This is a genomic window from Ruegeria sp. CE6, from assembly GCF_056537485.1.
In genome coordinates this window covers 1-57671 of the sequence record NZ_JBQFRR010000007.1, presented here as the reverse complement: position 1 = coordinate 57671, position 57671 = coordinate 1, and the positions used below count along the sequence as shown (strand labels likewise).

Below are 57671 nucleotides of genomic sequence, written 5' to 3'. Positions count from 1 at the left end.
GTTTGCCGTGATCGCGACAGTGATCAACCTCGGCGTCCAGAGGCTGGTTCTGTCGTGGAACAGTGACGCAACTGGCTTTGCGCTGGCGGTCTTTTGCGGCACGCTCGCGGGCCTCGTCGTCAAATATACCCTCGACAAACGCTGGATTTTTGCCGACTTCAGTACAGGTCTCAAAGCGCACGGCCAGAAATTTACGCTCTACACGATCATGGGAATTGTCACGACAGCGATCTTTTGGGGTACGGAAACAGCGTTTTGGCTGATCTGGGACACGGATATGATGCGTGAACTTGGCGCTGTGTTGGGGCTCTCGGTGGGTTATGTCGTCAAATATTTCCTCGATCGACGCTTTGTCTTTCAGAATACCCAAAAGGCGGCGGCGGTATGACAGAGCTTTCGGGCTGGGGCGGTTTTCCCAAACATTACGGGGTGGCAACAGAGCCTGTGAACGAGACTGCATTGGTCGAAGCTGTCACGGCTGGGGCGGTGATCGCGCGCGGCAATGGGCGGGCCTATGGTGACAGCGCGATTGGCTTGCGCAGCACGGTCAATATGCACAGGTTCAACCACATGCTCAGCTTTGACCGGCAAAGCGGAATTCTGGTGGCTGAGGCGGGCGTTCTGCTCAGTGATATCATCCCGGCGTTTTTGCCTCATGGATGGTTCCCCCCGGTCACGCCGGGGACGAAATTTGTCACCCTCGGAGGCATGATCGCAGCGGATGTTCATGGCAAAAACCATCACAAAGATGGCAGTTTCCGCAACTTCGTGGACTGGCTGGACGTGATGGATACCGAAGGCGTCGTGCATCGCTGCAGCCGCAATGAGAAACCCGAGCTGTTCGAGTGGACAATAGGTGGCATGGGGCTCACGGGTATTATCTTGCGCGCCGGAATCCGGTTGAGAGCGGTGCCCTCTGCATGGATCCGGCAGACCGCGCAGGCCCTTCCCAATCTCGACGCCGTCATCACTGCTTTTGAAGCGGCACATGAGGCCACCTATTCGGTTGCCTGGATCGATTGCCTGCAATCTGGTGATGCCCTTGGGCGAGCCATTCTGATGCTGGGGGAGCATGCCATACCGGAAGAGTTGTCTGATGACGCGGCACGCTACCCGTTCGAAATCCCGAAAAAGATGCGGCGCAGCGTCCCCTTCGCGCCGCCCTTCAGCCCGTTAAACGGCCTCACGGTTCGGGCTTTTAACGCGCTTTATTACTGGAATGGATGCCGCAAATCCGGGACCAGCTTTCTCGATTATGACAGCTATTTCTACCCGCTCGATGCCATCCACGGCTGGAACAGGATCTATGGGAGACGCGGCTTCATGCAGTTCCAGTGCGTTCTGCCGCTGGAGACATCGCGCAAGGGACTTCACGCGCTGCTCAAGACTACCTCGCAGGAAAAAGCCGGTTCCTTTCTTGCCGTACTCAAACGGTTTGGGCCGCAGGATAGCGCCTTCTCCTTTCCCATGCTGGGTTATACACTGGCCCTCGACTTCCCCGCCACGCCTAAGATGATCGCGTTGATGTGCAAGCTGGACGAGATCACGTTGGAACATGGCGGGCGTTTTTATCTCGCCAAGGACAGCCGCATGAGCGCACAGACATTGCATGCCTCCGATCCCCGTACTGAGCAATTCCGGCAGATGCGAACGCAACTTGGTGCAGCGGAGGCATTTCAGTCACATCAATCACAAAGGCTGGATCTATGAGCAAAGGAACAGTCCTGCTTCTCGGCGCGCGCTCCGATATCGGTCGTGCAACAGCGCATCGCTTTGCCAAAGAAGGCTATGACATCCAACTTGCTGCACGCGATAGTACCGCGCTGGAAAAGACCCGGACGGATATGGCTTTGCGTCACAACGTGGAGGTAAGCCTACACGACTTTGACGTGCTGGACAGTGCCGCGCATACCGGGTTCGTCGACGCTCTGCCTGTCTTGCCGGACGTGGTGATCTGCGCCATCGGACTGATGGGGGATCAGATCGAGAATGAACGTGACATCGAGGCTGCTACCCGCGTGATGCGGAGCACCTATGAGGGCCCGGCGCACATTCTGGGTCTTCTGGCGGAACGGTTCGATGCGCGGGGTTCCGGGCAGATCGTGGGCATCAGTTCCGTGGCGGGCAATCGCGGACGGGCCAAGAATTATGTCTATGGCTCCGCCAAGGCAGGCTTTACCTCCTATCTCTCCGGCCTGCGCAACCGGATGGCCAAACGCGGGATCCACGTAATGACGGTGCTGCCAGGGTTCGTGAATACGCAGATGACCGCAGGTATGGACCTGCCCGAAAAACTGACGGCAGAACCCGAAGAGGTGGCTGATGCGATCTTCAAGGGCTTACGCAAAGGCCGGAACATCATCTACGTGCGCCGCATCTGGTTTGTGATCATGGCGATTATTGGTGCGATCCCGGAAGGCGTATTTAAGAAGATGGATATTTGACGCGCTGTGCACGTGCAGTTCGCGCCAGCAAAAGCCCTTGGTGGGTCCGCTCCGCTTCTCTAGATTTAGCAAAAGTGAATACGCGCGGGATCAAGACCGCAGGGGGGTAACAAATTGTGCGCGACGACGGTTCGGGCTATTTTAGAGAACGAAAACCACTTTTAAAGTGCACGTTTCCGATGGTTGTCGTTAGCCACCTTCTGAAACGCATTTCGACAATGTAATAACTCAGCAAAGATGTAATGTACGTTATAGTACAAACAGCGATGACCAGCCAAAAATCGTTACCACGTGAAAAATCCATTAGGGCTCCAACCAACAGCAAAACGGGCACGTGAAACAGGTAGGTGCTATACGATAGATCACCCAAGTGAGGCCCAATTTTGCCTACACCTGACGACAGTTTAAGAAACACATCCTCAGTGAGAAAAAAGCCAACAACCATCGCGACTGAAAAAGCCTCTTTGTACCAAGGGAACCTTAACTCTAACGACGCTAAAGCGACGCTGGCGCATATAGCAGCGATGGTATAGCGACGCGTTCTTGGCCATTCCTGCATACGGAAGAGTTTAATTCCAACCAAATATATCAAAACACCAAAAGCAAAATTAAAGAGTACGATGTTAGATGCAATTGGTCCGACTGGAAGTCCGAAACGGCCACCAATTGGCAACGCTAAAACTACAGCTACGGCGATCACCAAAGACCATTTTTTGTTAATCAATAAGGCAACGGCCAGGATTGCGTAAAAAAACATCTCGAAATTAAGTGTCCAGCCCACTGTAAGAACTGGGATGTAACCTATCCCAGATGCGTGTTCATGAGGGATAAAGAGCATTGAAAACAAAACGTCCCTCAAGGTTGACCCATGCAGGAAACTTACGGCGTCCCAATTCGCGAACGGGAGAACCGCCAAAAAGACCACTGTCGCCAGCCAATAGGCCGGTATGATGCGGGTCGCTCTATCCCGACAAAACCGTGCCGCTGAGACATGGCCGCGAGAAATGGACATGGCCATAACTAAACCGCTGAGAACAAAAAAAATGTCGACGCCGAGGCTTCCGTGATAAGTAAAGAACGCCTCTATTTTGTTTTCAGGCTCAAAGTCTCGATATACCTGAATGTAATGATGAAAAACGACCATCCAGGCTGCTAGAGCTCGAAGCCATTGGAGGCTAACCACTTTTTCTGTCATTGGGCGCTATGATTTATTTGTTTTCAGGATGTTACATATATCAGACGTTTGCTTTCAGTGCTATAGACGCTGTCGTTTTCCAGTTTATAGAATGGCTTTCTCAATGGTCCCGATGACTCGTACATTTTGACCGGGAATTTGGAGGCGATGGCTTACGACCTTTAATGCTCTTCTAATTTAAGTTGCCTAATATATCAGTTCGAAAGCTGGTGGCAGACATTCCCGGATTCAAGCCGAGGTGTCCGTCAGGAAACAGCCTCAGCTTTCCGAAAAACTGACGGCGGAAAACTCGGGCAGAAAATCCGAGTTATGAACTTCAGAACAGAGAGCAATCTAGGTTGCGTTCCAAATTTCTAGCAAGAGGCCACAGCAAATTTAAGTCTCGAGTATGCGCTGTTGACACACCGGATACCATGCTTCCAGTTCACCAGGGGGCATATTCGGAATTTGGCGGGACTGGCGTATTGCGCTCAGGATACCTCTGGCCTGCGGGAGGGTCAGCCGCTTTTGAAGAATATCTTTCAAGAACTCGGCCAGCAGTTTTCGTCGGAGAAGTGGGCGGAAGCGCCGTTTTGCCAATGCGTTTCCGTGTTTTGTGACCAGCAATGCCTGGTTCATATTGCTCAGAACAGTTGTCTTGTAGCGGTCAATTCGCCCCGTCGCGATATTATAATGATTAAGAAGCGCCTTTTCTGCCGTGACCAGACTTTGCGTTCGGGAAATCCGGTAGCTCGCATCAAGATCCTCGCCGGGGCTATAAGAACGCAACAGGTTCTCAAAAGGTTCACGAAGAATGCTTTCACGACGGAAGGTCATGCGACAGCCGTGAAAGAGCCGCTCGGGCCAAACCGACATTCCCTGAACCTCAACAGGTATCGGTAGGTCAGGAAATTTTCCTTCATATGGAATGAATACTTCTTCCTGATGCATCAGGAAGACCTTACGCCAGATGAAGTACTTTATCCGCCCCACCCAGAACCAGCGGCTTTTTATTGCTTCCTGTCGATTGTCTTGCTTTTGCGGACCCCTACTCTCCATTAGATGAGGAGGCGCGTCTGACAGCGCGGCCTGCACGCCGCCTATCTGCTCCTTTGTATCCGCCTCATAGATCTTCATGATTTCTGAAGCACAAGTCGGATACATCAGGGAGTCGTCGTCAATAAGAAACACAATGTCGGCCCGCGCCTCTGATACTGCTGTGTTACGTTGCACCGCTGTCGAGCCAATGTCACATGTCCTATAAACCATCCGGATGCCTGAATCTGGTTCGATCAATGCTTTGATTGCACTTGCGTGGGTTTCCCAGTCAGGGCTGGTGTCAATGACAATGATTTCACATGGCGCCCGTGTTTGCGCCAGCGCCAACTCTATACATGTCCGGAGAATATCAGGGCGTTTGTTAGTTGCAATCAACAGGCCCCAGCTCAGCGGCTTAAATTCAGTCAAATCAGTCATGTAGTGCCGCTAACCTTTTCATCTAACACGTGCTCGGCTCGATCCCGCCTTGCGGGTTTGTCAATAGGTGTCAATCGAGATCACTCCCGGGATGCGCACGGCGATACTAATAATAGTGATATCGACATAAGGGGAATCAGCTGGTGGTTTCATGACCTAACCTAAACATCAAATAGCGGTCATTTTCACATCCACATAGACAGAAATCAAATTGACTGGAGCGGATCAAGCGAGGACCTTTGTGCGAGGATCGAATTCGGGCCGGTGTCGTGACCAATTTTGACGCAATGGCAGAGGCTTTGCAAAGCAAGGTAACATCAGTTGCAAAATTTCTGTCTTGAAAGGGTTCTGGATTCAGAGGCTTCATTCTATGCATGGTCCAACGCCAGGCTTTGCCGGCAATTTTTGAAGACAATAGATCATGAACAGACACATTCTTTTAATTAGGGGAACAGGTTTTGGACTTGCACACCAATGCCCGTACGAAGACCTTTGGCAAAGCGTATCTACAGTCGGTCAGGTAGAGCTACGGTATCCTTTGCTGACTTCTCCCCAACCTGGGAGCTCCTGGAATTCGCAATGAAGCATGGGTTTCGGTCCATAAGCAAAAGCATTCGGGGCCTTTCCGGCCACGGCAAGGTGTAGTCCCAGATGCGCGTAGCCTACCTGATTAACCAATACCCTGCGATCAGCCATACCTTCATCCGTCGCGAGATCCGGGCCCTGGAGGACATGGGAGTCGAGGTCGAACGTTTTGCGCTCAGGGGCTGGGACAGCGATGTTGTTGATACGCTGGACCGCGAAGAGATGGCCCGGACCCGTCACACACTGAAAGATGGAACCGCCCGGCTGATACTGGGGGCGCTTGTCTGGGGCCTGCGTCATCCGCAGGCATTCTTGCGCGGCCTGAAGTTGGCGTTTTTGATGTCGAAGGGGGCCATTCGCCCCTGGCCCTATCACCTGATCTACCTCGCCCATGCTTGCCGGATCATGACCTGGCTCGAGGGGAAGGAAGTGAGCCATTTGCATGCGCATTTCGGCTCTAACTCAGCGGAAATCGCCGCCTTAGTAGAGGCTTTGAGCGGCCCGGGCTTCAGCTTCACAACGCACGGGTCAGAAGTTTTTGATGATCCCAAACGCCATGCCCTACCGCTGAAAGTAGACCGGGCGCGGTTTGCGGTGACTTCTTGCGCATACATTGGCAGCCAGATGATGTACAATGTGCCACCCGCGCTCTGGTCAAAAGTTAATGTTGTGCATTGCGGGTTGGCGGCCACGGCCTTTGCCAACGATGCAACACCTTTGCCGGATGCGCCGATTTTCCTGAGCGTCGGACGTTTCAGCCCTGAAAAGGGACATTTACTGCTGATTGAAGCCTTTGCCGCTGTACATGCCGCTCACCCCGGGGCGCGGCTGGTGTTGGCAGGCGACGGGCCGATGCGCGCGATGCTGGAAGATCACATTGCACAGCTGAACCTTGAGCAAGCGGTGAGGATCACCGGCTGGGTGACATCAGATCAGGTGCGTGCGGAATTGCGCGGTGCCCGTGCGTTGGTGCATCCAAGCTTTACCGAGGGCTTGCCCGTTGTGATCATGGAAGCCATGGCCGAGTACCGACCAGTCATTTCGACTTATATAGCGGGCATTCCGGAACTGGTTCAGGATGGGCAAACAGGTTGGTTGGTACCGGCCGGGCAAGTGAAGGATCTAACCATGGCGATGCTGGCCTGCGCAGACATGCCCGCTGAAAAGCTTGAGGCAATGGGTCAAGCCGGATTCGACCGGGTGCGTGCGCGCCACGATGCGTCTGTCGAAGCTGCCAAGTTGAAAGCCTTGTTCAAGGCCCTCGGGTCATGAAGGCGGTTTTGAAACGGGGAGCGCTTTGGGCGCTGACCACGCCACCAGTCTATGGGTTGCTACGTCGTCGGGCGTTTCATGGAAACCCCGTGACAATTCTGTGCTATCACACACTCCGGCCGGCCAGAGAGCAGTTGGATGCATGGACTGCGCTGTCGGTTGATGCGTTTCGTGCGCAAATCGATCTGCTGCGGCAGGACTATGATATCGTATCTCTGGACGATGCATTGGCTCCTACCACTAGCGACCGCCGCCGTGTGGTGCTGACTTTCGATGACGGGGAATTGGGGCTCTACGAGCACCTGTTGCCGATTGTCCGAGCTGAAGCCCTGCCGGTGACTGTCTATGTTGCCACCAAACAGATCGAAACCGGCCGGGCCTTCTGGTTCGATCGTGTGATGAATGCATTGCAGAGTGCGGGCACCACAAAGATCAAACTGGATGGCATTGGATCCTGGCAGATCGGACCTGACCGCAGTAAGCTGCGTTGGGCTCAGATCGGCCCGGTATTAGAAGCTTTGAAGGCGGTAAATACCAGAGACAGAGACGCGTTAGCCGACAAAATTATCGCGCAGACAGGTCAGGAGACCAAAGGCTTCACTCCGCTTCAACCCATGAGCCTCCCACAGTTGCAGGAACTTTCGGCGGAACCTCTCGTAACCATCGGATCACACACCCACAGCCATGAATTGCTGGACCAGATATCACTTGATGACGCAGGCGCCAGCGTCGCGCGATCGCGCGATCTGCTGCAGGGCTGGACCGGGCAAGAGATCCGTCATTTCGCCTACCCCAATGGCAATTACACGCCCGACTTAATGAAAATGCTTTATGATCTGGGTTTTGTCAGCGCCACGATCCTGGAGGATAGGCATATGGCGCCTGACGATCCGCAGCAGGCTCTGCCCCGGATCGGTATAGGCCGGTATGATGGGACAGCTAGATTTCGATTGCGGATGGTGGGGATGTGAGGTTTCGCGCAAATTGGGTTTGTTATAAGCAATAGCAATATTGATGACACATTTTTCAGGCAATAGCGCTAGGCCATGACTATTCTAACCGAAAAAACCACATTTCGCCTTATTGTGGCGTCTCTGATCCTGGGCACGGCCTATAGATTGTGGCCGGTTGTGGCGGGCACCCCAGCGCTGGCCCAATTCTTCATGACTGAAGACGGCTATCTGATGCTGACCATCGCCCGCAATATGGCGATCGGCCTGGGGATGTCGGTCTCAGACGGCACAACCGCGAGCAATGGTGTGCAGCCTTTGGCCACGTTCCTGTTTTCGGTTCCTTATCTGCTGACCAACGGCGACAAGGTTTTGGGATTGACTGGCGTGCACCTGATCGCGGCAGCCATATCGGTAGGTGGACTTTTTGCAGTTCGCGCATTGGCGCGAGATCTGTTGCGGGGGCAAGACGACAATCCACTTTGGCCCTGGTTCGTGGCGGCCCTTTGGTTTCTCGGGCCATTGTTGCTGTTTCATACGATGAACGGGCTGGAGACCGGACTTTACACCGCTATGATTGCGCTGACGCTCGTTCTGTTCGGCGAAGTGTTGGCAAAGGGTCCGGGAGCAACCTTTGCGGACCGAATGATCTTGGGCGCGGCCTGCGGCGTGACTTTCCTGGCCCGTAATGACGGTGCCTTCCTGGTGACTGCTATCTTCCTTGTCTGGGGCCTGCATAACCTGATCGTGCAGCGAGACAGGTTCGTTAAAGTTGTCGCCGACCTGCTTCCACCCGGTGTGCTGAGCCTGATCATTGCGGCACCGTGGCTGATCAACAACTATGTCAACTTCGGTTCCATCGTGCCTGTCAGCGGCACTGCGCAGGCTCTGAGTGGCGGCTTTGCCAAGAACGTTGATTTGTTGCCCGCTATCCTGTTTGAAAATACTTTTCCGATGTTTCCAATCCCGGCGGTATTGCAATCTATACCGGCGTTTCAAGTCATTGCGTTGCTGTTGGTGTTGCTCATCGTTGCAGTGTTTGTGATCCAAACCTGGAAACGCGGAGGTCCGGCGCGGTATGTGACCGTGGCATTCCTAATATTCGCCACCGTACTCAGCATCTATTACGGACTATATTTCGGTGCAGGCTGGTTTTTAAGTCGCTATCTGGCTCCTTTTGCGCCTTTCACGATTATCGCTGCGGCATCAGTTCTGTTGACAGTGGTGGGACGTATTACTCCTGAGCGGCATGCTTCAATGTTCAGTTTTTTTTGCTTGGCAGCTTTGGCACTTTGCTTAGGCCTTCTGGGCCGTGCCCTTGTACCGGGAGTGCGCGATCAGGGGCATTTTCAGGTTGTCGACTGGGTGACTGCAAACGTGCATGCCGAAACATGGGTTGGCGCGGTGCAAACAGGGACACTGGGATACTGGCACGATCGAACGATCAATCTGGATGGCAAGGTCAATCCTGCGGCACTTCAGGCGATCCTGACAGAAGGCCATGTGCTAAACTACGTACTTGAGAGCCCAATTGAAGTATTGGCAGATTGGCAGGGAATATTGACCTGGCTGGAAATCGAAAATCAGGGAGCCACGACCTTTTCCTATACTTTTGAGGTGCTCGTGCACGATACAGCCCTAAACTTGGGTGTTCTGGGGCGTATCAAATGAAATTCGACGTGCAAGCGATTGAAAATATCCGCGAAGCACTTTTGGGTCACGAGGGCGATGATCTGATCCGCTTTATGCACGATCTCGCGCTCGGAAAGGCCTCAGAGGATCACGGGGCAGAGTCCCGGGCCAAGGCCCGTGAGTTAGAATGGGTCGGATCGGACGGGCACAGGACAGAGCTTGGCATTTGCGCTGAAGATTCTTGTCGCGAATACCAATTTTGGACCGAACGCCAAAGGGCACTGCCTTTCGAAGGGGTCGCTCCTCAGCTTGCCATTGAGCGCTTTCGCGGGCGCCGCGTGCTCGAGATTGGGTCCGGCATGGGGACAAACCTGATGTCCTTTGCATTGCAGGGGGCCAAGGTAATGGGCGTCGAACCTATCGAGGCTTATGTTCAGATGGGTGCCATCTTCTGTGAACGCGAAGGTATGGACCCGCCGGAAGTGCAACAGGGTTCGGCCGAGGCTTTACCATTTGATGATGGTGAGTTCGACCTCGTCCTGTGCGTGTCGGCCCATCAATATTTCGATCTGGCGCCAGCTTTTGCCGAGATCAACCGTGTGCTAGCTTCCAGTGGAGAGGCCATCATCATTGGGGGCACGCTTTGGTCTTATTTCTTTGGAACTGTCGCAGAGCTTCCCTCCAATCCGAGAAAGCTGAAAGGTCTGACGATTACGACGCTTAACACGCTGAGCTATTCCTGGCTGGGGCAGCGGGTTGTGCCAGCGCGCAACAGATTTTCCACCTCTCGCCCGATTTACCCAGGAAGGAGTGCAATGACACGGATGCTACGGCGCGCTGGTCTGAAAAACGCGTCCCCTCCCACGCAGGTCGAGACAGAGACTTGTTTTCATGTGAAATCCGAGTAGGACATGCAAATTTTAAGTCATAGAGGTTATTGGAAGACCGAGGCGGAAAAGAATGCACCGGTGGCCTTCACCCGATCATTCGAACTGGGATTCGGTACCGAAACCGACCTCCGCGATTTGGGCGGCGATCTGGCCATTGCGCACGATCCGCCAAAGGCCGGTGCCATGCAGGCCGAAGAGATGTTCGCGATCCACGCTAAGGCAGACCCGAGACTGACACTGGCGCTAAACATTAAGGCGGACGGTCTGCAGGTGATGGTCCGGGATCTACTGGATCAATTTGAAGTGCGCGATGCTTTCGTCTTCGACATGTCGGTACCGGACACGCTGCACTGGCTCAACGCCGGGGTCCCGGTTTTCACCCGCCATTCTGATGCCGAACCGGAACCACCTCTTTATTCAGAGGCCGCAGGCGTCTGGCTGGACGCATTCTGGACCGACTGGTGGGATCGCGATGACATCTCACGACATTTGGATGCGGGAAAACGCGTGTGTGTTGTTTCACCTGACTTACACAAACGCACCTATGAACCAGTATGGGAGCGCCTCGCAGTATGGGATGTCTCCAGACATGAAGATGTTCTGATTTGCACTGATTACCCGGAAGCGGCCAAGGAGTATTTTAATCATGAAAATTGAGGCGGTTATATTTGATATGGATGGCGTGTTGATAGACGCTAAAGAATGGCATTATCATGCTTTAAACCGCGCGCTAGAGCATTTTGGCTACACGATTTCACGGGCCGATCACCTGTCGACCTTTGACGGATTGCCAACGCGCACCAAGCTGGAGATGCTGTCCAAAGAACGAGGTTTGCCGCGAGGACTGCACGGGTTTCTGAACACGCTGAAGCAGAAATTTACCGTCGATCAGGTGCATGTAAACTGCCATCCGGTCTTTGTGCATGAATATGCGCTATCAAACCTCAAAGCCCGTGGCTACAAACTGGGTCTGGCCTCGAATTCGGTGCGGAACAGCGTCGAATTGATGATGCAGAAAAGCGCACTGGACGGTTATCTTGATGTGATGCTTTCGAACGAAGATGTCTCCAAGCCGAAACCCGATCCTGACATGTATTTGACGGCTTCTGCCAAGTTGGGACTGCACCCCGACCAGTGTTTAGTGGTTGAGGACAATCAAAACGGCATCAAAGCAGCCGAGGATGCAGGTTGCCATCTACTGGTGGTACAAAGCGTCTATGATGTACAACTGGATCGCATCCTGGATGCCATTGCTCGTGTAGAGGAGGGCGAGGTATGAAAATCGTGGTTCCCATGGCCGGCAGCGATGAGCGGTTTCGCAATCACGGTTTTCCTTTTGCCAAGCCGGTGATCGAGATCGACGGACGCCCGATGATCGAACATGCCACTGACTGCCTGAATGTGATCGATGGCGTGGAGTTTGTCTTTATCGTTCGCAAGGAAGATGATCTGCGCTTTCACTTGCGCGAGGTTTTGCAGCTTTTGCACTCCAATTGTCATATCGTCCGCACGGAAGGTGACACCGCTGGAGCGGCTTGCACGGCACTGCTGGCGGTTGAGCACGTGGCCAATGATGATGAGCTTCTGATCGCCAATGCCGACCAGATACTGGCATTCGACGTGGCCGCTGCAATCTCTGATTTTCGCAAGCGCAAGCTGGACGCCGGGACGGTCGTGTTCGACAGTGTTCATCCCCGTTGGTCTTTCGTGAAAACCGATGAAAACGGCATGGTCATTGAAGCGGCGGAAAAACGCCCGATCAGCCGCAATGCCACGGCGGGGGTGTATTATTTCAGGCGCGGACAGGATTTCGTGGATGCAGCGCAGACCATGATCATGAAAGGAGCCGATGTGAACGGAGGCTATTTCGTCTGCCCAACCTTTAACGAGCTGATCCTGTTACAGAAATCGGTCGGCACCTATCAGGTCGATCGCGCGCAATACATTTCGTTGGCAACACCGCAGGCGGTCGAAGACTATGAACAGGAACTGATCGCCCGCCGGCGAGAGGCAGCTTCATGAAGATATTTCGTCTGGAAAACATGACCAAGGGGTGGTTTGTCGGCGATTTTGATCCTGTGGTGCTGCGTACTCGAGATGCCGAAGTGGCAATGAAATCCTACGAAGCAGGCGCGAAAGAAGCTCGTCATATGCACAAGATTGCCCCCGAGGTGACGTTGATTGCCACAGGTCGGGTCCGAATGAACGGCATAGAATACGGCGCTGGCGACATCATCCTGATCGAACCGGGTGAGGCGACCGATTTTGAGGCTCTCACCGATGTGACCACCGTTGTCGTCAAGACCCCAAGCGTGACCGGAGACAAATACGAATGCTGAACATTGTAGTCCCAATGGCCGGTCGGGGAAGCCGGTTTGCTGATGTAGGCTATGATCTGCCCAAGCCCCTGATCCCAATCCACGGGTTTCCAATGATCCAGGTTGTGATCGCCAACTTGACGCCGTCTGTGCCACACCAGTTCCATTTCCTGATCCTGCGCGAGCACGACAGCGAATATGGTTTGGCCGGCAAACTGCGGGGCTGGGCACCGGGCTGCACGATCACCTATGTCGATGCGGTGACTGAAGGGGCGGCCTGCACCGTTCTTCTCAATCGTGCTGCCATCAACAATGACGATGCGCTGATGATCGCCAATTGTGACCAATACATTGATGCCGACATTGATGCCTATTTGGTCGATATGGGCACAGCCGATGGGCTGATTATGACGATGTGGGCTGATGATGACAAATGGTCCTTCATACGCCGAGATGACAGCGGTCGCGTTACCGAGGTGGTCGAAAAGGAAGTCGTTTCGAACGAGGCGACGGTAGGCATATATAACTTTGCGCACGGCCGCGATTTTGTGGCTGCCGCAGATGCGATGATCGCCGCCAATATCCGCGTGAACGGAGAGTTCTATGTGGCTCCTGCTTACACGAAAATGATCGAACAAGGTGCGGCGATTGCCTGTCATTCCATTGGTCGAGTTGGCGCCGGGATGCACGGCATCGGCGTACCGGATGATCTTGATGCCTTCCTGGCGGCACCAGTGTCGCAAAAGGCCATCAATGGCCTAGCGGGATAAACATCATGGATACGACCGATACCGTGATGGTCAAAGTCGCCCGGCGCCTGCTGATGTGGAGCCTGGAGCAAATCACCCGGTCATCAGATCATTTTCTAACATATACGCAGCGCCCCAAGCTGAGCCGGCAGATCGCCAATCAGTCCGAACCTGAATCCACGGATGAACCGATGGCAATCGTCATGCAGGGGCCGATCTCCATACAGGATGATTTCACTGTCGAAACCCTGCGGATTTATCGCCGCAACATGCCTGGTGTGCGGCTAATCCTGTCGACCTGGAACGACACGCCTGAGGCCGATCTTGCCCCCATCCGTGCCGAAGGGGTCGATGTGGTGTTATCCGAAAAGCCCGCGGCCCCGGGGCTCTTCAACATCAACATGCAACTGGTCAGCGCCGGTGCCGGGATCATCCAGGCGCATAAGAATGGTGCAATCTGGATCATGAAAACCCGCACTGATCAGCGGCTGTACCGGCCCAATGTCATGGGATTCCTCGCGGCCATTGCGCGCAGCTTTCCGGCCGGAGGCGGATTTGAACAGCTGCACCGGATCATCGGCGTAGGTCACGGAACGCTCAAATTCGCGCCCTATCACGTCACAGATCAGACCGTCTTTGGTCATGCGGAGGATATGTTGCGCTACTGGACGCCCGGTCTGCGAACCGACCCATTGCCCAAACACTGGCCCGAGGCGTTGTCGGACATCTATGCCCAAATCCCCATCGGTGAGCTTTGCCAGATTGGAGCTGCGGAGAGCTACATCGCTTCAACGTTCCTCACACGTATTGGACGTCCGTTGAACTGGACGCTGGAAGACAGCTGGACGGCTTATCGCGACTGCTTTGCCTTCGTCGATTACGCAACAACGGATTTCTTCTGGCACAAAGTACAGACAGGAACTTTCCGCGAGTTCATCAACATCTATGACACAATCTGGACCCGCAACGAGCTAACCTTTGCAGATTGGGTGCTTCTGCACTCAGGGCAGGTGCTGCCAGAGGCTGCACAAAAGTATGAACAGGCGCTGGACCTGCGGTTCATGGAATCCATCAATCTGACACGGCTAACCGGTTAAGGCATGGTAAATCAACCCGATTTCCGGATGCTGCCATCATGAAAGCAGCGCTCCGGTCCGTTCTCAGCGGTGATGGTTTGAAGGTGCGGGCAATCCGCGGAACAGCCCTGAGTGTCATGGGCTTCGGCAGCAGCCAGTTGATCCGCCTGGGGTCGAACCTGATCCTGACGCGCATTCTTTTTCCTGAAGCGTTCGGCCTGATGGCCCTGGTGCAGGTTGTCATCGCCGGGCTCGAAATGTTTTCTGACGTGGCCATAGGTGCGTCCGTTGTACGGAGTCCGCGAGGCGATGATCCCAAGTACCTGAACACCGCCTGGACGTTACAAGTCATTCGAGGTGCTGTGCTTTGGGTTGTGGCGTGTCTTATCTCAAATCCGATTGCCGCATTTTATGAACAACCTGAACTTGGTCTCATCATTCCGGTTTTGGCGATGTCAACATTCATCCAGGGTTTCCAGTCGACGAAAATGTATCTCGCTAATCGACATCTCACGTTAGGCCGTTTGACGGCGATGGAACTAGCGTCACAAACTTCTGGTACAGTATTCATGATTGTTATGGCGCTTTGGCTAAACTCGGTTTGGGCGCTTGTAATGGGCGCACTTGTTGGGGTCAGCGTTCGTGTTGTTCTTTCACATACAATCTTGCCCGGGCCCGCAAACAGACTTGCTTGGGAGCGCGACGCTTTTAGGGAAATCTTTCATTTCGGAAAGTATATTATCCTTGGGACTGCTGCAGGCTTCTTTGTGCAGCAAGGTGACCGAATGGTACTCGGGAAATATGTAAGCCTTGAAGATCTTGCAGTCTACACCATCGCTTTCATGCTTGCCGCTGTCCCGCTCACACTCAGCACGCAATTGCTAGAGCGGATATTGTTCCCGCTTTATCGTACCCGACCGCCCGCAGACAATGACGCAAACCGAAAGAGTATTGGACGTGCGCGAATGCTACTGACCATGGGAACACTTGGAATGGCTGCAGTCTTGGCTATGGTTGGCGTTTTAGCTGTAACTTTTCTCTATGATCCCCGTTACCACGCTGCAGGGCCAATTCTGGTGCTTCTTAGTCTGGCGATGATCCCAAGGCAGGTCATCATGAGCTACGATAAGATACTATTGGCGAATGGAAACTCGCGCGATTTCACCATATTCACAACAGGCACCGCAATTGCTCGTATCTTGGTGTTGTTGCCTATGGTCAGCAAGTTTGGTCTGATCGGTGCAGCTTTGGCTCCTGTTATCGTTGATATTTTTTCCTATCCATTTCTGGTCTATTTTATCCGGCCTTACAGTGGGTGGTACCCCAAACAAGACCTCGCTTTTCTGATTGCTTCCTGTGGAATTGTAATGGCTACAATCTGGATGAACCCAAGCGTTTTTGACATTTTGCCCTTTGCCGGGCGGTAAGATCCTATTTGTACTCTATCAACTTTGCCCGGCGTCCGCGGAAACGGTCCCACCAATAGCCCAGGACACCTTGTGCCTCAGGGATCTTACCCAGTGTTATAAACAGGGCACGGGTCGGGTCCATACCACGCGATACCAGGCGCAGCACCTGAGCGGGCCAGACTAAAAGTAACGCGAGCGACCAAGATGTCACAAGTGTACCCGTCACAACAAGCAGGGGAAACACAGCCCCCCAGGCGAGAGCTGATCGGGTCTCCCGCACACAGTGGCGTTCGGGCGGAGACCCGTGCATGGCCGCCCCTTCCCCATATGCGTGGCCCGCACGCCGGTTCCGATTCCACCATTGCGCAAACCGGGTCAGAGCCGCGTCGTGCAACGTCATTTCCTCATCAAGCCGCCAGATCGACCAACCCGCTGCGCGCAGGCGGACACATAATTCAGGCTCTTCCCCCGCTATGAGGGCCGGATCAAAACCGCCAACAGCCGACAAGGCTTTGCTGCGCATCAGCGCATCTCCACCACAGGCTCTGGTCTGTCCCACCGGCGTATCCCACTCCTGGTCAATAAGCCGATTGTAAACCGACGCTTCGGGAAAGCGTTCACGGCGGCGACCACAGGCGACGGCCGCAGTCGGCGTTTCCGCCAGAAAGGATCGTGCGGCTTCGATCCAACTTGGTTGCAATTCGCAATCTCCGTCGATGAATTGCACAAATTGCACCGGCACCGGGTCTTTTTGCAAGATATCGAACCCGGCATTACGTGCGCGCGCCGCTGTGAAGGGTTGGCTTTGGTCCAATTCGACACATGTTGCGCCTACGGCTTTCGCGGCCTGTTGACTGCCATCAGTTGAACCGCTGTCCACATAAACAACCCTATCTGCTTGTTCAGTGGCTGAGGCCAGGCACCGCACCAATCGATCCCCTTCATTACGGCCTATGACGACGGCCCCAACCGTCGGTTGCCCTGTCATGCGTCAGTTCCTTTCCTTCCGCGACCGTTCCGGATGATCCGGTTGGTTTGCCGGGTGTAGCGGCTGGTAGGTCGTGATTTCATGGCCGACGGTCCCGGCACAGGTGATGATGGCGGCAGGGGTGCCTGTGGGCGGGCACGGGCAAGGGCATGCTTGGGCTCAGCTACTGGTGCCATTTCAGTGTCGGATGTTGCGACACGGCCGAGTTCTAGTCTACCCCACAGCGCCCCGGTTATAAGCCAGGTAATTGGCGTTACTGTCGCATTGGGAAGCAAGTCGATCACATTTGCGACCAAAACCAACGAAAGAATAGCCGTCTCTGGTCCCAGACCAAATCTCCGGGCTCTGAAAAAAAGTACTAGGGCCGGGAGACAAAGCAATCCAAACTCGGATAGGTATCGCGCCCATCCACCTACACCAATTACCCCCACCCAATACCCATCAGCAATTAGACTGATGCCTTCACCGGTGGCTGGATCATACACAAAACTGCGACCCCACCCGCCCCATCCAAACAGCGGTCGTTCGCGCGCCTTCTCCAACAGATAATTTTCGTTAACTACCCGAAATTCCAAGGAATCTGCTCGATCAACGCTCAAGGTTGTAACCCATTCAATGATAGTATTGACAGGTACAAGATCAGCACCACGAAGCATCGGATAAAGCAGAGCAATGCCAGAAAACACTGCAGCAATCGCAAAGTGCAATCTGACGTTCAGAACAAACATCACAACTATCAGGATCGCTGCGATTAAAAACGCCCCAAGAGAATTTGATAGAAACAACGTCATCAATAACCAAACGCAAAGCAGGAGGTAGACACGCCCTCTTTTCTCTTTGACGTATTTGGCAAGTCCGCCGGCAGCCAAGACACACATAGCGAAGAACATCGCCAACCAAAGGCCGTGCTGCACGAAAACAAGTGGGCGATAACCGCCCGGGCGAATATGTTGTTCCCATGCGTGCGGGAAATACCCATAAATCATGAAATTAAGCTGCGGCGACATCCGAATTTCATATAGAGCCAGTAGCGAATATCCAGTTCCAGCAATGACAAGCGCCTTCAGAAAAAGCCATTGCTTCTCCGGATGTGCTAAATATTTCCGTCCGAGAATGAAAGGCAGAAGCATCATTACAGCTGAAAGCAATGTCGAAAGAATGTCCCAGACTCGGAGAGCCGGAAAGACGAGAGGCCCATAGAACAATGGGTGTCTGTTGGCTAAAACTGTCAAGCATGTACCCAAAATCAGAATAACGATCAAAAGTATTGGCAAACGTTTTTTGGGGAGCCAGCCCGGCAGGCTCGTTGGTGTAGTCGTTCCTGAAGTTATCATTGCAGCTATAAAAGCCGCAGTTGCTGGTATCGTATCTTTGTTCAGGGCTGGTAAGCCGGGCAAGTCAAGAGACAATCCCGTCGGTAGGAACAGATATCCCCCGATGATTGCCGCCAATAACGCGACGGCCGGAGACCAGACGCGGAAAAAGGCGAATACGACTAGCGGCCAAGTATACAGGACGATATATCCGAACATTTTGGAGCCGCCCCGCGCCCAGCATTCAAAAGCAACGCCCAGTGGGTACACGAAGATTTTGACACTGTCACCAATCCTGTCTGTCACCAATCCAACTTGTGACACAATTTCAGGCACTGGCGCCGTCAAGAAACACGATCACTTAAAATGCTTCATACGAGCCCGCAACTTAAATAGGGTTGTGTTTCTCATCAGATTAACGCTTGCTAACAAGGTAAAATTTCCAGCCGGGAGTCCCCTACATGTCTGAAGGTGCTACAGCTGAAATTACCGTTATGCGCCGCTCAGTTTGGCAGGTGTCCCCCGATGCCGTCTTTTTTGAAGTGACGGTCGATGGCTTTGACGCTGTGGCGCCAACCGCTGGTCAAATCTATGACAGCCGGTTTCATGACTTATACTATTTTTGGGACTTTGATGATCCATACGATTTCCAGGCGCCAGAGAACCTGCCTAGTAAACACCTAAACGCCGGTGTCGCATATGGCCCTTGGGTCTCACATACGTTTCGCACTCCGGGCAGCTATCGCGTTTCGGTTTTCGTCATCGAACCAGCTTCGGGAAAGACAGCCACAGCATCAACCGATATCGTGATCGAAGACCCTGGCGCCGTATTTCCAGCCCGAAACACGCTTTTTCTCAGCCCCTCCGGCAATTTCGAACATTCTCCGCCTCGGGCTCGGCGCCTTAAAACTGGCGATATCAGCAGCGTTTTTAACGACAATATTGCAGGGCAAGAAGCGGCACCCAAAAGGATCGTGTTAAATCGGGGCGAAGAATATACCTTCTCCGGCATTTCGCCTGGGTTTGGCGGACATACCCCATCCTTCCATATTGTCGCAGGAGACGGCAATGCTGACAGGCCGCTGGTTTTTTGTACAGGAGGGGTTTTCTGGAACGACATCGCCCCAAGAATCCCAAACCCTTCCAAAGATATGGTTTGGCAAAATGTGGTTCTTGAGTCCGGGTTTGATTCAACCTCGGTTCTGGGCGGAGAGCACCCCATCCTGTTCACTTGGTTTAATAACCCACCGCATTTGGCATTGTTGGATGGGTGCTCCGTTTCAGGTCTTCTGGCTGCAATTATTGTAGGCCAAACCGAAGGTGGTCATTCTGTCGTTTTGAACGATACGGTTGTCACCAACTTTGGTACGGCGGTTCTAGACGCCAGCTTTGAAGGGTTTGCCATCACCGGCTCTTCAATCATATCTGATGTCAATGCTCTGATCGATTCAACCGGCAATGGAGGATGGGGGGCTCGATTGGCGGGAAATGCTGTTGTTTCGATCATTCAAAATTCTGATTTCTTTATTCGACAAGGATGGTCTGGAAATGGCAAAATTATTGCGACGCAGCCGTGCTTACGATTGAATGCAAGCTCTTTCGAGGGCGCCAAAATCAACTGCCAGGCGAATGCCTTTGAGGGAGGTTACAATGTTGTGACAATGGGGCCGGGTGAAGGTCAGAAAAAGCGTCCCATAAATGCTTTGTTTGAAAAAAATTACGTGGTTGGAGGGTATCAAACTGCCAATCTCGTAAATTTCGGTTTTGGGGGCACCACCATCCGAAACAACGTTTTTGTTCTGCCGGATTCTGAACAATCTCTTGGAACCACGAACCCTCATGCATTTATTTTATTGGACGGACATAATGGCGGTTCTTCCACATCCCCAGACAACAACTCCGCTCCGATTTCTATTTTAAATAATACGTTCGTGAACCGGCTCCGACGAGACGCATATCAATGGGATGTTGCTGACAATATGGCAATATTTGTGAACTGGCAGGACCATTTCAATAACATCACGGTCGCCAACAATGTTGTCTATCAAACGGGAACTGATGACCCAATGATCGGTGACGCCCCACTTTCCAGTTCTGTCAATGTTTTCTTCACTCCCCGCGAGAGAGGCTATCAGTCATCTACAGTCGATCTTCGCGCACAAACAGCCACACTAAATACCCCCGGTATGTTTGATACTTATGCCCCCCTGCCCGGCTCCTCGGCGCTTGGTGACGCCGATGAAACCCAACCTATCGCTTATGATGATTTTTTTGGCAACCAGCGACCACAATACCCGTCTCGCGGCGCGCAAGAAGCATCATAAAAACAGATTGTCCGCGCAAGAGACTGTACGCTTGCCTCATGTTCTCCGCCCCGGCATTAAGACTAGGGAAATTTGTTAAGGTATTAAGACCACGTTATGTGCGGTATCACCGGTTTTCTCTGGCCTCCGGGTCGCCCTCAGGTACAGGACGCTCCGACCTGCGTTCAGGCGATGATGAGTGCCATTGCTCATCGCGGTCCTGACAGCCAGGGCCATTGGGTCGATGAGGAGGTAGGCGTTGCCCTGGGCCATCTGCGACTGGCCATCGTCGATCTGTCACCTGCGGGACACCAACCGATGGTGTCGTCAACCGGGCGTTACCAACTGGTCTACAATGGCGAGATCTACAACCACCGAGCCCTGCGAACCGAATTGGAAGACACAGGTAAGGCGCCGGAATGGCGCGGTACATCCGATACCGAAGTCATGCTGCGTGGCTTCGAGGTCTGGGGGTTCGAAGAAACGATCCGGCGTACCCAAGGCATGTTTGCCATCGCGCTGTGGGACCGCGAGGAGAGGAAGCTTCTGCTGGCGCGCGACCGTTTGGGGGAAAAACCGCTTTACTATGGCTGGCAGGGCACTGGAAAAGACGCACTATTCCTCTTCGGGTCAGAACTCAAAGCACTGCGCACGCATCCCGCGTTCCGCGCCGAAGTGCGCCGCGACGCGCTGGTGGCGATGCTGCGCCACGGTCATGTCCCCGAAGACCTGACGATCTATGAAGGGCTGATGAAGCTGCGTCCGGGCGAGATGGCCGAAGTCTCGCTGACAGCCCCCGGCTTCGCCCGCAAGTTTTACTGGAACGGGGGTGCCATTGCTGCCGCTCCCCGCGGCCCGGTGCCAACTGATGCTGAGGCCATCAACCAGCTTGAAGCACTCCTGCTGGATGCTGTCGGCAACGAGATGATGTCAGACGTGCCGCTTGGGGCCTTCTTGTCGGGCGGCATCGACAGTTCGACCATCGTGGCGCTGATGCAGCACCTATCAAACAAGCCGGTACATACCTTTTCCATCGGTTTCCACGAAGCCCGCTATAATGAGGCCGTATTCGCCGCCGATGTGGCGAAACATCTAGGCACGCACCACACAGAACTTTATGTAGGCGACACAGACCTGCGCGACGTGATCCCTCGATTGCCTACTATCTATGACGAACCTTTCGCCGACAGTTCTCAAATTCCGACGTTCCTAATTGCCGAACTGGCGCGCCAACACGTTACGGTGGCGCTTTCTGGCGACGGTGGAGATGAGCTTTTCGGCGGTTACGACCGCTATCAGCAAGGCGCGGCGCTGCTCGGAAAGCTGGCATTGATGCCCTCCCAATTACGTCGTCTTGGGGCGGGGGCCGTTCGCGCTCTCCCCGCAACGCTTCTGAACCAGTTGATCGAGCCCATCCGCGCAACTCCGCAAGGCAAGGAACCCAACGGTCAGCGTCTGCATCGCTTGGCCAATTATGCCGCGAGCCACAACGTAGATGAACTGCACCGCAAGATGGTATCGGTTTGGCGCTTCCCAGAGGCCGCAGTCATTGGCGGTTCCAACCCGCCTTCGATCCTGGCTGATCATCTCCCTCCGCGTGGCGATCTGGGTGTGATCGAACGGATGATGCAGTTGGATATGTTGGCCTATATGCCTGACGACATCCTGACCAAGGTCGATCGGGCGACCATGGCTGTGGCACTGGAAAGCCGCGCGCCCCTGCTCGATCATCGAGTGGCCGAGTTTGCCTGGGGGCTGCCCCTTCACATGAAGGTCCGCGGCGGCCAATCGAAATGGCTGCTCAGACAGGTGCTCCACCGATACGTCCCCCGAGAATTGATCGAGCGCCCGAAGATGGGTTTCGAAGTTCCCATCGGCCTATGGTTGCGCGGAGGGCTCAAGGACTGGGCCGCTGCCCTGCTGGCCCCCGAGCGCTTGGCCCGAGAAGGATACCTGGACCCCGTCCTGGTCGGGCAGCTTTGGTCCCAACACCAAGCTGGGACCCACAATTGGGGTCATCAGCTGTGGAATGTGCTGATGTTCCAGAGCTGGCTGGAGATGTATGCGGACTAAGTTGAGCCGAGCGACCACGCCCGGGCTTTTGCGGCCTCCTGCTCTGCAATCGCCCGAGCTTTGCCTTTGAACAACGCCCGACGCTGATAGGCCCGAATGAAAGCGCGCAGCTCGGGGTCATCGAGCTGCTTTTCCCCCCGAAACCAGGCCCCCAGATAACCCCGCACTGTGGCTAACCCGCCCAGCACATATGGCCTGTCGGTCATCCGAAAGATTGCCGTCGCCAAAAAGAAAAGCGGGTCGGACCCCATGAAATACTGCCCGAACCCGTGGCGGCGGCGACCGGTATAGATTGAGGTTTGGCTCGACCCCATGGGCCTCAGATGTTCAAACCTCAGGTCGGGGTCATCCCACGAACGCGCAATCCAACCCAACTGGCGCGCCTTATGACAGTCGATGGCGTCCCACATGACCTCGCGTACGAAGCCGCCGATATCGGAGAAGCATTCACGGCGGTAGAACTTGGTCATACCGACACTCATCTCGTCACCACGGCGCTCCGAGATCAGCTTGCCATCCTGACGAATATAGGGCTTGCCCGAACAGGTGCCGAGCCGCGGGTCAGTCTCCATCCGTTCGATCAGCAATTCGAAATAGCGCGGCGGCAGGTCCAGATCGACGTCGAGCTTGCAAAGATAGGCATAATTTTCCAGTGAAACAGTGTCTAACCCTGCATAAAACGCGTCAATCACACCAGGACCAACGGCCCGATGCCCGCGGTCGGACGCGGAGACGATGCGTATCCAGTCATGCTTTGCGGCATATTCGGTAAGAATATCCATCGACCCATCGGTTGAGCCGTCATCGACGATCACCCAGAGCGACGGCGTCTCGGTTTGCGCCACCACACTGTCGAGCGTGCGCCGCATATAGGCCGCTTCGTTCCGGCATGGAGAGATTAGGACATAGGTGCGGTCAGTCATAAACAATCAGGCAGTTTGCAAAATCTTTCAGTGTTTTGTCCGGCCTATCCATAATGTGTGAGGTATATAGGTTTATTAAATCTTTTATATCTCGCCCCCGTGTTCTGATCCTTGCAGGAGACTGTAACTTTATATGGCCTTCATTACCGGCGGTCGGATACAAATACTCGCGTGCAATGGTGACCTCTCCGGCAATGAGGAACAAATTTCGCCATGTGCTGAGTAAATCGTAGCCTCGAACCAAGCTCAAGGCCATTGAAACATTTCTCCACCGCCGCGAAGGCTATGCTGTCAATCTATGTACTTCTAACACAAAAGCCGCCTAGACGATGAAGATCTATGACATGATTTTGTCTGGTGGGCGTTTGAAAAGCTTTAATGACTACGCTTAGGATGACATAGCTTCCGCAAGATACGGCAACCCGGCCCGACCAGATAAACAGATCCTCATGACTGAATCCGCAGCCCAAACCGTTCTGAACTACCGTGTAGGTAAAAGCCTGCACTTGGGCCTTTTATGGCTTTTGGTGGCGACGGTGGGGGCGTTCATATTTCTATCACCAGGACTTGATGCGCTGCGCATTGCCTGGGGCCTGCCAGAGTACTCACACGCTCCGTTGATCCCGGTTCTGTCCGGGCTTCTTTTCCTCCGCCAACTCAAAGACTACCCCGAACGGCCCGGACCCATTGGTGATCGTTGGGTCGGAGTGGCAGTCGTGGCATTGGCACTCGTTTTTGGTGCGTTGGCACGGCTGGCTAATATCGACGACATGGCCGCCTATGCGCTGATCCTTTGGGTCGGCGGCATTCTTTTGATCAGCTTTGGCTGGTCCACCGGAAAACACTTCTGGCCGCCGGTACTGCATCTTGTCTACATGCTACCGCTGCCCGACACGCTCTATTACAAGATGTCTACCTGGCTGCAGCTGATCTCATCCGAATTGGGCGTATGGATGCTAGGGCTTCTGTCCGTACCGGTCTTTCTTGACGGCAACATCATTGATTTGGGCGTCACCAAACTGCATGTGGCCGAGGCCTGCTCTGGGCTCAGATACCTCTTTCCGATCCTCAGCTTCAGCTACATCTTTGCCATCCTTTACAAGGGCCCGATGTGGCACAAAGCTATACTGTTGATCGCGGCCGCACCGATCACCGTCATCATGAACTCGGTCCGCATCGCCATCGCGGGAACCGTCGTCAACTACTACGGGCTCGACTGGTTGGACGGGTTTACCCATTTCTTCGAAGGATGGGTGATCTTTGTTGCCTGTGTGCTGCTTCTGTTTGTTCTTGCCCGGATTATGCTGTTCTTTAACCCCGTGAAGATGAGCCTTACCGAGGCTCTGGATCTGGAAACGGACGGGCTTTGGACTCAAGCCAAACGCATACGTTTGGTTCAGCCTTCAGCCGCACTAATCACGGCCGCCATTCTGGCCGCCGGGGCCGTCGCAACATGGCAGATGATCCCCGAACGCGGCCAGATCGAAGTGGCCCGTGAACGCTTTGCACTTTTTCCCCGAACCCTCGGCGACTGGCGCACAACCCCCCATCAGCGGCTTGACCCAGTTGTGGAGGAGACGCTTGGCGCCGACGACTACCGCCAGGTCAATATGACCCGAGCGGATGGCGCTGAGGTCGGACTTTTCATGGCCTGGTATGCGGATCAGGGTCGGGGTGGCGTTCATTCGCCTGAGATATGCCTGCCCGGTAGCGGCTGGGAGATCGCCTGGCTGGAACGAACCGACATCGCTGCAGAAGTCGGCAGCGCGACGCCCTTCATGATCAACCGCGCAATCGTTCAGCACGGCGAGGCGCGGATGATGGTTTTCTACTGGTTCGACCAAAAAGGCCGAAAGGTAGCATGGGATCTAGCAGCAAAGTTCTGGCTGATGGTGGACGGCATCCGAGAAGGGCGGACAGATGGGGCACTCATCCGGTTGAGCACGCCGATTAGACCAGGTGAAAGTGATGCAGCAGCGGAAGAAAGGCTGCTGGATGCGCTGATGGCGATTGAACCGCCATTGCCTCGGTTTGCACCGGCGGGATAAACTGGGTCTAAACTCTTGACGCACCCCGGAGTGAAATGAACAACGAGGGATGTTCCGGGTTTTGGACGCATCGTCTCAAATCCTATTTTGTCATTCTAAATTTCTGGATTTAGTTCGATTCTGAACGATATGGATGATAAGTTCGCCCGTGCGCCAATATAGCCCAAACGGTTCGAGCAATTTTGATTGCCAAGGCGACTACGACTAAGCGAACGGGCTTTTTCCCCAGCACAACTCTAACCCAAAGCGCGTTTTTCACCATTTGAGTTCCGTCTCGGTACGAGCTCAAGCTAGGCTGCAATGAATGGACTGGCTTTCGGCGCCTACATCTGCTCTGAAACCCGGCCCTTGCTGTTAGACGGAGGTTTGTAGGCCACGTAACTCTTGGGGAACCCAAACTTCCATTCCGTCCACAGTATGCAATTAGGGAACAAAGACAAAATTTCAGCTCTCAGTAAGACAGTTGTCCCGGCCACCATGTCCGTCCAAGCAGGCAATTTCTTATACCAACGAGAAATTAATCGGCGTTTTAACCACTCAGGATAGGCCCACCAAAACGGCATGTTGCAATGAGCTTCAATTGGAAACCAAATAGAAGGAGTTTGAACCCAGTAGCTTGGCGCCAGTCTCAAGACCTCTTCAGCCATCGCTCTACGCTTGTCGATCGCACCAACATGCTCAATCACACTATTGGAAAAAACTATGTCATAAGACAAGTCATTGGCAAAGTTTACGTCACATGCGTCTCCGTCCAAAATTTCAATCTCATGCAACTCGTGACTTGCATCAACCGTCTTCTCAGGATCTGGCAGATTTACGATTGTCAGTTTCAGAGGGACAGGGAAACCTCTCCAAAATTCTACCGTTCCCCCTAAGTCGATGATGCGTTCGCCGCCTTTAATTTTCATACGCTTCAAAAACTGAGCTTGGCGACGTTCGCGAGCCGCATCGGAAAATGGCTTCTTCATACTCATCAACGTATTGAATAAAAGATACTTCATATCGAACCCTTATGATATGTTTGCATGAAACATGTTCGTGGCTTTGTCGCACAAACCCGGTGAAGCTACCCATTGATCCGGGCTGCGGGGGAAGGTCACCACAAGACGACCTTCCCGGGCAACCCGTTGTTTAAAGATACTTCTTAATGATCTCGCAGCGGTGCTGGAAGACCGCATCGTCGGTATAACCCTCTCCATCCCGCAAGGCTCGGGCCATCATGTCTCCGAGGAGTAACCGATCTCCAGCAATCGACTGCACTGTTTCACTCAGGGCAGCGACATTGTTCAGTGAAACGAGTTGTCCTCCACCATGAGTCGAAATCAGATCCTCGGGATAGGCGCTGCTATAGCCGACGATCGGCGTGCCAGAGACCAGCGCTTCGATTAGGCATCGCGGGGATTCCGGCGTCTTGTGGCAGAAAAGGAAAATATGGGCCTGTCGCAAGTGGTCGAAAACCGCAGCGCGGTCATTCACGAAACCTGTGAAGGTGACGTGGCTCTCAAGGCCTGCGTTGGCGACGCGCGCCCTCATGTCTGCTAGATCCGGTCCATCACCCAGCCATGTGGCTTGGAAATCCACTTGTCGCTTGGCAAGTGTCTCAAGAACCTCCACCCAGTCTTGCGGACCCTTCATCGCGCTCGCCCTTCCTGTATAGACGATCTTCAGGGGCCCATTGTTCGCAGCGACAACCTTAGCCTTCAGAGCTTCGGGAGGGAGATGTTCCGAGGCCTTGATGTGGATGTCGTGCACGAGTTGTGGTTGGCGGCAATAGGGGGCATAGGTCTCATAGGTTTCCTTGCCGTGAAACAGGCCCAGAGCCGCGCGTCGGATGATAAATTTTTCCCATTCCCACATGGGCCGATGTTCTAACCGCGCTCTGATCCGGCGATGCCAGAGCGGGTTACTAGACGCTGTGCGGCGGGTTACCTCAGATTCCACCCGGTCGGTCCAGATCGCAAAGGGTCGACCCGCCATATGGGCCTGCCAAGCCCCAACCGATCCCCAATCTCCAGTAAGGCCACCGATGGAGAAGGCTACGTAGTCAGCTTTGTCGATCTCCGCGCGTATTAGATTCCGGGTGGCTCGATAGTGGCGAAAAAACTGATCAGGACGATAGGCCGTTGGCAGAGGCAAGATACGAATGCGATCCAAGTTTGGCCCAACGTTATTGATTGGCACCCAAGCGTCTGGCAACTTTGTATGAGAGACGGGGTGCATCGTAATCAATTCATCAAAATGTTCCGCCCAGAGCCTCAGCCCATTGCAAGCTTGATCCTCAAGATACAGTCCGGAATCGGTTTGCACTAATGGTACTGGCGCATAAATTAGTAGCTTGCCCGAGTTGGTCATGAAGATCTGTGTATCCCGTTATGAAATCGATTCCAGAATGTATACCTTGCAATGAACTAATTACCGCTGCACATATCCAATAGGGTTCATTTTACCATTAAACACGCACACGAATACGAACATGATTTTACATCGCATCAAACGAAAACTCACGCCACTATTGCTACTTTTTCTATCCGCTTGCGGCCTGGTCAACCGCTGCAGCACGCCTGATCCGGTGGACGAAGCGCAATTCAGCATGATCTACGATAGGCCTGCATCGGCACCCGAGGGCCCACTCAATGTCTATCATCTGGGGCACAGTCTCGTGGGACCATACATGCCGGGGATGTTGCAGCAATTGGCGGAACAGGGCGGCAGCGAGGGACACAGTTTCAACAGTCAGCTTGGTTGGGGGACGCCGCTACGTGCGCATTGGGAGCCAGATGTGGTGATCAATGGGTTTGAAGAGTCTAACGGTCCTCCCGCCTTTCGGGATGCAAAGGAAGCCATGGCGTCAGGCGACTATGACGCGGTGGTGTTGACCGAAGCGGTCGAGATCAAGGATATGATCAAGTATTTCGCGCCGCATGAATATCTGCGCAACTGGGCCGTCGCCGCTTGGGAGGGCAATCCAGAGACACGTGTTTACCTTTATGAAACCTGGCATCCATTGGATGATCCGGAGGGTTGGCTCACACGGCTCGACCGGGATTTGAGTCTTTATTGGGAAGGCGAGATTCTCAAACGCACGCTGGCCTATGAAGAAGTCGACAAGCCGATCTATGTCATCCCAGCCGGGCAGGTCATGGCAGCTTTTGTGCGCAAGGTTGAGGCTGCTGGCGGGGTTGGGCCCATCCGTGATCGCAACGATCTGTTCCATGACAACATCCACTTCAGTGAATACGGTGGCTATCTCGTGGCGCTCACTCACTACGCTGTACTTTATGGGCGCTCGCCCGTTGGCTTGCCTCACCAATTGCAACTGGCTGATGGTAGTCCGGCTGCTGACCCAGGTCCCGAAGCGGCGAGGTTGATGCAGGAGACCGTTTGGGAAGTGGTCACATCTTATCCACCAAGCGGGGTGCCCCAAAACTGAAAGCGGCGCGGGCCAGACTATTCCTCCGCAGGTGGGAGTGCTTCCAGCCGCGTGATCTCGTCGCGGGCGATGGCTACCTGCGGGCGGGGGTCGTCTTCCCCCGCAAACTCCAGTACCCGGCGGTACTGTGCGATGGCGTCCTCATCGCGCTCCAAAGCGGCGTAAGTCTGGCCGAGGTGGAATTGAACGATTGGATCCTGCGATAATTCTGCGGCGGCGCTTTCGAGATAGGGCAGGGCCTCTTCCGCCTCACCGCGGCGAAAGACAAGCCAGCCATAAGTGTCCTGAAAGGCGGGCACATCTGTGCCGTTCAGGCGCCGGGCTACAGCCCAGGCGCGTTCAAGGCCGGCGTCATCTGTCTTGTGGTTTGTCAGCAGGCTGGCGAGATTGTTGGCGGCAACAAGGTCGTTGGAATTGCGCTCATAAAGCAGCTCATAATTGGCAATGGCGCCGTCAATATCGCCAGCCGCTTCCAATTCCCCGGCTTGCGCCCAAAGAAGTTCGCGGTTGTAGGGCAGAGCGGCGCGCCCGTCACGCAGGGTCTGTGAGGCGCTGTCGTCTTTTCCCTGAAGGCGCTGGAGGCGATAGAGTTGGACCCAAGCCCGACCCCGTCTGGGATCTTCTTCCACCAGGATCTGAATCTGATTTTCCGCCACATCCAGTGCGCCATTGGCGGCATGTGAGGTGGCCAGAATGAAACGCAGGGCTGCATTGTCAGGATATTCCGCGACAAGCGCCTCAGCCTGTCTCAGGGCTGCCTCTGTTTGCCCGCTGCTGAGGCGTGCGCGCAGAAGCGCAATCTGAGTGTTGAGGCTGGCGTCTTCCCGCTCCGCGAGTTCGCGCAGATATCCAAGCGCCTGTTCGACGCCTTCGCGGCTGCCCAGAAGCCGGGCCTGAAGCGCATCCGCCACTGCAAGGGTCCGCTCTGTGCTGATGCGGCGCAGGCGCGCGATCACGCTGTCAGCGCGCGCGTAATCTTCCGCAGCCAGATAGACTTCGCCCAGAAGCACCAGAATATCCGCATTGTTCGGTGCCCGACGCAGGGCCGGGATCAAAACCTCTTCCGCCGCGATATAGCGTTCGTCACTTGCCAGAACCCGGGCATAGCGCAAAGACGGTTCAGGCGCATTGTCGGAGGCATCCACCGCCAGCGCAAGGAAATCGCGGGACAGTTCGTGATTGCCAGCGCGCGCATAGGCCTGGGATATCAGGTCCATGGCGGCGACATCATCGGGCGCCGTATCAAGGGCTAGACGCAGCGTGGCGATGGCCTCGTCCGCTTTGTCGTCCTGGATCATCCAGGCCGCCTGCATCTTGAGCGCTTCGACACTGTCGCTGTCTGCTTCGAGCGTGTCTGCCACCAGTTGGCGCGCGCGGGTCTCGTTGCCGGTCTGAAGCAACATCCGGGCCAGTGTGATGCGGATGCGGTTGGCTGTGTCGGAGTCTTCTTCGGTGCCTTCCAGCATTGTTTGCAGCGTTTCGATCGCCGTGTCTTCTGCGCCGTTTTCGAAATCGATGGCCGCAAGAATGATCTGTATCCGTTCTGGGTCCGCTGCGACCTCCAATGCAGCGCGCAGCTCGGCGCGTGCGGCGTCTGGCCCCTGTCTCTGGTTTATGAAACGCACTAGATCGATGAAAAGCGTAGGGTCTTCTGCCGCCGGATCCGACACCTCGCGGAGAAAGGCTTCCACCTTGTCAGGCTCGCCCCGGGCCAGCAGGAACTGAATGAGTTGGGTCTTAGGTTCATCATCCTCGGCAAACCGGATGACTATGTCGCGTAGCTGTGTTTCAAGTGCTGTGAAGTCGCCTTGCCGTTCGAGCAGGACAAGTTTTTGCGTATAGAGATCGCGATTGTCCGGCTGCTTGGCGATCATTCTCTCCAGCTGTACCAAGGCCTGATCGATGGCCCCGTCGCGGACATAGGCGTCAAAGAGGATCAACTGCAGGATGTCATTATCCGGGGCCTCTTGTGCCAGACCCGCAGCCTGATCGCGCACGGCATCTCGTGCTGGACCATCGCGCGCCTCCAACGCTTGCTCATATTGCAAGGCCAGCGCGATCATCTCAGTGCGCGGCGCGTCAGGCGCGAGAGCAATCACCTCGGTTGCATGGCGGGAGAACTCTTCCCAGTTGCGTGCCGCAAATGCAATCTCTGCCAGTACCGTGCGCCCTTCGACATGATCAGGCACCTGTTCGACCAGCCGCAGATACTGGCCATAGGCGGCCTCCTTGTCGTCTTTCTGCAGCATCAAAGCTGCCATGGTTTCGCGCGCTGCGACATGGTTGGGCATCAGTTCAAAGACATTGCGTAACTCGACCGCCGCCCGGTCGAGATCCCCTTCTTCGATTAGTTCTTGGGCTGAGGCGAAATAGGCTTCGGCGCGCTCTTCAACGGACTTACAGGCCGTCAGGCCCAAGCAAAGCATGAATGTCAGAAGCAGTCGCCTCAAGATTCGGGGAGGCATAGATTTGGTCCTAATCATGGTCGCCTATTCGGTTCTGCAGTCTTTTGTATGTTAAACTGCTCTATGTAGGAGCGTTTGCCTTCAGGGCTTCACTGTTCCTGTCAAACCCTGCCTCTGCCAAACATCAGCTCAGATCGCTGTCAGAGAGTGTGCCACGGCGGCAGCCATTTAATGCCACTCCCAAGACATTGGTATTGGCGGCAACCTCGATTTCAGTCCGATCAAGCTTTTTGAACTTGGTATATTCCGCCCGTGCCACGATCAAAGCGCAATCGACATTTTTGAGGAACGCCAAAGCTTTGTCAGAAGAAAGGGCTGAGGGTAGATCGAAGATCATGATGTCGGGAGCATAGTCGCGTTGGATGTCATCGAGAAACTCAGCTGTGCGGTCCATCATCAGAAAACGCGTGGGGTCTTTTTCGGGATGAGGTGAAATCGACACAGCCACATTGTCTGTCACCCGCACCGCCTGTTTTTCAAAGGCGATCATATCCGTGAGCACTTCCGGCAGACCATAGCGCATCTTGAGATCGAAAAACTCATGCACCGAGGGTGAGCCAAGATCGAGATCAAACAACATTGTGCGCGAACTTGTATGCCGTCCCAGACCCAGTGCAAGATTGCAGGCCAACGTGGTCTTGCCACAAGATGGTTCCGGCGAAGTGATCGCCAGACGCGACCAGCCGTTTTGCTCCATCTGAAGAATAATCTTGGTGCGTAGAAGGTCAAAAGGGGTGGCATCACTGTTTGCCTCGCCCGCGATGATCCGGTGCTGTCGCAGCACCGCAGGCGACAGGTCAAAGCGGGGCAATGCCTCCCAGATGGTTTCTGTCGTATTAGATTTGGAAGGCTTGCGCACGTGTTGATCTCGCAGAACGGGACCTGGGCGTACGGTCTCGGTAGCCTCATGGCGTGCGGCGCGCGCCTTCGCGAGAGCGGCCTGCAATTTTTCCATCCAGCTTTACCCTTCTAACCGTGGCGTCTTTCAAGCCAGGCCCATCTGGACCAGAACCCGGTTCACCAATATCTCGAGCGGCACATATTCAGTATGTACGTAATAAAGCGCCGCTGGCACAGCTACTATCACAATAGCCAAAGCACTCAGCCTAAGCAGGCGCCGCCGCCATTTCTCTCCCCGGCTTTCCAGATAGGGGATGACGCCAATGGGCACGATTTCAAACCGGGACTGCAACTCTGCAGGATGGCGCACCCGCTGATTGAGCAGTTCAAGAAGCATGAAATATGCCAGCGCCAATGCGCCACCAACAGCGCCTCCCATCACCGCGATTTTTTTGCGTGCCGGCCCAGACGGTTCCTGCGGTACGCTGGCGCCTTCGATGAGGCTAATACGCTCGCCTTGCGCATTGATTTCTATTCGCTCTGCCATGCGAGCTTGGTTAAGATTGCCCAACACTGAGTTGTAGCGGGTTCGGGCGCTTTCGAGATCTTGTTCGAGACGCTCCAGCGTAATCGAATTGGTGGCCGTGGCGGCAATTGCGCGACTTAGTCGCTCCAATTCTTCGTTCACGCGCACAATCTCCAGATCGATCTCTTCGATGCGTGAATCCATTTCTGCCAGTGTGATGTCGAGAAACGTCGGCTCTGCCTCCGTCCCCTCCTGCCAATCCCCGGGATCCCCTCCGGAGATTGCGAGTTCTAACTGCTCAATCTGTCTGCGCAGTTGAACAACCCGCGGATTGGAATCGGAATAAACGGTCAAATCCTCCGCCAGTTGAAGCTCGAGTTGCTGCAGGCGCTGCTCTTCTGGCGAAAGTTCTCGTCGCGTATCGGAACCAAGCCGCCCGGTTGCTTCAAAAACGGCGATCATCTCACTTCGCTGACTAACAATGGAAGCCCGGTCCTGCTCAAGCCGACCAAGCCTCTCCTGCAATGTGGATTGGCGATCTTGCCGATAGCTGAGATCTTCTGGAAGAGCGTCGACATTTTCATTCTTGAAGGCGATGATCCGACTGGATTCTTCTTCTATTTCTCCAGCAAGCCGCGCGGCCTCCTGTTCAAAGAAAGACAAAGTGTTTTCTGTCCGCTCGCGTCGGAAAGAACTATTCGCCTCCAGCACAAGGGTCACATAATCATTAACGACATCTGCCGCGATTTGGGCGTCTCTGGCATCAAATTGGATGGCCATCAGGGAGGCTTGACCGCGCCCACCACTGCGAAGGATTCTGGTACTGTCCCGCATCGCCTGCACAATTCGGTCGGGCGTCATTGCAGCCATGCCTTCGAAGACCTGATGTCTCTGGGCGATATCAATGAGATTGGCCCGTGTCATCAGCTGTTCTTCTATCAACTGCAACTGCTCGGCCACTTCGGTTCGGATCGTAGATACCACCATTTCATCGGGGATTTGCGGCGGATCCACCTGCAATCGTGCTGAGGACATGTATGTCGGCGGCAATTGCAAGGCTGTGACAACCCCAAGCCCGGAGCAGATCAGAAACAGCGCCATCATGACCGGCAGGCGCCGCTTGAAGAGAGACCAGTAAAATCGAAATGGCAGGTTCATTTGGCAGATTTTCCAGTCAAGACGTAATGATCCGCCAATGACACAGGCGCAGCTACTGTCTTCAGGATCACGCCATCGGCGATCAATTCCTCGATCGTTGCCTCATCGACACGCGCCTGATCAGCGCTGGCAGCATAGACCAGCGCCAAATCGCAAATCTTGTTGATCATCCGCGGCACCCCACCGCTATAGTCATAAATCTTGTTCAGAGCGGCTTCAGTGAACTCCTGGCCGCTGCCCCCGACATGCCGAAGGCGGGAAATGATGTAGTCACAGCTGGATACTGCATCCATGGCCCCCAGATGATAGCTGACAGAGACGCGCTGTGCGAATTGGCTGAACTCTGGCTGCGAAATCATGTCACGCAGTTCCGGCTGGCCAATCAGGATCAGTTGCAACAATTCGTCTTTGCTGGAATTGACATTGGTGAGCATGCGCAACTCCTCCAATGTCTCTTCGGAAAGGTTTTGCGCTTCATCAAGGATCAACAGGACCGATCGACCATCTGCATATTGCCCCAGCAGGAAATCGACAAATTGTTGGTAAAGCTCCACATAGTCGGCATTAGTGTCGTACGGCAAGTCAAAGGCGTTGAGCACCCAGCGTAAAAGCTCGCCGCGCCCGCCCTGCCCATTGGAGATGAGCCCCACCACCACATCATTGTCGATGCGCTCCAGCAGCGCATAAAGCGACGTGGTCTTTCCCGCGCCAACCTCACCTGTCAGCAAAGTAATCGGTGCGCGCGTCACCAATCCGTATTCCAGCACCGAGAACGCACGCTTGTGGCCTTTGGACCAGAACATGAAATCCGGATCTGGTGGCAGCGCAAACGGACGCTCCCGAAACTGGAAATGTTGGAGATAAAGATCCGCTTTCAAGATACTGATCCAAATATTCTGGTCCGTTGGCCGGGCACGATATTCCGGTTCGAGCCCAATGCATACAATATTCTCGTCCAACGGACTATAACGGCCCTTTTGACACGTTTAAGATAAAGCACTTGGAGCTCGGATTAAATGGGTAGGGTTATTCGAAACAGAGTGTTTCCGATGGGCCATGTCTGACGTCAGCACCAATGGGACAGTTGAAGGTGATTTGATTAGAGAGGGTTTCTGGCTCATCGTAACCGCCAAGGAGTGGAGATGAGAAAGCAACCCGGAACCAAGCTGAGCCACGGTGAGAAGGTCGTAAAGGACATTCGCCGTGCGACCCGCAAACAGTATTCCGCAGAAGAAAAGATCAGGCCTTTCCGGATGGCCGGAAGGGTGAGGATAGCATGCCGAGTTCTGCCGCTGTGAAAGCATTGCACAGAGCCTCTAATACAGCTGGTCCAAAGAGCTCCTGGAGGCGAACACTGCAATACAGACAACCCGTAAACGGCAATCACTAACATGCTGTGTTCATAGAGTGAATCCCCAAGTTTGTGCAACAAAGCCATAGATTTTGTAAACGTGTTAAACGAGAACAACAATTTAAACCAATCGAGATACTTCACATATATCAATTCAGAAGTAGTTTTAGATACTTACCATAAGTAGACTTAGCAAACAGCCGGGACCGTTCTTCAAGCGCTTCATCATCAATCCAGCCGTTAGCCCAGGCGATCTCATCCAGGCTGCCGGTCTGCATCCCTTGCCGGTCTGTAAGTGTGCGCACGAAGTTTCCCGCATCCAGCAGCGACCCATGTGTACCGGTATCCAACCAGGCAAAGCCACGGCCCATGGTCTGAACATTTAGCAAGCCTTCGTTCAGATACATCTCCAGCAGGGACGTGATTTCCAGCTCGCCCCGCTCGGACGGTTGGACCTGACGGGCACGGGCAGGGGCATCGCCGTCAAGGAAATAGAGCCCGGTCACCGCGTAGTTTGAGGGTGGTACTTTCGGCTTCTCGATGATGCCGCGTACTTTCTGACCCTCGAAATCAACCACACCATAACGTTCGGGGTCGGCAACGCGATAGGCGAACACAGATCCACCACGCTCTTGTAGATCTGCTTCGCGCAGCAAATCCGGCAGGCCGTGGCCGAAGAAGATATTGTCACCCAGGATCATCGCGGACGGGGCACCTGCAAGGAAATCCTCTGCCAAAGTATAAGCCTGCGCCAGACCGTCAGGCGAAGGCTGAGTGATCCAGGTAAGCGACAGGCCGTACTGACTGCCGTCACCCAACAGACGCTGAAACTGATCCTGATCCTGTGGTGTTGTGATGATCGCGATCTCGCGGATCTGCGACAGCATGAGCACGCTCAGCGGGTAGAAGATCATCGGCTTGTCATAGATCGGCAGCAACTGTTTTGAGACCGCCATTGTGATCGGATACAGCCGAGTACCCGAACCGCCAGCCAGAATGATACCTTTGCGTTGCATGATCTATCCTTTCAAGGCAGGGCTATCTGCAACCTTCAGATCGGCCAGCACCTGCGCCAATCCGGCTTTCCAGTCAGGCCGCCCAAGCCCGTAAATGTCATTGAGCCGCGAACACTCCAGCCGTGAATTCAGCGGTCTGGGGGCCGGGGTCGAGTAATCTGTTGTCGGAATATCGGTGATCTGGGTTGCCAGCCCCGCCTGCGAGACAATTTCGCGCGCGAAACCGGCCCAGCTGACATCGGGTGTCCCGGAATAGTGAAACAGCCCGCCTTCGGCCTGCCGTCCGGTTTTGGCTATGGCCAGCAGCGTCTTGGCAATATCAGCTGCCGGTGTCGGCCCCCCGATCTGATCCGCCACGATGGTCAGCGTGTCACGGGTCTCGGCCAGCCTCAGGATGGTTTTGACAAAGTTGTGTCCGTGGGCCGAAAACACCCAACTTGTCCTTAGGATCGCATACCACCCACCCGCTTGGGAAATCTGGTGTTCTCCCACCAGCTTGGTCTGGCCATAAGAACCCAAAGGGTCTGTCGGGTCCTGCGTGGTGCGGGGCATATCCCCCGCCCCGTCAAACACATAGTCGGTTGAGATGTGTAGGAAGGGCAAATCACGCTCTGCTGCGGCGCGCGCCATAGCCCCCGGTGTATCCCCGTTGATCACCCGGGCTAGCTGGGGCTCATCCTCGGCCTTGTCGACCGCCGTGTAAGCTGCGGCGTTTATGATCACATCCGCATCCGTGCTTCGGATAGCGTCAACACAGCTCTGCGGATCAGACAGGTCCGCTTGGGAGCGGTCCAGCGCCTCGACCGAGATGCCGTGCGTCGGCGCGCGTCGGCGCAGTTCCGTAGCAACCTGCCCGCTATGGCCGAAGACCAGTGCCTTCATTCGGCCACCCCGAGCCGCTCTCCCACGCCGCTGCGGTTCTGCAGAGCAGCCAGCCATGCGCCGTTGTCCAGATACCACTGAACCGTCTGTTCCAACCCGGTTTCAGGTGTGTAAGAGGGGCGCCAGTTCAACTCGTTCCGAATACGGGCTGGGTCGATGGCATAGCGACGATCATGACCGGGGCGGTCAGTGACAAAGGTGATCAGATCGGCGTAGGGCGTTTTGCCCGGCTTCAACCGATCGAGTATCGCGCAGAGCATTTTGACCAAATCGAGATTGGTCATCTCGTTCTCACCGCCAATATTGTAGCTGCGGCCCAGCTCACCTTTTTCCAGCACCAACAGCAGTGCCTCAGCATGGTCTTCGACATGCAGCCAGTCGCGGATGTTGTCCCCTGCCCCATAGATCGGGATGGGTTTGCCAGCCAGCGCGTTCAGGATCACCACCGGGATGAGTTTTTCCGGAAACTGATAGGGGCCGTAATTGTTCGAGCAATTGGTCAGAACCACCGGCAGGCCATAGGTTTCGCGCCAGGCCCGGACAAGGTGGTCGGACCCGGCCTTCGAGGCCGAATAAGGCGAATTGGGCTGATAGGGGCTGTCTTCGGTGAAAAACCCGGTCTTGCCCAAAGATCCGAACACTTCATCGGTTGAGATATGATGAAAGCGGAAGCTCTCGGGCTTGCCGGCACCGATCCAATAGGCGCGCGCGGCTTCCAACAGGACATAGGTGCCGGTGATGTTGGTGTCGATAAAGGCCGCAGGACCATCGATCGAGCGGTCGACATGGCTTTCGGCGGCCAGATGCATGATTACATCCGGCTGGTGCCTGTTCAAGATCGCCGCCATCGCCCCCGCATCCCGGATGTCAGCCTGCTCGAATGCGTATTCAGGCACATCCGCAACGGAAGCGATATTCTCCAGACAGGCCGCATAGGTCAAAGCATCGATATTGACGACCGCATGGCCTTCAGCAATTGCGCGGCGGATGACAGCAGAGCCAATAAAACCGGCACCGCCCGTGACCATAATTTTCATTCACCATCCTCAATCACAAACGGAGTATCTATATTTCGCAAAAATGGAGCTGCTTTATCTTTATCTGACAATTGCGGTTCGGCTAGGTCCAGCGGCCAATTAATTCCAATATCGGGATCATCCCACCGAATGGCGCCTTCTGTTTCCGGAGCGTAGGTGTCGGAGCATTTATAGATGATCTCGGTCTCCGGCTCTAATGTCATGAAGCCATGAGCAAACCCGGCGGGCACCAGCAACATTCGACCGTTTTCAAAACTGAGTTCTGCGCCGACCCAATCGCCGAAGGTGGGAGAACCTTTGCGGATGTCTACGGCGACGTCAAAAAAGCGTCCGCGCCCACAGCGAACCAGCTTGGCCTGCGCTCTTGGAGGCGCTTGGAAATGCAGGCCACGTATTGTGCCAACAGCACCGGAAAGCGAGTGGTTATCCTGAACGAAGACCGTATCGATGCCCGCATCGGTAAAACTGTTCACGTTGTAGGTTTCTTCGAAGAACCCGCGATGATCACCAAACCGTCTGGGCGTGATCAGGATCACCTCTGGGATTGCAAGAGGTACCAATTTCATCGTCACAAATGTCTTATTCCACTATGTGGCATTGTCACACTCATAGGTCATGTCATAGCTGTTCGTGCATGTCCACTGAGGTTATCCCCGAGAGACACAGGAGATAGTGTTCGATGCGCACGACAAGGCGTTCGCTTTCTTCGGTGGGCCCTGTGCGTGGGGCATTTACGATAGTCCGGGGCGGTCGCCGAAATGCCAGATGGATCGCTTGTCAATTCTGTCTCCCAATCCGTCGCGCCTCGCGCACCAACCCCGGTAAAATCAGAATACATTGCCAATAGCGCCCAGCTAGGCGCTTTGGGTTCCTCAGCATACGCCATACCCATTCTAGCGCCAGTGTCCTTACCCATTTGGGTGCACGAGTCTGGCTACCCGCGATGAAATCAAGCCCAGCACCGATTGAGACAAATCCGCAGCCAGGAGCATGCCTGCGCCCTTCAATCGCCAATTGTTCCTGCTTGGGCGCCCCCAAAGCCAGAAAGCACAGTTGCGCTCCGGACTGTCGTATTGCTTCAAGATAGGAAACAGCCTTCACCCCCTGGGGATCAAACCCAAAAGGGGGCGCAATCTGTTCAACCACACGCAATCCTGGGTATTGGATAGTCAATCTCTGTGCCGCCCGATCAAGTGTTTCAGGTGTGGCTCCCAAAAACGCCACAGGTACATTATCGCGAGCGGCCATTTCGGCCAGAGGCTCTATCAACTCGGATCCCGGCATCAGATCAACCTCCCGCCCCGCCATCCGCGAGAGCCACACGATCGGGTTTCCATCTGCTACAATATGACTATGCGCTTTATAAGATTGGAAGAAGTCAGGGTTGCCACGCATCTTCACAATGTGGTCGAGGTTCAATGTCGCCAGTGCAAACCCCTGACTTCTTTGCCAGTGCTCCTGGATGCTTTTGAACAATCCAGCCCGATCAGGGAAGTTTACAAGATCCAGAACTTTGGCTGTATGCTGGATATCTGTCTCACTCATTGCCGCATCACTCATACAGGCTGCCAGTGACGGAAATAGGAACTTGGTCTCTTCCTTGATGCGTGAGTGTCCTTTCATTGTCCATAGTACTTTGCAAAAGCATCTGGCTCTTTTCGAACCGTTTGGGCAAATTCTTTCGGCTTCAGTTCAGATCTTGCTTTGTCTAGAATCTTGAACACAGATCCGGGTGTTTGATCCCAGGGTTTGATGGTGCGATCCGTTCGTTGGAAGAGAAGGAAGCCCGCGAGAAGATCACAGCCTGGAAGGAGGACTATAACCAATACGGACCCCACTTATCCCTCGGCAATCTCACGCCGCAGGAATTTGCAACGAAATCGAGACTGGAAACCAAGGCCGCATAAGGTCAGGAATCAAACGACGGATTCTCCTAAACGCTGGAGGGAAGTTGGGTCTTAGGTCATGATCTTTACCGACAAATGCTTATTAGAGCGTTCACTTTCTCCATGGCGGACCTTTTATGAATCGGGAAGCTCAAAAATGCACAATTCAATAGGGTCATTGGAAAGCTAATGGCACCCATTCTTGGAAGTGAGGGAATTCCCGGTGATCTGGCGGAATTGTCTGGTTCATTCCTCGCAGGCATTAGTAGTTACCCAATCATGCGCGCGCGTATGACATTGCTTCAATGCTGCTATGATGTCGACCGTTTTGAAGATGCTCACTATAAAACCTTGGGTGTGCGCTTTCCCGAACAGTTCAAATACGCGGTTAAAAGTCGCCGCGCAGAGTATCTTGCAGGGCGAGTTCTTGCACATGTCGGATTGTCGAGTCTTGGTATCAAGAACGTCCACATTCCGTCAGGCCGCAACCGGGAGCCGATCTGGCCTAAAAGTGCAATTGGTTCAATTACTCATTCTTATGGTCGTTGCGCAACCATACTCTCAAACAACTCGAGGGATCGCGTAGGGGTAGATATTGAACGTATAGTTGACGGTGAAACGCTCGCTGCAGTCCAAGAAGTATGCCTTTCATGCAAGGAACGAAAGCTACTGAACACACAAACTGGTTATTCGCGCCTCGAGCTGGCTACATTGATGTTTTCGGCAAAAGAAACACTTTTCAAGATGCTCTACCCGTCAGTTCGTTGCCACTTTGGTTATGAGACTGCGATGGTAAGAGAAATTCCTACAAGCGACACCATAAGTCTTTACCTAACGGAGAATCTTCGAGGCGGTTTTCGTTCAGGCTCAACCTTCGAAATACGCTTTAGTTTCCATTGTAATTTTGTGCTCACTTGGGCGACGCTAGGTGAGCCAAACCCCCAGCCGCGCTCTATTAGCTGAGAAACGACGAAACCCATCCCGACCAGCGGGGGGCATCAACTGCTCCTACCCATAGCAGACCGACCGACAACCACGATTGATCAGGCTGAAGCAATCCTCTGAGGTACAAAAGAGATTAAAAACCAGTCAATCGAGAAACCCGCATGCTGCGTCAAGGGAATGCGGCGCAGATTGAAACAGCGTCGCCCCTGATCCCACGATGCCGGCCATCCGCTCGTGCTCCAAATCATTTGATGGCTAACACGATTGCGTTGGTATAGGGTCTCCTTTGGCTGAAAGACCGTGCAACGATAACAAGGCGACAAGGAATTAGGCGGTATGCGTGTACTGTTGACCGGCGGTGCCGGATATATTGGAAGCCATACGCTATTAAAACTGCTGCAAGATGGCATTGACGTGCTGGCGCTGGATAACTTCTCCAACAGCTCGCCTGAAGTGTTGCGCCGGGTCCAGAAACTAACCAACTCGAGCTTTGCAACTCACGTTGGCGATTATCGCGCCCCAGATGTGCTTGATGAGGTCTTTGAGAAATTTCGCCCCGACGCGGTCATTCACTTTGCGGGATTAAAAGCGGTTGGTGAGTCCAACGAAAAACCACTGACCTATTACGCGCAGAATGTTTCGGGCAGCATAAACCTGCTGGACTGCATGCAGCGGCACGGCTGCCAGAATATCGTCTTCTCATCTTCTGCCACGGTTTATGGCGAGGCGCAGTATCTTCCGTATGACGAAGATCACCCACTAAACCCCACCAATCCGTACGGTCGCACAAAATACTTTATCGAAGAGATTATCCGCGATTGGATTGCTTCACGACCGCACGCGAGTGCCGTCCTCTTGCGGTATTTTAACCCGGTTGGGGCGGATGAGTCTGGCAATATCGGAGAGGATCCGCGCGCGATCCCAAATAATCTGCTGCCCTACATCTCTCAGGTGGCAGTCGGCAGACTCAAAGAGCTCAGCATTTTTGGCAACAATTATGAAACTCGGGATGGCACGGGCGAGCGTGATTATATCCATATTGATGATCTAGCGGCAGCCCATCTTGCCGCCGTCAAATACGCTCACGAGAACCATGGATGCGAAGCCATTAATGTCGGTACCGGAACAGGAATCACTGTATTGGAAATGGTGAAAGCGTTCGAGGAAGCATCAGGCAGAGAAATCCCATTCAAAATCGCGGAAAGGCGCCAAGGTGATGTAGCACGTAGTTTTGCCGAAGTGTCCAAAGCACAAAGGTTACTTGATTGGACCGCTAAGCGTGACTTAACTGATATATGTAGAACAGCATGGAACTGGCAATCTAAAAACCCGTCGGGCTTTGAGCATTAATCACTACCTTGGGTTTTGATGTTACCTGAGAAGCAATGAGCAAATTGCCCTACCTTTCCCACACCTAGCGAACACCCCGATGGGTCCGGGGAATTTTCAGGTGGGTGTCCCGCGTTTTCAGGCACTTCCCATGCAACCTCCAGAAACTGGCGGTGCTGTGAAGCCATGATGGTGACTTCTTTGGAGGAAAGACCGAAGAACTCGACATCAAACTCTTCAAACCGACCCAAGGAGCATCAGCAACGTGTTAGGGCCGCCAGGCGAACTCTCTACCAATTGAAAAAAATGCTAAAGGGCTTGTCGCGCGGCCGAGGCCGTCTTCGTCTCGTATACGGTAGTTAAGGCCGGCATTTAAGACCCACTCGGACTCAAGCTCATAACTATAAACAGCATTCAAATCTGTCCGCTCAACGCGTGGGTCAACGATAGTATCATCGGTAAGGACTTGGGTTGCGGAAAACCCGAGACGGGAAGAGGGGCCAAGACCCAGAATATAGACGATGTCTAAGATGTACTCATCGCGAAACACGTCATCATCTGTAATAACAACATCCCGGTCAAAAAAGACACGGATTTCGTTTTCTCCGAAAACTTGAGCGTAGCTTAACGACCCGATGGGCTCAGTCTTCCCATCATTTGTATGCGCAACGCCAAGGCTTGCCAAAAAGTCCCCGCCGAGGACTTCTCTGCTACGACCAACCCTCAACCTATTGAGGCGCCCGGCTGTAGCGAGCTCAGTTTCCAAATCGAATGTTGCCGTACCGTTTGGCATATCATGTTCGATACCGAAACTGCCAATCGGGCCAGTGGTAAGCGCATCACCCTCTATGTCGCGCCGATCATCAATGTCGGTATACCCAAAGGCAAAATTGACGCGAGTTCTTGACGTGAGTTCGTGGAGTAGTCCAAGCGTTATGTCTTTGGTAGTCCGATGCCGTTGATCCGGATCATCTTCTTCAAATCGCTCCGCGCTGACATCTACGGTAGCCGTGGTTATTGGAGATAAGGCAAAGCTGACTCCCGCTCCTGCACTGATGGTACTGTTATCAGAAAGCGTTGGGCTTGTTTGATCAGTATATCTGAGTTCCTGGGCATCTACGCGGAAATAGTATCCAATCAAGTCCCGGCGACCAAAGTCCATTTGGAAGGCCAGGTTGTATTCATTGCGCGTTCCGTCGCCGGTCAGGTCAGGGAAATCGGACGGTATGCGTAGTACACCATCGTCATCGAGGAAAGTTCGCAGCGATCGCGAAAATCCGATATCGTAGCTTGAGAAATCGGCACCAAAATCTAAGCCAGCGTTGGCCCCATCACGAATGTAATCAAAATTGAAAATTGAATCGCCAATATCGAATTCATTACCTCTATTTGGCAAATCAGACCAACGCAGGGCGGTGACGGCATCCAAACTCAGGCTTTGGATTGGGGTTTCGCTGGACAGCCCGAATGACAAGATTGTCGAAGAAATCGTTCCATGGCCCTCTTCGGGGACATCAAGTGTCAAGTTTTCTCCGGATTCTATACGTTGAGCGAGGCCTAGCGTCATTTGGGGGCCACCGGGATCTAGGTCTACACCTTGAGCTCTGGCACGATTATCTGAGTTTACGACAAAACACACAGCGCCACACAACGCCGTCTGTACAAATAGCCTTTGTTTCACTGCCCCGCCCCTTTTCGGGGTTATTCGAACAAGCGCCGTTCTGGAATTACGATCACATCTCCATCGGCTAGCTTTGTCGACGCCCCTGTTCCTGTGCCATCCAGCATCGCATCATAGTTAAACTGGTACACGGTTTCTTTACCTGATTTGTCTGTACGGCGCAGCATTATCCGTTTTGTGGCGGCAAATCTAGAAAATCCACCCATCTCGCCGAAGAATTGCAGAAGTGTTGTACCACTTTCCGGTGTATGTCGCCCTGGTGATCCGGCTTCGCCTATCACAAAAACATCAATTGTTCTGCGAAATGGCTCTCGCGGCTCATTGAGTGAACCGAGCGACACAAAAACATTCGGCTGAGAGGCGAAGTTAGGAGCCAGTAGCTGCGCCAGTTCATTGCTAACCTGTTCAACGCTTCGACCTGAAGCACGCAGCGTACCCGCTAGCGGTATGTTGATCCGACCATCCGGAGGTACTAGGACTTCACGGTTCAGACTTTCATCTTCCAGCACTTCAATAAGCAGCGTATCACCTGATTGAATGCGATAACCCTGCGCCATGGCTGGTAATGCCATAGCCCCGATCACGATTGAAGCGAGCAGCACGACAATAGATTTCATATTCAGACTCTTCCATTTTGCCTTGAGCTCTTCTCGGCGATCTGCCGAATACTCAGTGACCTTTTACCGTTTCATTTTGGCCTTCTTTTGCTGGGAATTCCACGGTTTCTTCCAAATCGCATGAAATTTGTCTTTCTTTGACGTGGTTTGGTAACGATAAAAGACTTTTGAAATTTTTGCTGCTCATCAACCAATACTACCCCCGTGCTAATCTGATAAAAATAGGATAAATGTCAGCTTAGCGCGCATTATTCTAACCTTATGCTTATTATTAGGTATGTACTATAATTCATCAATCATATCCGATAAGTATCCCTTATCAGGAGTAATTGATCTTGCCGCGAAAACCGCGCAGAATGGACCACATGAAGCCCCCTGCCCCATATCTCCCGGCCGCCTCCCCTGCCCTGTCTCAAGCCGATCAAGAGGCGCTGACGGACCTCTATGTCCGCGGCACGCCTGCCAATACGCTGCGGGCTTATGAGCGCGACCTGCTCTATGTCACCGCCTGGAAGTCAGCGCGCTTCAGCACGGCGCTGGATTGGCCTGAGAGTGAGGCCACAGCCCTGGCTTTCATTCTCGATCATGCCCGCGATCTTGGCGATGCGCCCAAAGGCGACATCGCCCGGCAGGCGGCGGAAGGACTGATTGCGCAAGGACTGCGCAGATCGCTGGCCTGCCCTGCCCCGTCGACACTGGACCGGCGCATCGCCTCCTGGCTGGCCTTTCACCGGATGAAGAACCTTGCCTCACCGTTCGATGCGCCGCAGGTCAAGCAGGCCCGCGCCAAAGCGCGTCGTGCCGCTGCGCGCGCCCCAGCCCCGAAATCCGCCCATCCGATCACCCGCGATGTGCTAGAGCAGATGCTGACCACCTGCCGCGGCTCCCGCCGCGACTGTCGCGACCGGGCGATCCTGATGCTGGGCTGGGCCTCGGGCGGCCGGCGCCGGTCTGAGATCACCGGGCTGCGGCGCGAAGATGTGTCGCTGAAAGAGTTTGAGAAATCAGGCGTGGTCTGGGTCTCCCTGCTGGAAACCAAGACCACGAGCAAGGGCGAGACGCCCCGGTTGGTGCTGAAGGGCCGCGCCGCACAGGCGCTGGTGTATTGGGTCGAGGTTGGACAGATCGAGGATGGCCCCCTGTTCCGCCCGATCTCGAAAGCGGACCGGGTGCTGAAGCGCCGCCTGACCCCGGATGCGATTGCGCAGATCGTCAAGCACCGGCTGAAACTGGCCGGGCTACCGGACGACTTCGCCTCACCCCACGGGCTACGCTCGGGCTTTCTGACCCAGGCCGCGCTCGACGGCGCCCCGATCCAGGCTGCCATGCGCCTGTCGCTGCACCGCTCTCTCGCGCAGGCACAGAAATACTACGATGACGTTGACATCGTTGAAAACCCAGCGGCGGATTTGTTGGGATATTAAAGTTTCAGCGGAGAATCCGGCGATGTCATCAAGGTTTCTGCGGCTAGTGAAAGATAAGCTCACAGGATTGGTTAAGCATCGAAGCCTTAAATTTGAAGTAATAAAGTTCTACCGTATTTTTGATTGCGGCGCTTTGTTACTCATTATGGCTGCTTTTTCGCCCTGCCTCATTTCTCTTGATAATGTCCAGTAATCTTGCCTTATCGGACTCGATCAGAATTCCACCGAGGATGCAGAAGACCTGCGATCAGGATCAATACAAGACCGGACAGTTCCAGAACCCAGTTTGCCCGGATGGAATAAATCTCCATACCGATCAGCGTATCGACATGGTGAAAACCAGCCGCGCGGATTAAGATAAAGGCCAATACAACACATAGCCCCAAAAGCGCGAGCCATGTTCGTCTCAGACTTCTTCCCAACAACAGCGCCGCCGCCCAACCAATGATCAGGCAGCAGATCCCAACAGCTCCAATGAAGGCCAACTGCACCGGACGACGGTTCTCATACCAACCCTGCTCGATCGAAAGACAGCGTGCGGAAGCGGTTAGAAAAGATTGCAGGTCTAATTGCTTATTGAGCGCGAGCAGAGACAAAAGCACGGCCAATAACACCCAGAACGCTCTTTCCCGGCCCGCCAGAGCCGCAGGAAAATCCCCAACTAACGCAGTACGCAAGCTTACAACCGCCGCGACAACATAGGCAACCACTGTGAGCCAGCCCATGAGACTCGGGTCTCCAATCGTCGGCGACCAGCTTTCAAACGCACATTCCAGCATAACGCCCTTCCAAGCTCAGTCCTGTTGCCCTTTATTCCACATCTCTAAAACACAACCCTTTTCGCATGCGAAACACTAGCGCAAGCGGTTCCGAAAAATAGGGGAATTCCGAGACACCTGACCGGAAAATCACATCTCGGCAGCGCGTTTCTTTACCCACCCAAGAAAGGCAGCGTCCGCGCTTTTGAGGCGAGGTTGGCCGGAGGCGTGCCACATGGCGCGCCAGTCGGCCTCCAGCGCATAGACATCCCAGCCAGGCATCAAGCGACGGGCGGTCTCGAAAGTCTCCGGGGCAAGCGCAGCCCCTGCTCCTGCGGCCTCCTCAATCACGGCCATCGGGCGCACGCAGATCATATCCCCCGGCTCCTCGGTGAGCGTGTAATCCGGCAACCGGCCATCACGAATGATCTCGCGCACCATGGCACGGAACACTCTGCGCGGAGAGGCCGAGCCCGACTTCTTGCAGAGCACCTCTATCGAAACCCGCCATTCCGGCTGACGTCCGCAATGCTTGCGTGCCAGCTCGTAAAGACGGCGCTCCAACGGGCGGCGCAGTCGGAAATACTCTCTATTCAAGGTCAAAACCGACTTCGCCAGTACGGCACGATAGAGCCAGTCAGACAGTGTGACCGCCACGCTGACCATACGGCCGCCGCGGGTACGCCGCACAATTTCCCAGCGTTCGATCAGACCGAACCCAGTGGTGACTTCGAGCGGATCATCCTTGGGACCCGTGGCGATATTGGTGGTGATGCGTGTGCCTGCCAAGCGCTCAAAGGCATCGCGCAGCCGTCGGTAGCCATCCCCGGAGGTTTCCCGCCCCGTCGCCAGCAGCAGGTCATGAGCGGTCAGCGTGAGTGTACGCGCCGTCGGTTTGCCTGCATTGAGCGCGGCCACCAACTGCGAGATACAAAAGATCAGGATATCTGCATCAAAGATCGTAGCGCGCCCTTTGACGGATGGCGTGACCACAACCTCCACATCATTGTGCCGGTATTCGAGTATGCGCCGATCTGGACGCGTCGAGAGGGAAAAGAGCGGATGCTCCATCGAAGCGAGATCATGTTTGGGCACCGCTGCAAAGAAATCGCAAACGAAAAAGTCCTCAGGTCCCGCCCCGCCGCCGGTCGCAATACCTGCATTCATCAGAAGGCTCCGATCCGCAATGCGGTCGGTAGAAAATATGTCATGGCTCTGCTCGATCCCACCGCGCTTGTCCCGATCAGGCTGCCCGGCTTTCGGTGTTTCATTAACACCCGACCCTAGGGGAGGGGTTCGATTCTGTCCACAGGGCCACTGTTCAGATCGTGGCTTCAGAGTCGCTCAAACGTGGGATCAGAATCACTCTATCGTGGCTTCAGAGTCACTTGAAGACAAAGAGGTGCCTAAAATATATTCAATATCAATATGTTACCGAAGACATAGATATTCTGTAACTATATAATAACTAAAAATTAACAAGCTTAAGGGACCAAACCAGCAAATCACCAAACCTTTTCACATTAAGGCAAATCTCTGAAATTACTTAGAAAGAGTCGGAAGGGGCATATGTTTTCTTGCATGTACCATGATTTTTGATATTCTGGAAAAAACGTGATACATGGAGAGGCTTATGAGCAGAGCAGACCTCCCGCCCTATTTCAACATCTCTCCCGATGCAGCTTTGTCATCATTGCAAAATTCTGTGTCTACTCAAGACTTCAGAGAGATTGCGGAAGCCTGTCTAAAGGGGCGCACAGATCTTGCAAGCCGAGGGCTGGATGCAACAGGGGCCAAGAACTTGCGCCTGTTCTCCACGTGGGAAATCACCAAATATCTGATCCCCGTAGCTCCCGCTCATTTCCGTCGTGTGTTGCGCACTCATCCTGACTTGCCACAGGGGCGCTCTGAGACAGAGGGTGGCGCGAAGTGGTTTACCTTTGATGAGGTCTTGCGGTTGCGGGCGCATTTTGGTGCGGAAGGATCTAAGGCCAAAGAATATCTGCCTTATCGTCCGGAGAGCCTGCCCGCCAAGATTGCGGCCGTGGCCAATTTCAAAGGCGGGGTTGGCAAGACTTCAACGGCAGCGCATCTCGCAATGTCTGCCGCGCTCGACGGCTACAAGGTGCTGGTGATTGATCTCGACAGCCAGGGGTCGATGACGTCAATTCTTAACGGACAAGTTGAAGACGAATGGCAGACGGTCTTCCCACTGATCGCGCGGCATTATGCGATGCATTTGCGCAGCGAAAACCAGCGGCGGCTGGACCGAGGCGAAGCTCCCTTGCCACTTGATGAAACACTGACAGAAGCACTGGACATCAGCTCGGTGGATCTCATCCGCCCCACCCATTGGCCCAACATTGATCTGATCGGTGCGCAGTTGAACCTCTACTGGTCCGAATTCCAAATACCCGTCTGGCGTCTTGCCGCTCGCAGCTGGAAGCTTTGGGATGCTCTCACCGAGGCGCTGGAAGCCGATGGCGTGCTGGATCAGTATGATCTCATCGTGCTCGATACGCCCCCCGCCCTTGGCTATCTGACAATTAACGGCCTGGCGGCAGCGGATATCCTGATCGTGCCCACCGGCGCCTCCTTCGTGGAGTTTGACAGCACGGGGCGGTTTTTTGACATGATGCACTCTGCTTTTGAGTCCATTGAAGAAGGTGAAAACATGGCCGCACGGGCGCTTGGGCGTGCCGAGCTAAGATTTGAGTGGGATGCGGTGCAGACTGTGATCACCCGTTACGATGCCTCGCAACAGGCCGAGATGGCAGGGCTCATGCAGGCCTATCTCGGGCGGCGCCTGTCTCCCTTCCGGCAAGATTACACTGCTCTGATTGGTCAGACGGGCGAGCAGGTGCATGGTATCTATGAGGCTGATTACCGCGACTTTAACCGCGACACCTATGCCCGCGGACGGGCAACCTTCGATGAGACCTATGCCGCATTCAAGCAACTTCTCATCGGAGCATGGCGCCGTGATGAACTGGCGCAGGCGACATCGGCGGCTGAGTAACCAGACAGGGAGACAGAGCATGGCCAAACGCAGACGATTGGAACCGGCCAACCCTGAGAATGTGTCTCCGGCACAGGAGATCAGGACCCATGGAGCGGCCCTTGGCGCACCCGGACGTGCGCCGATCGCCCATGTGACGCGCGAGGCCGCAGGGCAGGGTGCTTTTGAAGAGGTTGCTGAGGCAATGCGCGCTGCCCGCGAAGAGGGGCGCTTGATCCAGTCTCTGCCAGTGGATGACATCAAGGTGGATCATCTGCTGCGCGATCGGATCGTGTTGGACCCTGATGAAATGGCGGCCCTTCAGGCCAGCCTGGCGGCGCGTGGGCAGCAAACACCCATTGAAGTCGTGGCGCTGCCGGATGGCGGATATGGCCTGATCTCGGGTCTGCGCCGGCTGGAAGCGCTAAAAGCTCTAAAGCAGGGCTCTGTGCTGGCGCTGATCCGGGCTCCAGAGAGCGCCGATGCCGCTTATGTCGCGATGGTCGAAGAAAACGAGATCCGCGCCAACCTGTCGTTCTACGAACGCGCCCGTGTGGCCTCGGAGGCCGCACGCATCGGCGTCTATGCTTCAGGGGAAGCTGCCGTCCAAGGACTCTTTGCCCATGCCAGCGCGTCTAAGCGGTCCAAAATCCTTGCGTTCATGCGTCTGCACAACGCTCTGGGCACACATCTGCGCTTCCCGGCGGCCATCCCCGAGAAACTCGGACTCGCTCTGGTCAAAACCATCGAAACAACGCCAGAGTTCGGAAAACGCCTCACTGACAGTTTGCGCAAGACACCGGCCGTGGACTCGATATCCGAACGCCGCGCGCTGGAACGCGCGCTGGCGAAAGTGTCAAACGGGCAGGGCGTGCGCTCTGCGCAAACTAAAACGCGCGGTGAAGAAGTTGCCAAAGGGGTTTACCTGGAAGCCAAACGAGGGCGGATCGTGTTGCAAGGGCAGGGGCTGGACGCTGGACTGGTGGAAGATCTGCGTAAGTGGCTCGCTAAACGGCGTGCCTAACACATTTTCAGAAAATGCGTGGCGCGCACCAACACTAGAGGAGCATTTGAGACGTTTCAGCCCAAAGGGTCTCGAAGTGCTTATGTTTCCACAGCTCAGCATACAATTTCCCTTATTTACAGTCTGATAGAACGTTCGCTTTCGCATGCGAAAAAAGGAGTTAGCTCCAATCGAGATCCTTGTATCTGAAGTGTGTTCGTCGACAATAAGAAGGCAGCCCTAAGCAATGCCGAGAATGGCTTCGTCGAAATTTCCACATCAATACAATGTTGCCGGAATTTAGTGCCTAGCCATGAGCTACGAAAAACAAGGTTTGGATGGACGAGCTATCAACGGTAAACAGAGGCCAATGCAAAAGACATTCACTTTGCGTAGTATTATAATAAAGTTACTATCTGAAAACAATTTTTAGAAGATAAAGATGAACGAAATAGATGTCCCATTCAACAAACCGAGTCTTGTTGGAAATGAAATAAAATATGTCCGGGATGCCGTGCGACGGGGGCAATTGGCTGGTGACGGAACATACACTGAGCGCTGTTGCAATTTGCTCAAGGCGCAGTTGGGTGCGCCAAGTGTACTACTGACACATTCTTGCACGGCTGCACTTGAAATGGCGGCGATGCTTTGTGATTTGGCGCCAGGAGATGAGGTCATAATGCCCTCTTTCACCTTTGTCTCAACAGCCAATGCGGTTGTCCTGCGCGGTGCCACGCCTGTTTTTGTAGATATTGATGTGTCGACCCTCTGCATGGCCCCCGATGCAGTTGAAGCGGCAATCACAGAGAAGACGCGGGCTATCTTTGCAGTGCATTATGCTGGGTTTCCGGCGGACATAGAGCGTCTCGTTACGTTAGCAAAGGCTCATGATCTGTTTTTGGTTGAAGATGCTGCCCAAGCGTTTGGGTCAACCTATAATGGTCAGCAAGCAGGGACTTTCGGTGACGCTGCCACCTTCAGTTTTCATGAGACCAAGAACGTCATCAGTGGCGAAGGAGGTGCGTTGGTTATCAATCGTCCAGACTGGGTGGAGCGTGCCGAGATTATCCGAGAAAAGGGGACCAACCGGTCGCAGTTCTTTCGCGGTGCTGTCGACAAATATACTTGGGTGGATGTTGGGTCTTCCTATCTGCCGGGAGAATTAATAGCGGCCTTTTTGCTCGCGCAAATAGAAACGCAGGACGCCATCCGAACGCGGCGATTATCGGTCTTTGACACTTATTTCGAGGCATTTGAGGCGCAGGTGGCGCAAAGACAGATCAGATTGCCCGATACGCCTCTAAATTGCGAAGGCAACGGGCATATGTTTTATCTTTTGATGGACTCGCTGAACACGCGGACTGAGTTCATCAATTTTATGAGGCAGAATGGCGTGATCACGCCTTTTCACTACGTGCCACTGCACAGCTCGCCAGGGGGACAGAAATTTGGCCGTACATCAGGTGACTTACGTGTTACCAATATGATTTCGGACACTTTGGTTCGTTTGCCGATGTTCTTTGACCTTGGAAGCGACGTAGAGACGGTGATTGAGGTCGCGAATAGGGCGCTCGAAAATACATGACGAATAGCATTCAAACAGCCCATGATGCGTCGGCGACGTTGATCAGTGTCATCTCTCCAATATATGGATGCCGTAGCACGCTGACAGAGCTTGCCAAGCGCGTAGAGATGGCTTTCCAAGATGAATGTCTTGATTGGGAACTTGTGCTCGTTGATGATCGCGGCCCAGATCAACCTTGGCCGGTGATAGAAGAGCTGTCTGCAAAAGATCCACGTATCCGAGGTATCAGGTTGGCGCGCAATCATGGACAACACCTCGCGATCTGGGCGGGGCTGGAAGCTGCGCGCGGTGATTTCATCGTTGTGATTGACTGCGATTTGCAGGATGATCCCAGTGTTATCCCAGAGCTTTATCGTCTTGTGCAGCAAGATGATGTGGAAGCCGTTATTGTGGATCGGGGCACATGGTCGGACTCAAAGCTCCGGCGGATGGCATCAAACTCTTTCTATGCGCTCGTAAAGTGGCTCGCCGGGGTCAAGATCGACAATATCGGCAACTTCGGTATCTACAGCCGCCGTATGGTCAACACATTATTGCTGTTTACCGAGCAAGAGATTTTCTTGCCCATTATGGTGAGCCTCACAGGGTACCCAACGACAAAACATCAAGTCGACCGGGGTACCCGCCATGAGGGTTCCAGTTCTTATAATTTTCTCCGGCTTTTGCGCCTAGCTGTTGCGATTGTGATCCGGTTCTCTGACCGCCCTCTGAAACTGAGTGTGCTGTTGGGCGGTGCCCTAAGCGGAATGTCTGCGTTGATTTCCTTTGTCTTGCTTATGATGTGGCTGGCGGGAAGCTTCACAGTCCAGGGTTGGACCAGTACCATCTTGTCAATCTGGTTCTTATCAGGGCTGATCTTGGCCACTCTGGGAATACATGGGTTTTATCTGGGTCGTGTTTTCCGAGAGGTGCAAGGGCGCCCTCGCATCTTGATCCAGGAGACCACGGATCTTGAAGAGACTGCACTGTCTCGTGCGCGGGATGTGTGACACTGTGATCCCAAGGAGCCTTTACCGATACGGTCTTGTGGGAATAGGCTCAAATCTGGTGGTATATTGTGTTTTCGTTGTCTTGATCTGGGGCGCAGTTCCGCCCGTTTGGGCCGCTGCAATATGCTACGTATTTGGTTTGGGCATAAGCTATTTGGCCAATCGACGCTGGTCCTTTGAAAGTACCGCAGGCCACCGATCTGATTTGGTCCGTTTTCTTCTGGCCTATGGTGTTGGGTTTGTCGCTACGCTTGGATTTATCTTTGTATTGACACAGTTTCTAAGGCCCGAGGTTGCTCAGTTTCTCAACATTGGCCTAACGGCTGCAGTGATTTATAGTTGTTTAAGGCTCTTTGGGTTTGGCAAAGCAAAGTTCTAAAACTATTTCCAAGGCTGCCACGCCAGTTAACTTACAGGTGCGGGAAACAAAAAAGATCATGCTCTATACACAGAAAAACGCAGAGACACAGATCGATATTGGTAAGCAGACACGAATTGGGGAGAATGTCACTTTCGGCCCGAGCTGCAAAACCATCTCAATTGGATTTGGCTGTTTCCTGGGCCGTGATTTATACATCGATGTCGAGCACCTAACTATTGGGGATTACACAACTATCCACCATGGAGGTATCATCCATGGTATCGAAACCAGTATAGGCCACAATTGCTGGTTCGGTCATTATTGTATCATCGACTCTTTGGGTGGTCTCACGCGAATTGGGAACAACGTGGGGGCTGGGGCGCACTCGCAACTTTGGAGCCATATGAAATTTGGCGATATGCTAGCAGGTTGTCGATGGAATTCATCTGGTTCGCTTATATTGGAAGATGATGTTTGGCTCGTCGGACATTCAATTACGGGGCCCATTAAAGCTGCTAAACGCTCAATGCTGATGACCGGTAGTGTTGCTGTCAAAGATCTGGAAGAAAACCATATCTATTCCGGTTCCCCTGCCAAAGATATAACTGCCCATTTAGGACTGCAATTTGATGATCCTGATTTGGAGCAGAGGCAAAAGAATTTCGCTTCTCTTAAAGCGCAATACGCTAAAGAGACGGGCCTCAGTGTCGAGGCTTTCCTGGATGTTTCAAGTTTTGATCCGGTTACCGCAAACGTGACGCAGTTTAACTTGATGGAGAGAACTTACCGTCCTCGCTATACACAGGATGAGTACGGCTTCATGCGCTTCCTGCTCTATGATCGTGCAAAATTTGTACCAGTTAATTAGAGCCTTTTGCGCAATTGGTAAGCGCAAGCCTTTGGTGTGCATATACCTCCCAATAATTAGAAATGGTGCACACAGTGAATTTATCTGTCATTTTTGATCTGAGGATTGAGGTGGCTCCGAATGCTTCGCCACGTGCAAGAAGAATAATGTCGATATCGTCGCTCAACGCGCGATCTGGGCCGAGCTCCGGCGCGCTAGCCCGTTGCCACAGCGGGTAACCGGCAACGGGCTTGGCCAGAAGTGCGTGTTCAAAAGTAATGCCAGAATCTGCAACGACACCCCATTGAGATGGCTCACCTAATGCGCGCAAAGCGGTGATGCCGTCCGCAAGCATTTCATATTGGGTAGGACCGCTCGATTCCCCTTGCTGCTCCGGTACACTCAAATACCGCGCATAGGGTCCATGTTCGATCAGGCGTTCCGATTTTCGCGAATATCCCTCCGCCGCAGCGCCAAGCATATTCGCAACATGTGGCGTGGCAAAAGCCAGGATGAGGATGACCGAGATATATCGAATAACGGGTTCGTGTTCGGCAGAGTGTTTCCGGGCGAGTTCCGCGCATCCAATGCACAAAGCGATGAAAGTAGGCAGGGCCAACTGGCCGAGAGATCCATTGCCGCCCATGGTTGCGGTCATGCCGACGACTGTCCCTGCAAGAATAATAGCTGATGCGACTGGCACTCGTATTGTTGCGTCTTTGACACAAAGGGCAACGGCAAACAAAGTCGCGCAAAGGGCAACCGGTTGGTAAAGTGGGATTTGTACACTTTTCCTTATGAGCCCCATAATGCCGTTGCTCTCGCCCACATGAGCGAGGGCATAATCCAATGAGCCAAAGAAGCGCTGAAGGTTGGGGTCAAACACAAGTACAAACAGCCCCAATCCAATTAGCGCACCGCCTGCTGCAAACCAACGCCGCATGATCAACAGCGCAATGAAAAGACCGGGCAGAACGAGCACAAACGTGGATTTCGTCAAGCAGACAGCGCCCACCAACATGCCAGAAACACCGCCCCCAAACACCTCACGGCGTTTACGATCGTTTTTGAAGAATACAAACAACGTCACAACAAACATCGCAGCTTGCGCAAAACGATTATAAAAAAAGGAATGCGTTGAGATTACCCGGATAACCTGGTCATTAAACTCCAGTGGATATCGTGTCAGCAATAGAGTGAGAATGACTAATGCCACGCCAGAGAAACCAAGTGGCGACATATGAGTTCTCGAAAACAGAAATGCACATGCGATGAGTGCGCAACCTAAGAAAATACTATGTAGGTAAAACACTGAAGCATGAGTCCCGAACACATACATTGTCCAGCTAAGTGTTTCGGATATGAAGCCGCCGTAAAAGTGGCCAAAGTCAATAACGGGCCGAAGCCCTTCTAAAATACGCCAGGCCGCTCCAAGTATGAAAAACGTGTCAGCAAAGTGGTCTGTGTCATAAAATATCCCGACGAAAAATGAGAATACAGCGATCAGAGAGATCAAAAGAATGAGTGAGCAATTTATGACAAGAAGAAAACGGTCGAAAGAGCACCTAAATTTTAAAGTCACTTTTTAAGCCTTTGATTTTCGTTTGTATTTGTAACGTAGAGAGTGCAGCTTGTTAATCTTGTCCTGTGACCTAAAGTAGGCTGAGGAGCAAAGTCCACAGAAGGGCTTTTGGGTCTGGCCGCTACCTTTTGATCAGTTCCGCAGGAGTGATCCATTTAGATTTCTGATACGTGACCGGGATCAAGTTCACTCCGTTTCGGGGTAAGACTTCATGGGATCTTTCAGGTTTGATTCAATTGGACCGTAAATTCACCGGGCGTCAAGTTTCCGGCGCAATGGCCTTTCCAGTCACTGCTCCGTGCCCGGCATCACGCCTTGGTGGACCCGAGCCTAAACCCACTTGGCGAACGAGCCCCGACTCCCGTCCTAGGCGGCTGTTAAATGCCTGCAGATATCCGCTGATCAGCAGAATGCTGCCGACCGAAGCCCAGAACGCTTGGTCAGTAAAGAATGTCTGAATCCGACGTGCTAGGGAGAATCTCAATACCACTCACAAAGTTGGGCGCCGCCTCCGGGGCCTTTCGCAAAAAAAACACAAACAAGGCCCGAAAATGACCAACTGGTTGTAAACAAAAACCATGTTGCCAATAGGATTGTAATGAGTTCAGAACCCACAGTTCTCACTTCTTTAATTGTGACGCCTTTACGCAACTAGGAATCGTGCCACTCACTCTGACCTAGTCATTGGATCACCTATATGCCTGCATCTCAAAATCCTTCGTCTTCGCGTCTGGCAGCCTTGGAAGGCTTCCGCATGGCCTTCTTCGCGCTTGATTTCATGCCCAAGAGTTTGTCGCAGATTGATTTTTCTGCTGCAGCGGATGAAACGACGCTCACCAATGCACTGAACTACGATGGGAGCACTCAGATCTGGGAGGGCGGCCGTGAGGACGTCTTTGCCGTGCGTGCCACGACCGATTTGCATATTGAGCAGGCGGGAAGTTACACGTTCTATTTGCTATCGGATGACGGTTCCAGCCTGCGGCTCAATGGTCAGGACCTGATCGACAACGACGGGCTGCATGCGACTGAGCTACAGACCGCCACGATCGAGCTGTCGGCGGGCACCCATAGCCTTGAGGCGCTCTACTTCGAGGCCTATGGCGATGCGACCCTGATGCTCGAGTGGGCTGGCCCCGATACTGGTGGTAACCGCGTCCTGCTGACCGGGGATCATGTGGCAAGCCCTGGCGACGGAACCCCGCCCCCTGTCGATGAGACACCCGTTGACGAGACGCCTGTCGATGAGACGCCGGTGAACGAAGATCCCGTTGAGGATGATCCTGTTGATCCGACACCTGTTGATCCGACACCAGGTGATCAGGATGACAACTCGGA

The 57671-nt window shown here is 53.9% G+C and carries 51 protein-coding genes and 1 pseudogene (1 of these 52 running past the window's edge); 30 read left to right on the top strand and 22 right to left on the bottom strand.

Annotated features, from left to right (window positions below; translation table 11 throughout):
- The 3 genes in view from ACR0DK_RS20065 to ACR0DK_RS20055 are tightly spaced (each overlapping or abutting the next) and all read left to right on the top strand, a layout consistent with a single transcriptional unit that may run on beyond the window.
- Positions 1–388: the 3' portion of a GtrA family protein gene (locus ACR0DK_RS20065; RefSeq protein WP_480737826.1), read on the top strand. Its footprint begins 35 nt before the window's first position; only the last 388 of its 423 coding nucleotides appear in the window; the start codon falls outside the window, past its left edge; it ends in the stop codon at positions 386–388.
- Positions 385–1710, top strand: a complete 1326-nt coding sequence (locus tag ACR0DK_RS20060) for an FAD-binding oxidoreductase (protein WP_170399606.1) — start codon at positions 385–387, stop codon at positions 1708–1710. Before ACR0DK_RS20065 ends, ACR0DK_RS20060 begins: the two co-directional genes overlap by 4 nt.
- A complete protein-coding gene (locus ACR0DK_RS20055; RefSeq protein WP_170399603.1) occupies positions 1707–2444 on the top strand; it encodes an SDR family oxidoreductase in 738 nt (245 codons plus the stop codon). The genes ACR0DK_RS20060 and ACR0DK_RS20055 overlap by 4 nt, the downstream gene beginning before the upstream one ends.
- Before the next feature lie 136 nt (positions 2445–2580).
- Here the strand turns inward: ACR0DK_RS20055 and ACR0DK_RS20050 are convergent, their stop codons facing one another.
- Complete coding sequence (locus ACR0DK_RS20050; RefSeq protein WP_170399600.1) at positions 2581–3639, bottom strand: acyltransferase family protein; 1059 nt, start codon at positions 3637–3639, stop codon at positions 2581–2583.
- 375 nt (positions 3640–4014) lie between these two features.
- Entirely contained in the window at positions 4015–5094 is a 1080-nt protein-coding gene (locus ACR0DK_RS20045; RefSeq protein WP_170399597.1) for a glycosyltransferase, read from the bottom strand.
- 651 nt (positions 5095–5745) lie between these two features.
- Between ACR0DK_RS20045 and ACR0DK_RS20040 the strand changes: the two genes are divergently transcribed.
- The 11 genes from ACR0DK_RS20040 to ACR0DK_RS19990 all read left to right on the top strand — a co-directional run bounded on the left by ACR0DK_RS20040 (position 5746) and on the right by ACR0DK_RS19990 (position 15993).
- Positions 5746–6951, top strand: a complete 1206-nt coding sequence (locus ACR0DK_RS20040; RefSeq protein ID WP_170399594.1) for a glycosyltransferase family 4 protein — start codon at positions 5746–5748, stop codon at positions 6949–6951.
- Positions 6948–7922, top strand: a complete 975-nt coding sequence (locus ACR0DK_RS20035; protein ID WP_170567801.1) for a polysaccharide deacetylase family protein — start codon at positions 6948–6950, stop codon at positions 7920–7922. Before ACR0DK_RS20040 ends, ACR0DK_RS20035 begins: the two co-directional genes overlap by 4 nt.
- Positions 7923–7997: 75 nt before the next feature.
- Positions 7998–9572, top strand: a complete 1575-nt coding sequence (locus tag ACR0DK_RS20030) for a hypothetical protein (protein WP_170598694.1) — start codon at positions 7998–8000, stop codon at positions 9570–9572.
- Positions 9569–10441, top strand: a complete 873-nt coding sequence (locus ACR0DK_RS20025; protein ID WP_170399583.1) for a class I SAM-dependent methyltransferase — start codon at positions 9569–9571, stop codon at positions 10439–10441. Before ACR0DK_RS20030 ends, ACR0DK_RS20025 begins: the two co-directional genes overlap by 4 nt.
- Positions 10442–10444: 3 nt before the next feature.
- Complete coding sequence (locus tag ACR0DK_RS20020; RefSeq protein ID WP_170567797.1) at positions 10445–11080, top strand: PI-PLC domain-containing protein; 636 nt, start codon at positions 10445–10447, stop codon at positions 11078–11080.
- Positions 11070–11702: an HAD family hydrolase gene (locus ACR0DK_RS20015; RefSeq protein ID WP_170399577.1), complete on the top strand. Its 633-nt coding sequence runs from the start codon at positions 11070–11072 to the stop codon at positions 11700–11702. Before ACR0DK_RS20020 ends, ACR0DK_RS20015 begins: the two co-directional genes overlap by 11 nt.
- Entirely contained in the window at positions 11699–12445 is a 747-nt protein-coding gene (locus ACR0DK_RS20010; protein WP_170399574.1) for a glycosyltransferase family 2 protein, read from the top strand. Before ACR0DK_RS20015 ends, ACR0DK_RS20010 begins: the two co-directional genes overlap by 4 nt.
- Entirely contained in the window at positions 12442–12762 is a 321-nt protein-coding gene (locus ACR0DK_RS20005; RefSeq protein ID WP_170399572.1) for a cupin domain-containing protein, read from the top strand. Before ACR0DK_RS20010 ends, ACR0DK_RS20005 begins: the two co-directional genes overlap by 4 nt.
- Positions 12756–13511, top strand: a complete 756-nt coding sequence (locus tag ACR0DK_RS20000; protein WP_170399568.1) for a glycosyltransferase family 2 protein — start codon at positions 12756–12758, stop codon at positions 13509–13511. Before ACR0DK_RS20005 ends, ACR0DK_RS20000 begins: the two co-directional genes overlap by 7 nt.
- Positions 13512–13516: 5 nt before the next feature.
- The gene (locus tag ACR0DK_RS19995; RefSeq protein WP_170399566.1) at positions 13517–14587 is read left to right on the top strand and encodes a WavE lipopolysaccharide synthesis family protein; all 1071 of its coding nucleotides are present in this window, start codon (positions 13517–13519) and stop codon (positions 14585–14587) included.
- A gap of 38 nt (positions 14588–14625) precedes the next feature.
- A complete protein-coding gene (locus ACR0DK_RS19990) occupies positions 14626–15993 on the top strand; it encodes an oligosaccharide flippase family protein (RefSeq protein WP_170399563.1) in 1368 nt (455 codons plus the stop codon).
- Between the two features lie 4 nt (positions 15994–15997).
- Here ACR0DK_RS19990 and ACR0DK_RS19985 read toward each other — a convergent pair whose 3' ends face one another.
- Positions 15998–16963, bottom strand: a complete 966-nt coding sequence (locus ACR0DK_RS19985; RefSeq protein WP_170399560.1) for a glycosyltransferase family 2 protein — start codon at positions 16961–16963, stop codon at positions 15998–16000.
- Entirely contained in the window at positions 16960–18612 is a 1653-nt protein-coding gene (locus ACR0DK_RS19980; protein ID WP_480737807.1) for a hypothetical protein, read from the bottom strand. Before ACR0DK_RS19980 ends, ACR0DK_RS19985 begins: the two co-directional genes overlap by 4 nt.
- A gap of 125 nt (positions 18613–18737) precedes the next feature.
- Between ACR0DK_RS19980 and ACR0DK_RS19975 the strand changes: the two genes are divergently transcribed.
- Positions 18738–20600, top strand: a complete 1863-nt coding sequence (locus ACR0DK_RS19975; RefSeq protein ID WP_223118725.1) for a PKD domain-containing protein — start codon at positions 18738–18740, stop codon at positions 20598–20600.
- 96 nt (positions 20601–20696) lie between these two features.
- Positions 20697–22652 carry an asparagine synthase (glutamine-hydrolyzing) gene (gene asnB, locus ACR0DK_RS19970; protein ID WP_170567791.1) on the top strand — a complete coding sequence of 652 codons (1956 nt, stop codon included), beginning with the start codon at positions 20697–20699 and terminating at the stop codon, positions 22650–22652.
- Here asnB and ACR0DK_RS19965 read toward each other — a convergent pair.
- Positions 22649–23575 (bottom strand): glycosyltransferase family 2 protein, encoded by a 927-nt coding sequence (locus ACR0DK_RS19965; RefSeq protein WP_170567789.1) that lies wholly within the window; start codon positions 23573–23575, stop codon positions 22649–22651. The genes asnB and ACR0DK_RS19965 overlap by 4 nt on opposite strands.
- A 449-nt stretch (positions 23576–24024) precedes the next feature.
- Between ACR0DK_RS19965 and xrtD the strand changes: the two genes are divergently transcribed.
- Positions 24025–25623 carry a VPLPA-CTERM-specific exosortase XrtD gene (gene xrtD, locus ACR0DK_RS19960; protein ID WP_170399545.1) on the top strand — a complete coding sequence of 533 codons (1599 nt, stop codon included), beginning with the start codon at positions 24025–24027 and terminating at the stop codon, positions 25621–25623.
- A 323-nt stretch (positions 25624–25946) separates the two neighbouring features.
- Here the strand turns inward: xrtD and ACR0DK_RS19955 are convergent, their stop codons facing one another.
- Both ACR0DK_RS19955 and ACR0DK_RS19950 read right to left on the bottom strand, forming a co-directional pair.
- Complete coding sequence (locus tag ACR0DK_RS19955; protein WP_170399542.1) at positions 25947–26624, bottom strand: class I SAM-dependent methyltransferase; 678 nt, start codon at positions 26622–26624, stop codon at positions 25947–25949.
- A 130-nt stretch (positions 26625–26754) separates the two neighbouring features.
- Complete coding sequence (locus ACR0DK_RS19950) at positions 26755–27804, bottom strand: glycosyltransferase (RefSeq protein ID WP_480437946.1); 1050 nt, start codon at positions 27802–27804, stop codon at positions 26755–26757.
- A 388-nt stretch (positions 27805–28192) separates the two neighbouring features.
- Here ACR0DK_RS19950 and ACR0DK_RS19945 point away from each other — a divergent pair, with 388 nt between their 5' ends.
- A complete protein-coding gene (locus ACR0DK_RS19945; RefSeq protein WP_480737802.1) occupies positions 28193–29053 on the top strand; it encodes a hypothetical protein in 861 nt (286 codons plus the stop codon).
- Positions 29054–29070: 17 nt separating this feature from the next.
- Here ACR0DK_RS19945 and ACR0DK_RS19940 read toward each other — a convergent pair whose 3' ends face one another.
- From ACR0DK_RS19940 to ACR0DK_RS19925, 4 genes are all read right to left on the bottom strand, one after another.
- Positions 29071–31518 (bottom strand): tetratricopeptide repeat protein, encoded by a 2448-nt coding sequence (locus ACR0DK_RS19940; protein WP_480737799.1) that lies wholly within the window; start codon positions 31516–31518, stop codon positions 29071–29073.
- A gap of 124 nt (positions 31519–31642) precedes the next feature.
- Positions 31643–32473 carry a CpsD/CapB family tyrosine-protein kinase gene (locus tag ACR0DK_RS19935; RefSeq protein ID WP_170399530.1) on the bottom strand — a complete coding sequence of 277 codons (831 nt, stop codon included), beginning with the start codon at positions 32471–32473 and terminating at the stop codon, positions 31643–31645.
- Between the two features lie 30 nt (positions 32474–32503).
- On the bottom strand, positions 32504–34042 hold the full coding sequence (locus ACR0DK_RS19930) for a GumC family protein (protein ID WP_170399527.1): 1539 nt from the start codon (positions 34040–34042) through the stop codon (positions 32504–32506).
- Positions 34039–34920 carry an ExeA family protein gene (locus ACR0DK_RS19925; protein ID WP_170567779.1) on the bottom strand — a complete coding sequence of 294 codons (882 nt, stop codon included), beginning with the start codon at positions 34918–34920 and terminating at the stop codon, positions 34039–34041. Before ACR0DK_RS19925 ends, ACR0DK_RS19930 begins: the two co-directional genes overlap by 4 nt.
- A gap of 264 nt (positions 34921–35184) precedes the next feature.
- Here ACR0DK_RS19925 and ACR0DK_RS19920 point away from each other — a divergent pair.
- A pseudogene (locus ACR0DK_RS19920) lies at positions 35185–35359 on the top strand (IS3 family transposase); the annotation flags it as partial.
- A gap of 183 nt (positions 35360–35542) precedes the next feature.
- Here ACR0DK_RS19920 and rfbA read toward each other — a convergent pair.
- The 5 genes from rfbA to ACR0DK_RS19895 form a co-directional block, all read right to left on the bottom strand.
- Positions 35543–36412: a glucose-1-phosphate thymidylyltransferase RfbA gene (gene rfbA / locus ACR0DK_RS19915; protein WP_223118741.1), complete on the bottom strand. Its 870-nt coding sequence runs from the start codon at positions 36410–36412 to the stop codon at positions 35543–35545.
- A complete protein-coding gene (gene rfbD / locus ACR0DK_RS19910) occupies positions 36413–37291 on the bottom strand; it encodes a dTDP-4-dehydrorhamnose reductase (protein WP_170399792.1) in 879 nt (292 codons plus the stop codon). It abuts the gene before it with no gap.
- Complete coding sequence (rfbB, locus tag ACR0DK_RS19905; protein ID WP_170408827.1) at positions 37288–38328, bottom strand: dTDP-glucose 4,6-dehydratase; 1041 nt, start codon at positions 38326–38328, stop codon at positions 37288–37290. The genes rfbD and rfbB overlap by 4 nt, the downstream gene beginning before the upstream one ends.
- Complete coding sequence (gene rfbC / locus ACR0DK_RS19900) at positions 38325–38894, bottom strand: dTDP-4-dehydrorhamnose 3,5-epimerase (protein ID WP_170399786.1); 570 nt, start codon at positions 38892–38894, stop codon at positions 38325–38327. The genes rfbB and rfbC overlap by 4 nt, the downstream gene beginning before the upstream one ends.
- A 211-nt stretch (positions 38895–39105) precedes the next feature.
- Complete coding sequence (locus tag ACR0DK_RS19895; RefSeq protein WP_255612276.1) at positions 39106–39951, bottom strand: WecB/TagA/CpsF family glycosyltransferase; 846 nt, start codon at positions 39949–39951, stop codon at positions 39106–39108.
- Between the two features lie 113 nt (positions 39952–40064).
- Between ACR0DK_RS19895 and ACR0DK_RS19890 the strand changes: the two genes are divergently transcribed.
- From ACR0DK_RS19890 to galE, 3 genes are all read left to right on the top strand, one after another.
- Complete coding sequence (locus ACR0DK_RS19890) at positions 40065–40235, top strand: integrase core domain-containing protein (protein ID WP_480737789.1); 171 nt, start codon at positions 40065–40067, stop codon at positions 40233–40235.
- A 168-nt stretch (positions 40236–40403) separates the two neighbouring features.
- Entirely contained in the window at positions 40404–41177 is a 774-nt protein-coding gene (locus ACR0DK_RS19885) for a 4'-phosphopantetheinyl transferase family protein (protein WP_223118729.1), read from the top strand.
- A 318-nt stretch (positions 41178–41495) separates the two neighbouring features.
- Complete coding sequence (galE, locus tag ACR0DK_RS19880; RefSeq protein ID WP_170598672.1) at positions 41496–42509, top strand: UDP-glucose 4-epimerase GalE; 1014 nt, start codon at positions 41496–41498, stop codon at positions 42507–42509.
- Here the strand turns inward: galE and ACR0DK_RS19875 are convergent.
- From ACR0DK_RS19875 to ACR0DK_RS19865, 3 genes are all read right to left on the bottom strand, one after another.
- A complete protein-coding gene (locus ACR0DK_RS19875) occupies positions 42506–42676 on the bottom strand; it encodes a hypothetical protein (RefSeq protein WP_480459938.1) in 171 nt (56 codons plus the stop codon). The two genes, galE and ACR0DK_RS19875, sit on opposite strands and share 4 nt — an antisense overlap.
- An 80-nt stretch (positions 42677–42756) precedes the next feature.
- On the bottom strand, positions 42757–44013 hold the full coding sequence (locus ACR0DK_RS19870; protein WP_170399773.1) for a hypothetical protein: 1257 nt from the start codon (positions 44011–44013) through the stop codon (positions 42757–42759).
- A 176-nt stretch (positions 44014–44189) separates the two neighbouring features.
- Positions 44190–44786 carry a polysaccharide biosynthesis/export family protein gene (locus ACR0DK_RS19865; RefSeq protein WP_170399770.1) on the bottom strand — a complete coding sequence of 199 codons (597 nt, stop codon included), beginning with the start codon at positions 44784–44786 and terminating at the stop codon, positions 44190–44192.
- A gap of 365 nt (positions 44787–45151) precedes the next feature.
- Between ACR0DK_RS19865 and ACR0DK_RS19860 the strand changes: the two genes are divergently transcribed.
- A complete protein-coding gene (locus ACR0DK_RS19860) occupies positions 45152–46210 on the top strand; it encodes a tyrosine-type recombinase/integrase (protein ID WP_170399766.1) in 1059 nt (352 codons plus the stop codon).
- A 200-nt stretch (positions 46211–46410) separates the two neighbouring features.
- On the opposite strand, the gene ACR0DK_RS19855 is transcribed toward ACR0DK_RS19860, so the two are convergent.
- The gene (locus ACR0DK_RS19855; RefSeq protein ID WP_480737786.1) at positions 46411–46935 is read right to left on the bottom strand and encodes an isopropylmalate isomerase; all 525 of its coding nucleotides are present in this window, start codon (positions 46933–46935) and stop codon (positions 46411–46413) included.
- A 183-nt stretch (positions 46936–47118) separates the two neighbouring features.
- Positions 47119–48135, bottom strand: coding sequence for a replication initiator protein A (locus tag ACR0DK_RS19850; RefSeq protein WP_170567832.1), 1017 nt, complete (start codon positions 48133–48135; stop codon positions 47119–47121).
- A gap of 466 nt (positions 48136–48601) precedes the next feature.
- On the opposite strand from ACR0DK_RS19850, the gene ACR0DK_RS19845 reads away from it, so the two are divergent.
- From ACR0DK_RS19845 to ACR0DK_RS19820, 6 genes are all read left to right on the top strand, one after another.
- Entirely contained in the window at positions 48602–49987 is a 1386-nt protein-coding gene (locus ACR0DK_RS19845) for an AAA family ATPase (protein ID WP_170399758.1), read from the top strand.
- Positions 49988–50006: 19 nt separating this feature from the next.
- Entirely contained in the window at positions 50007–50990 is a 984-nt protein-coding gene (locus ACR0DK_RS19840; protein WP_170598663.1) for a ParB/RepB/Spo0J family partition protein, read from the top strand.
- 421 nt (positions 50991–51411) lie between these two features.
- Positions 51412–52554 (top strand): dTDP-4-amino-4,6-dideoxygalactose transaminase, encoded by a 1143-nt coding sequence (gene rffA / locus ACR0DK_RS19835; RefSeq protein ID WP_223118731.1) that lies wholly within the window; start codon positions 51412–51414, stop codon positions 52552–52554.
- Positions 52551–53543 (top strand): glycosyltransferase family 2 protein, encoded by a 993-nt coding sequence (locus tag ACR0DK_RS19830; protein ID WP_170399752.1) that lies wholly within the window; start codon positions 52551–52553, stop codon positions 53541–53543. Before rffA ends, ACR0DK_RS19830 begins: the two co-directional genes overlap by 4 nt.
- Positions 53536–53922, top strand: a complete 387-nt coding sequence (locus ACR0DK_RS19825) for a GtrA family protein (protein WP_170598660.1) — start codon at positions 53536–53538, stop codon at positions 53920–53922. The genes ACR0DK_RS19830 and ACR0DK_RS19825 overlap by 8 nt, the downstream gene beginning before the upstream one ends.
- Entirely contained in the window at positions 53903–54772 is an 870-nt protein-coding gene (locus ACR0DK_RS19820; RefSeq protein WP_170399746.1) for an acyltransferase, read from the top strand. The genes ACR0DK_RS19825 and ACR0DK_RS19820 overlap by 20 nt, the downstream gene beginning before the upstream one ends.
- Here the strand turns inward: ACR0DK_RS19820 and ACR0DK_RS19815 are convergent.
- Entirely contained in the window at positions 54765–56267 is a 1503-nt protein-coding gene (locus ACR0DK_RS19815) for a hypothetical protein (RefSeq protein WP_170399743.1), read from the bottom strand. The two genes, ACR0DK_RS19820 and ACR0DK_RS19815, sit on opposite strands and share 8 nt — an antisense overlap.
- A 763-nt stretch (positions 56268–57030) precedes the next feature.
- Here ACR0DK_RS19815 and ACR0DK_RS19810 point away from each other — a divergent pair.
- A partial coding sequence (locus ACR0DK_RS19810) for a PA14 domain-containing protein (RefSeq protein ID WP_480737778.1) occupies positions 57031–57671 on the top strand: 641 nt, incomplete at its 3' end.

What these genes read in the sequence shown, in the direction of transcription:
- ACR0DK_RS20060 (WP_170399606.1), top strand. Translation starts at nt 385, where the DNA reads ATGACAGAGCTTTCGGGCTGGGGCGGTTTTCCCAAACATTACGGGGTG.
- ACR0DK_RS20055 (WP_170399603.1), top strand. Translation starts at nt 1,707, where the DNA reads ATGAGCAAAGGAACAGTCCTGCTTCTCGGCGCGCGCTCCGATATCGGT.
- ACR0DK_RS20050 (WP_170399600.1), bottom strand. Translation starts at nt 3,639, where the DNA reads ATGACAGAAAAAGTGGTTAGCCTCCAATGGCTTCGAGCTCTAGCAGCC.
- ACR0DK_RS20045 (WP_170399597.1), bottom strand. Translation starts at nt 5,094, where the DNA reads ATGACTGATTTGACTGAATTTAAGCCGCTGAGCTGGGGCCTGTTGATT.
- ACR0DK_RS20040 (WP_170399594.1), top strand. Translation starts at nt 5,746, where the DNA reads ATGCGCGTAGCCTACCTGATTAACCAATACCCTGCGATCAGCCATACC.
- ACR0DK_RS20035 (WP_170567801.1), top strand. Translation starts at nt 6,948, where the DNA reads ATGAAGGCGGTTTTGAAACGGGGAGCGCTTTGGGCGCTGACCACGCCA.
- ACR0DK_RS20030 (WP_170598694.1), top strand. Translation starts at nt 7,998, where the DNA reads ATGACTATTCTAACCGAAAAAACCACATTTCGCCTTATTGTGGCGTCT.
- ACR0DK_RS20025 (WP_170399583.1), top strand. Translation starts at nt 9,569, where the DNA reads ATGAAATTCGACGTGCAAGCGATTGAAAATATCCGCGAAGCACTTTTG.
- ACR0DK_RS20020 (WP_170567797.1), top strand. Translation starts at nt 10,445, where the DNA reads ATGCAAATTTTAAGTCATAGAGGTTATTGGAAGACCGAGGCGGAAAAG.
- ACR0DK_RS20015 (WP_170399577.1), top strand. Translation starts at nt 11,070, where the DNA reads ATGAAAATTGAGGCGGTTATATTTGATATGGATGGCGTGTTGATAGAC.
- ACR0DK_RS20010 (WP_170399574.1), top strand. Translation starts at nt 11,699, where the DNA reads ATGAAAATCGTGGTTCCCATGGCCGGCAGCGATGAGCGGTTTCGCAAT.
- ACR0DK_RS20005 (WP_170399572.1), top strand. Translation starts at nt 12,442, where the DNA reads ATGAAGATATTTCGTCTGGAAAACATGACCAAGGGGTGGTTTGTCGGC.
- ACR0DK_RS20000 (WP_170399568.1), top strand. Translation starts at nt 12,756, where the DNA reads ATGCTGAACATTGTAGTCCCAATGGCCGGTCGGGGAAGCCGGTTTGCT.
- ACR0DK_RS19995 (WP_170399566.1), top strand. Translation starts at nt 13,517, where the DNA reads ATGGATACGACCGATACCGTGATGGTCAAAGTCGCCCGGCGCCTGCTG.
- ACR0DK_RS19990 (WP_170399563.1), top strand. Translation starts at nt 14,626, where the DNA reads ATGAAAGCAGCGCTCCGGTCCGTTCTCAGCGGTGATGGTTTGAAGGTG.
- ACR0DK_RS19985 (WP_170399560.1), bottom strand. Translation starts at nt 16,963, where the DNA reads ATGACAGGGCAACCGACGGTTGGGGCCGTCGTCATAGGCCGTAATGAA.
- ACR0DK_RS19975 (WP_223118725.1), top strand. Translation starts at nt 18,738, where the DNA reads ATGTCTGAAGGTGCTACAGCTGAAATTACCGTTATGCGCCGCTCAGTT.
- asnB (WP_170567791.1), top strand. Translation starts at nt 20,697, where the DNA reads ATGTGCGGTATCACCGGTTTTCTCTGGCCTCCGGGTCGCCCTCAGGTA.
- ACR0DK_RS19965 (WP_170567789.1), bottom strand. Translation starts at nt 23,575, where the DNA reads ATGACTGACCGCACCTATGTCCTAATCTCTCCATGCCGGAACGAAGCG.
- xrtD (WP_170399545.1), top strand. Translation starts at nt 24,025, where the DNA reads ATGACTGAATCCGCAGCCCAAACCGTTCTGAACTACCGTGTAGGTAAA.
- ACR0DK_RS19955 (WP_170399542.1), bottom strand. Translation starts at nt 26,624, where the DNA reads ATGAAGTATCTTTTATTCAATACGTTGATGAGTATGAAGAAGCCATTT.
- ACR0DK_RS19940 (WP_480737799.1), bottom strand. Translation starts at nt 31,518, where the DNA reads ATGCCTCCCCGAATCTTGAGGCGACTGCTTCTGACATTCATGCTTTGC.
- ACR0DK_RS19935 (WP_170399530.1), bottom strand. Translation starts at nt 32,473, where the DNA reads ATGGAAAAATTGCAGGCCGCTCTCGCGAAGGCGCGCGCCGCACGCCAT.
- ACR0DK_RS19930 (WP_170399527.1), bottom strand. Translation starts at nt 34,042, where the DNA reads ATGAACCTGCCATTTCGATTTTACTGGTCTCTCTTCAAGCGGCGCCTG.
- rfbD (WP_170399792.1), bottom strand. Translation starts at nt 37,291, where the DNA reads ATGAAGGCACTGGTCTTCGGCCATAGCGGGCAGGTTGCTACGGAACTG.
- rfbB (WP_170408827.1), bottom strand. Translation starts at nt 38,328, where the DNA reads ATGAAAATTATGGTCACGGGCGGTGCCGGTTTTATTGGCTCTGCTGTC.
- rfbC (WP_170399786.1), bottom strand. Translation starts at nt 38,894, where the DNA reads ATGAAATTGGTACCTCTTGCAATCCCAGAGGTGATCCTGATCACGCCC.
- ACR0DK_RS19895 (WP_255612276.1), bottom strand. Translation starts at nt 39,951, where the DNA reads ATGAAAGGACACTCACGCATCAAGGAAGAGACCAAGTTCCTATTTCCG.
- ACR0DK_RS19885 (WP_223118729.1), top strand. Translation starts at nt 40,404, where the DNA reads ATGGCACCCATTCTTGGAAGTGAGGGAATTCCCGGTGATCTGGCGGAA.
- galE (WP_170598672.1), top strand. Translation starts at nt 41,496, where the DNA reads ATGCGTGTACTGTTGACCGGCGGTGCCGGATATATTGGAAGCCATACG.
- ACR0DK_RS19875 (WP_480459938.1), bottom strand. Translation starts at nt 42,676, where the DNA reads ATGGCTTCACAGCACCGCCAGTTTCTGGAGGTTGCATGGGAAGTGCCT.
- ACR0DK_RS19865 (WP_170399770.1), bottom strand. Translation starts at nt 44,786, where the DNA reads ATGAAATCTATTGTCGTGCTGCTCGCTTCAATCGTGATCGGGGCTATG.
- ACR0DK_RS19860 (WP_170399766.1), top strand. Translation starts at nt 45,152, where the DNA reads ATGAAGCCCCCTGCCCCATATCTCCCGGCCGCCTCCCCTGCCCTGTCT.
- ACR0DK_RS19855 (WP_480737786.1), bottom strand. Translation starts at nt 46,935, where the DNA reads ATGGGCTGGCTCACAGTGGTTGCCTATGTTGTCGCGGCGGTTGTAAGC.
- ACR0DK_RS19850 (WP_170567832.1), bottom strand. Translation starts at nt 48,135, where the DNA reads ATGAATGCAGGTATTGCGACCGGCGGCGGGGCGGGACCTGAGGACTTT.
- ACR0DK_RS19845 (WP_170399758.1), top strand. Translation starts at nt 48,602, where the DNA reads ATGAGCAGAGCAGACCTCCCGCCCTATTTCAACATCTCTCCCGATGCA.
- ACR0DK_RS19840 (WP_170598663.1), top strand. Translation starts at nt 50,007, where the DNA reads ATGGCCAAACGCAGACGATTGGAACCGGCCAACCCTGAGAATGTGTCT.
- rffA (WP_223118731.1), top strand. Translation starts at nt 51,412, where the DNA reads ATGAACGAAATAGATGTCCCATTCAACAAACCGAGTCTTGTTGGAAAT.
- ACR0DK_RS19830 (WP_170399752.1), top strand. Translation starts at nt 52,551, where the DNA reads ATGACGAATAGCATTCAAACAGCCCATGATGCGTCGGCGACGTTGATC.
- ACR0DK_RS19825 (WP_170598660.1), top strand. Translation starts at nt 53,536, where the DNA reads ATGTGTGACACTGTGATCCCAAGGAGCCTTTACCGATACGGTCTTGTG.